Origin of the sequence: Vibrio sp. 10N.222.55.A1 (assembly GCF_041473835.1) — a bacterium.
GTDB lineage: Bacteria > Pseudomonadota > Gammaproteobacteria > Enterobacterales > Vibrionaceae > Vibrio > Vibrio crassostreae_C.
This window is the reverse complement of the sequence record NZ_JBFRSX010000005.1, coordinates 1-57,671: the sequence shown is the minus strand read 5'-3', so window position 1 is coordinate 57,671 and position 57,671 is coordinate 1. Positions and strand designations below refer to the sequence as shown.

The window sequence follows — 57,671 nt, the reverse complement described above, 5'->3', positions numbered from 1 at the left end:
CGTACAATGAAAGAGAAACGCTAGAAAACCCGAACTTCATTGTACTCGGTGATGCAGATTTACCGTGGGTAGAAATTTTGCAAGGCAAAGACTAGGCGAGTTTGCTCCCTTTAACTGTCAGATATCCTCTAGATTCTCAGAACAAACAAAACGGGCACCTCAGTGAGGTGCCCGTTTTTTATATCTCGTAATTTAGTGACCCTTAGCCGTTTAGCTAAAAACGACCTTGATAAGTAAACTGGTACTTACCTTGGCTATCAGGATTACCCAACCATTTAAGCTGATTTTGCATCGTTGGCGGGAATTCAACACCCGGTTTAAACCACGCTGCAGATGTGTAGCGCTGGTTAGATGTTAGACTCGCTGAGAACTCACTGTCTACTTGAGTGCTCTTCTGAACGCCTTTGGCTGCAATTGTACTGTCTTCACAGGTTATGTCCGCAATCACAGGACCAAGGTCTAACGAACCAACAGGTGAATCGACTGCAGCACCAGACCAAGCCACAGTACCTTCACCAGACTGACACCAAGGTTGAGCATGAACCGCATGCTTGATCGTCAGCTCAACCTTTCCACCAATTGAAACCGGGACTGGAATGGCTGGAGCATATTTCATCACGTTAGCAGCGGGCATTGATGCGACTAAGTTTTCCGCATACGCACCACTCATGCTGTACCCAACACGCCCTTTTCCTGACAAGTTCATGTCGCTATTACGACCAAAACGAACCGCTAATTCAGCTTTGGCTTGGAAGAGTTTAGAGAACTGAAAGTCCCACTGTACTGAACCGTAATTAACACGCTGCCAGGCGATATTATTGGCGCTGCCCTGCCAAACCGTTCCTTCAACACCTTCAATATTCAAGCCACGCACAGCCGGTGCATGTTTGAGTACAAAAGAGGCCGGTAGATGCAGCAACAGACTAACCGAGAAAAAGACAATAAAGATGCCGCCAAAAAGTAAACCTAACTTCAAAGATAAACCGCGTTTCACATTAACCTCGTTTAAACTGTAGTCGGTTGACCTCAATAACCCCTGGGTTATCGGAGCGATCAATGTCCATAAACTCAACCTCCACACCCTGTTTTTCTTTCAGGTATGTTAGCCAGTCAACGAACTTATTAAAAGGCACAGGTTTTACCCACACTTGCAACATTTCGCCACGTGGTTGCACGCGTATTAGCTCGATATTAAAGCGACGCATAGAAGCTGGCACAGATTGATTCAAAGGTTGACTGGCACTAATGCCGCCACTGCCTCGTAGTTCAACCACTTCATTGGCTTTATTGGTTACCCAAGCCAGTAGTTGCTTCTCGCTTTGAATGCGGGTCTGCGCAAGTTCAGCTCGCTGACTGAGTGGCTGGATTAGCCCCCAATAAACGACACCGACCACCAATAAAATTGAGCAACCAATCACTAATCGTTGCTCTCTTTGACTTATTGAAGTCCACCACGCTTGGAGTGGCTCAATCATATTTCTCATCACTGATCTCCTTACGCAGTTTATTGACGGGGTTTAAGGGTAAAGCTACCAAATACGGCATCACCATTACGATTCAATGGCCCTTGCTCAACGGTAAACTTCTCTTCAAGTTTCACTCGCGCAGTCTCGAAATATTGGAAGTCAGTACTTTTCGCTTCCAATCTCACCTCTGAGCGGTTGCCGTCGTAGCGAATACTATTCACTTCGATGGCTTTCACTTGTCCTAAAGTTTCTGGCAGTAACGCTAGCCATCCAAGTAAGGAATCACCATCACCCGAGCCACCATACTTCTTAGCTTCGTCGTTCATCTGGCGCTTAAGGTAGCTGACCGTCGGAATACGTTGCTTGCCCGGAAGTACGCTTCTAAAAATACGTTCACTCTCCGTTCGGTATGCTTCGGCTTGTGCTTCGTACTGCTGAACCTTTAAGGCTTGCTGAGTGACGATCACCGCCACCAGCACACAAGCTGCGATCGCTACTTTTTGCCATACACGCCAGTACTTACTGAATGAAGATTTGGTTTTAAAGGTGCCAGTCAGTAAGTTTACGCCACTTGTAATGGCTTGTTGGCTCAGTAAAGACATCACCAGTTCAGCAGGTTTAGCTTGCCACTCAATGCCACTTTGCAGTTGAACGTCATCACTTGGCAGTGCGGTGTAGCTAAAAATCGTTGGTGATTGCTCTTCGTCATCTAAGGCAACCCAATCGCTTTGTAAGAACATCGCTAGCCACGCCTCATTGATCGACACTGCTTGATAGTTGCTTTGACGCAATAACCAATGTTGGTCGATCTGCAGCGCACTGATGCCCTGATCTTCTAAAGGCAACGCTAAGGTATCAGGCAATACTTTACGAAAGATAATGTTCGCTTCGCGGAAAGTATCCAGCGCCTGCTTAAGCCAATCACGTTCCACACCACACACTGTCGCGTGCGTTGCGTCTTTCTCTAAAATAGTCAGGTGTAAGTCTTCGATATCTTGTGCGACTTCGTCTTCTAATAAAAACGGCAGCATAGAATCGAACTGGCGAGCAGCACCTTTCGGGATCTCAACACGCTTAATTAAGCATTCACTTCCCGGCAATAAAGCGATACAGCTGCGCTTTTCAGCGTAAGGCGTTAACTCATCCAGCTGCTCCCAGCTAGACAGTTCACCGCTTGCTATCACTTCTTGTTGGCTTGTCGACCAAACTAACCACTGCACAGGGCTTTGTGGTTCGCTACTCAGTCGAACGGTCAGAAACTCGCTCACTGATTCCTCCAAAACGACGGCGTACTACCGTCACTGTTTCTCGATTACTACTATAGAAAAGCGTCCGTATACGTACACGTGACTGCTCAACTAATACCTCTGCATCTAGCTCAAAATAGGCGCTATCTACAGTTAAATATGCTTTCGCTTTTTTGCTGACTTCGGCACTCACACCCACAATAGCAGGCTCAGCCATAAACGCATCCACCGTATCCCAACCATCGAATGGGCGTTTGTCTATCAGCTGTTTGGCATCCGATTCACTTAAGCCGGGGGCAAACATCGCTTCCAATAACGGCGCCTGCTTTTCCGTAAGAGTATTCACATTCAAACGGAAATCGTCGCTCGGCAGAGCACAAACAAAGGGGCGAACCTTATTCATCACCTCACCAGTGACTTGATAAACCGAGCGTAGCTCGGACTCATCGGCCATTAAGCCATTCGCTGCCAAATAAGATGGCTTCATCGCCTCATAAGTACTGTCTTCTACACCAGCTGAAGAGGTGGTTCGGGTATCACTATCAACAAATTCCCAGCTTGAATGTGCAATAACCTCGGCCTGATAAGGCTCAACATCTTGGTTTTCCAACAAGGTTTGCCAAACCGTAATTAAATAAGGTGTTTGGTTACTTGAAGTCGTCGCCACACCAGCCAACGCATTGAGATTAAAACATGCCTGAGCATCAACAATACGGCCTTTAACTTGACCATAATCCAACGGGTATACCTGTTCTTCTAACGCCCATGGTTGACTCAAGTTGACGGTATCACTGTCTTTGTAGCTTTGCCTAATGCCGTCTTGCACCAGCGCTTCGACACCAATGCTGTACCAGTAAGCCTGTTGGTAATTCAGTTGATTGCCCACGCGCTTAAATTGAGTAAACAGGCGTTCCGACATACTGCCTGCGATGGTTGCCATTATCGCCAGTAGCATCAGGATAATGATCAGCGCAACACCTCGCTGCTTGCGCCCCATGGCAGACCTTGTCAGTGCAAACTTATTAGTTCGATGAGTCATTATTCCCCTCATTACTACTTGAAGAGTCACTGTTTGAAGAATCATCGGCCTGATCTAGCGTGCCACCAGGGGTGAGATAAATACGCTCTATCTCACCATAATCTTTCAAGGTTAGCTTTAACCTTACCGCTTTCGGTAGCGATTTGTCGGCTTGCCACTCTTTCCCCCAGCGGCTTCCGTCATAAAACTCGAATTCCAAGCTTTCAACATCATCAAGCAAAGGCGTAATCACACCTTCTTGTCCTGCAGGAGTATCGGGGTAGCGCCACCACACACGCTCAAGCGTTTCTTCTTTAATGCGGTAACCCACTTTGGTGACTTCTCCGCGAGGAAACTGCTGCTGTGGGTTATGCCAGCCAAGGCGAGTAAACATGATGCCAACGCTGTCGGAATCCAGTAAATACTCTTTAATTAAGATCAGCTTAGATGATGCTTCTTCACCGTTGGTACGAAATTGTCGCACCGCCATCTGGCGAAAATCATTATCTAAAATGACTAAGCTACGTTGCAGTTGATTTAAACGAGCACTGCGCTCGATTGAAAGCTCGTTGCTGCGCTGAACCTGATTTACTACCTGATAAGCCGCCATGCTTAACGTGGCAAAGATAGCGATCGAGACCAAAACCTCAATTAAGGTAAAGCCTCTCCCTTTCGAAGATAGTCCTTGTTTACGAGGCACACGCTTATTGGCGGACATGCTCTTACTTAGCGATTTGCTCTGAGCTAACGACACGCTTTTACTTGACCACATAGCTGCGCACCGTGACCACTGGAGAAGCTTGTTTACTGGTTGCCACACTCACATCAAACGCCTTTAATAAATCATCGCTAGTATCGATTGGCGTGACCTTCCAAAACCACTCTCTCTCGGCCAACTCTTGTGTGCCCTGCGCTTTTTTTAGCTTCTCAGGATGCAGCATCACCAAAGCCATTTGATTATCAACGACCATAGCCGCGAAGGTTTTTTCTTCGAGATAACTGAGGGTATTGATGTGCTGAGTAACAGCACGAATCACACTGATCGCCGCAGTCGCAAAGATAGCGAGCGCAACCAATACCTCAAGCAGCGTCATTCCTCGAGAACCAAGGGGCATACCACGAAAACGATAAGGAGAACGGTTATTCCTCTTCATCTTCTTCTCCCGGTTCTAGCAGTCGAATCACACCATTGTCCAATACTCGAATACGCCAACCATCTTGTATGGTGTCTCCGGTATTTGGATAAAACGACAATACAAATGGCGTCATTTCAGCACTCGACAAGATGTAGATCTGTGGTGGTTTCGGCTTCTTTTCCTCTTCAAGATCAGCAAACATATCTTCATCAAACAAGCTTCCTGGGTTGAACAACCGATCATCGTCTTCCCATGCGCCACCACCTAAGGTCAGTGACAATGCGAGTTCTTCCGGTAGTTCAGTTAAAGAGGGGATTTTTTCAAAATCGACTTCTTGCCAGCCTTCAGACTTAAGCGCCATCAGTACATAGGTCGATTTCTTTTCATCAACTCGAACGCCAAAATCTAAGCCGCTCAAAATAGCCTCTTCATTGAGTAATTGAACTCGCTGATAAAAGCTTTGAGCGTATTTTTTAGCAACATCTTTGCTATTGGTAGGAATGGTCGCGATCACCGCAACCGCCGTTACTGACAGTAGTACCAACACCAAGAGAATCTCAATCAAGGTGAAACCTGGCTGTGTTTGCTGAGTTTTCACCTTGTAGACTCCATCTGTTTACGTCCTACCATCAATAACGTTTCAAACGACAATAACGAATCAAACAATAAGCTGAAGCTTATTGGAAATCCTGCATGTTCCAGTTGCCGATATCCGCAGCAATACCTTCACCACCTTCTTGGCCATCAGCACCAAGAGTGAAAATATCGATAGTGCCGTTATCACCAGGGCTTAGGTATTGGTACTCGTTACCCCATGGGTCGTTTGGCAGACGCTTGATGTAGCCACCGTCGCGGTAGTTACGAGGCTCTGGGCTGCTTGGCTTAGAAACCAATGCATCAAGACCTTGATCCGTTGTTGGGTAAACGCTGTTATCCAGTTTGTACATATCTAGCGCGTTCTCTAACGCCACGATATCAGTGATGGCTTTTTGTTGGTCAGCCTTCTCTTTGTTACCCAATAGGTTAGGTACAACAAAGCTCGCCAATACGCCAAGGATAACCACAACAACCATCACCTCGAGTAGAGTAAAGCCTGATTGTTTCTTCATTCTGTTTTTCATTATTTTCTCCAAATTACAGACAGCGAGTTGAAGGTAATAATGTCCTTCTTCTCGATAATCCAAAAACTAACGTTTTATAAGCGGTAGGTTAGCCGCTCATTAAATTATTCATTTCAAGCATCGGCATCAGAGTCGCCATCACAATGAACAGCACTAAGCCTGCCATCAAAGCGATAAGTGCTGGCGTAAAGATACCTAACGCGATATTCACGGTCGATTCAAAGCTTTGATCCTGGTTATCTGCCGCTCTTGTTAGCATTTGCTCTAACTGACCACTCTGCTCACCACTGGCGATCATATGCAGCATCATTGGAGGGAAGAGTTTGGTTTGATCGAGCGCTTTACGCAGGCTTGCCCCTTCTCTAACACTGTCTGACGCCTGCAGTACTTGTTGCTTCACATGGTGATTCGACATCACATCCACCGCAACCTTCATCCCTTCAAGAATAGGAATCGCACTCGAGGTACAAATAGAGAGTGTTCGAGCAAAACGAGAGGTATTGATCCCTTTCGCTATTTTACCAATCAGCGGGATACTCAATAATTTTCGATCCCAACTCATACGAACGCCCGGCTTTTTCAGTGCCGTCTTAATCAGAACAATCACACCAACAGTTAACAACAGTAATTGGATGCCCCAATCCTGGATAAATTCACTCGATGCTAATAAAAATTGTGTCGATTGCGGAAGTTCTTGGCCCATTTGAATAATGGGTTCAACGATCTTAGGTACTACCGTTGCCAATAGGAAAGAGACAATCGTCACCGCAAACACCACCAGCACAATCGGGTAGATCATCGCTTGCAGTAACTTAGAGCGCATCTTTTGACGATTTTCCGCGTAATCAGCTAATCGCTCCAATACCGCATCTAAGTGCCCTGATTTTTCGCCCGCCGCAACCATGGCTCTGAACAGTTCATCAAAGATATGTGGATAATCTGACAAGCTATCGGCTAACGAGTAACCTTCCGTCACTTTAGAGCGGACGGCAAGTAACATAGTTCGAATACGTGGTTTTTCCGATTGCTCGGCGACCGCTTTTAAACATTCTTCCAACGGCATACCAGATTGAACAAGCGTTGATATTTGACGCGTAATCAAAGCAAGATCAGGTGTACTGATACCACGCTTAAAACTGGTCGAAGGTTGAGAGCCTTTGGCATTTTTTGCCTTGGCTTCAGTCATCTCAACCGGCATTAAGCCTTGCTCTTTTAAGCGCTGGCGAGCCTGGCGAGCGTTATCCGCTTCAATAGACCCCTTTTTACTTTTACCTTTAGCATCCAGCGCTTTGTATTCAAATGCCGCCATACTAGACTTCCTTGGTCACGCGCATCACTTCTTCTAGGGACGTTACCCCTTTCAGAACTTTGCTCAAGCCATCATCTCGAATACTTGGTGTTGTGCCACGAATTGCTTTCTCAATTGCCTGTTCGCCAGCTTCACTGTGAATCAGCTCTTGTACCGAATCGTCAATCATCAGGAGTTCATGAATACCGGTACGGCCTCGATAGCCTTTGTGACTGCAGCTTTCACACCCTTTGGCATGGTAAAGCGTTAGGCTGTCTTTCTTCTTCAACCCAAACAGTTTTTTCTGTTCTTTATCCGCTTCGTAAGGTTCTTTACAGTCGTTACACAGGGTGCGAACCAAGCGCTGAGCCAAAACACCCAGCAGCGAAGAAGAGATCAAGAAGGGTTCGATGCCCATATCACGCAGACGCGTAATTGCACCGATTGCCGTATTGGTGTGAAGGGTCGACATCACTAAGTGACCGGTCAAAGAGGCTTGAACAGCGATCTCTGCGGTCTCTAAGTCACGTATCTCACCAATCATTACCACATCGGGATCTTGACGAAGAATCGCACGTAAACCACGCGCAAAGGTCATATCAACCTTAGGGTTCACTTGTGTTTGACCAATGCCATCAATATCAAATTCAATTGGGTCTTCAACGGTAAGGATGTTGCGTTCGTTGCTGTTAAGCTCTTGCAGGCCAGCGTACAAGGTCGTTGATTTACCTGAGCCTGTCGGGCCAGTCACCAAGATAATGCCATGTGGGCGCTGAATCAGCTTACGGAAGTTTTCATGGTTTTCTGCTGTCATACCTAAACTGTGCAAGTCTAGACGAGTGGCGTTTTTGTCCAACAGACGCATTACCACACGCTCACCATGCGAAGAAGGCATGGTTGAAACACGAACATCAACCGCTCGGCCACCAATACGCAGAGAAATACGACCATCTTGTGGCACGCGTTTTTCCGCAATGTCCAATTTAGCCATAACCTTGACACGCGAAACCAATAACGGAGCCAGTTTACGGCTTGGCGCTAGAACATCACGCAGCACACCATCAACTCGGAAACGGATACAAAGTGACTTTTCAAAGGTTTCGATGTGTATATCCGAAGCACCCTCTTTGATCGCCTCACCCAGCATCGCATTGATTAATTTGATGATTGGTGCATCATCTTCTGATTCAAGTAAGTCTTCGTCTTGAGGCAGTTCTTCCGCTAGTGAGAAGAAGTCATCACTATCAGCACCAATGTCTTCCATGAGCTGACGAGCTTCTGACGAGTCACGCTGATAAGCATCGGTCAGTTTTTTATCAAACTCATCGAGAGTAATCGCTTGTGGCGTGAAACCATTTTTCACAACACGACTCACTTCAATGATCGCCGCCGATTTCAGTGGCTCAACATAATAAAGTATCGGTGCGCGCTCTGGATGTTGGTATTCCAACACCATCTTGTAGCGATTCGCAAAGCTAAACGGCAAGCGCTGATAAGTACGTGCCGCCCCTACCAATTCAGCCATTATTCTTGTTCCATTTGATCGATGAAGGCTTGAATTTCAGCCGGGTGATTCATCTCCGCACCAAATTTAGGCAATACTGGGATATTATCGTCGGCCAATAATTTCAGCCCTTGCTCAGCCTTATACAGTTGCTCCGCACGAATGAAATTGTATTTACGCTGAGTGATACCATCGGCTGTCATACCATCACGAATGATGGTTGGCTTGATGAATACCATTAAATTCTTTTTCTCAACCTGAGTACTGGTGGATTTGAACAGGTGGCCTAGAAAAGGGATATCACCCAAGAACGGTACCTTAGATTCACTTTCCAGTGCTCGCTCGTCAATCAAGCCACCAAGCACCAGCATTTGACCGTCTTGAACAATCACAGACGTGTTCAGTTGACGCTTAGCAAAACGAACATCAACTGCACCATTGGCGCCCAATACGTTAGAGACTTCTTGTTCTATTTGCAGTTGAACCGAATCACCCTCGTTGATTTGTGGCACCACTTTAAGCTTGATACCCACTTCTTTACGTTCAACCGTTTGGAATGGGTTGTCGTTGCTTGAACCTGCGGTCGAGCCAGTTAAAACAGGCACCTCTTCACCCACAATGAATGAAGCCTCACCGTTATCCATCACGGTAATACTTGGAGAAGATAGGATATTTGAATTTGAATCGGTCGCTACTGCACTGATCAAGGCGGTCCAGTCACCCATGACGACACTCATTGCGGCGCCATTAACGCCAGAAAGAGCAGAAGCTAACGTTGAGTAGTCACCCTTTTCGGTGGTCGTCTCATTACGCTGGAAATTACCATCAGAGTCATAAACCGCGGTGGTCGTTTCAGTGTCTTTCGCTTCTTCTAAACCAACCATTACGCCACCGATTGACGCACCAGTGTTGCCATACTGAATCACAGCACCAGTATCAAGGTTACCCCATTGCACACCAAGGTTAATACCGTCACCTTCTGCCATCTCGACAATTAGGGCTTCAATCAATACTTGAGCACGACGAATATCCAACTGTGCGATCACATCTTGTAGCGCATTCATGATGTCCGGCTGTGCGGTAATCACTAAAGAGTTGGTGTCACTGTGAGCGGAGATCATCACTTGATTGCGCTGCGATGAACTGCCTTTAGTTGAAGTTTGCTTCTCTGATTGCAGGTTATCCGACACGCCTTTCAGCACATCAACTAAATCTTCTGCTTTTGCGTATTTAAGGTAAATAACTTGGTTATTGCCCTTGGTTGCCATTTCAACATCAAGCTGTTCAATCAGCCTTCTTAAACGGCTACGTACCTTAGGGTCACCTGAGATAAGGATCGCATTGGTACGTTCATCGGCAACTAATTTAGGTTGTAGGAAGGCTGGTGTGTTTTGGGCATCTGTGGTTTTGCTTAGTGCATCAACGATACGTACCATTTCTGCCGCAGAAGCATTCTTTAGCTCAACGACTTCAATCTCTTTATCACCCGCTTGGTCAACACGCTTGATGATTTCAGCTAAACGGTTTACTACCGCCGCTCGGCCTGTAATAAGGATGATGTTGGCTGGGTCGTAGTGCACAACGTTACCCGCGCCTGCATTGTCGTTTAGTTGACGAAGCAGAGGAGAAAGTTCACGCACCGAGACATTACGAACCGTCACAACACGTGTCACCACGTTGTCGCCTTTGATCGTATCACTGTCTCCAACGACTGGAATTGCCGATGTTTTCGAATCCTTGGCCTTGATGATCTTAAGAACACCCGAGTCCATTTCGACAACCGCGTAGCCATACACTTCCAATACGTTTAGGAAGAAGCTGTAATATTGCTCTTCATTGAGTACGTCGTAGCTGCGTACATCGATTTTTCCGCGCACCGAAGGGTCAACGATGATCGTCTTCTCTAGGTTACGACCAACAATATTAATAAACTCTTGAATATCAGTGCCTTTAAAGCTGGCACTAAAATCACTCGCGATGGCTGCGGGTGTGCAGATTAAGCTTCCTGCCAATAACCATGCACTTTTCTTAAACCAATGCTTCACGTACTTCTCCTACACTTTCGTCCTTCGTTAGACGCAAAGTTTTAAAATTCAATAAACACTTCATGTTGTTGACCATCTCTCTCGACGACGAGGTTTAGCTCTGTCAGCTCTGAGATAGAACGGAATATGTTGCCCATAGCGGCAGGGTCTGTCAGGTCTTGTCCATTTAACTGAGTGGCAATATCTCCGTTTTGGAGCCCAACAGAGTTAAAAAGTTCTGAATCTTTGCCAGGGCTCACACGATAACCAATCACTTTATCGTCGCGTTTCACCTGAGACAGTCGAACATATTGGAAGATTTGTTGAGGATCTTTCATTATCTTCGCTTTAATTTCATCTAGCTTCTCTTCTGCAGAAGCTGGGTTGTTGCCACGCACAGAAGAAGAGGTACGAGGTGGCGCAGGTGCTGATACAGACAAACGCTTGTACTCAATACCTTCAAGCATCAGGGTTTCGTCTCGACCTGAGTTATCAATAATCACACGATCGACTAATACCGCTTTTAACTTAGCTCGCGTACCTTCGATCTCTTCATTAATGCCGTAGGTCGCTTGTGTGCCGCGATTGGCAATCACCGCCAAGCTCAGCTTTGGATTAGAACTGGCTACTGCACCCACTAAAACGAGGTTCAGTCGCGTCTTTGGCGCATCTTGGATAACTTGCTGCTCAACCACAGCAGGCGTGGTTGGGTTATAAGCACCAAACATGTTGCTCTGCTGCAAAGAAGAGATATCAAGAGTCGATTGAGGTGCTGAAGACGATGAAGCCGTTGCTGTCCAAGGCGCGATAGTTTGCTCAGCAGGTTCGATAAACCATGCAAGCTGCCCTAAGATCCATGCGGAAGCTGCAATCAATACACAACAGGTCGCTAAGCTTAGTTTCTGCTGAAGTACAAATCCATTCTCTAATAAGCGGCTCAACATAGGAGAATTCCCTACGCGATTTTTGAGCTCTAAAAAGTTCACTTTCCTAGTCCCTTTTCATGACGACAAACGCTGCAAATCATTAAACTTTCAGCTTTTTTATTCATTCGTTCGATACCAAGCTTATTTAAGCAATAAGATCCTGAACTATATCATAGCAAATCTATAAATCGGCATTACCTGAGCTATTTTGTAATCTTCCTTGAAAAAAAAGCCAATCGCCTCCACATAAGCTTCTACTAAATGTGATAAGCGTCATCAAAAACATGTTGCGCACTGTTCGTTACAGTTAAACCGCATTCATTTCTCACTTAATAAGGCACAGCCCTATATGAAAACTGCTAATGAAGCTGTCAGACTCGATAAATGGTTGTGGGCAGCTCGTTTTTACAAAACCCGGTCTATTGCTCGCAACATGGTCGATGGTGGCAAAGTCCACTATAATGGTCAGCGCAGCAAGCCAAGTAAAATTGTCGAACTTGGGGCTGTGATTACACTGCGCCAAGGTAATGAAGAAAAGACGGTAACGATCGAGAAAATCTCAGCCCATCGTGGTGGAGCTCCGATCGCTCAAACCCTCTATGAAGAAACCACCGAAAGCTTGGCAAAAAGAGAAGAGTTTGCACAACAGCGCAAGCTAAATGCTCATAGCCCAGCACCAGAACGTCGCCCAGATAAAAAGCAACGTCGTGACATCATCAAGTTCAAGACTCAATAAGCTAGAAGGAATAGCCAAATGGCAGACCCAATGTCTACAAGTAATGTTTTAAATCGCTACCTATTTGAAGACCTATCAGTACGTGGTGAATTGGTACAGATGGACGAAGCGTACCAACAGATTATTTCTAGCAAGGAATACCCAGCTCCAGTACAAAAGCTGTTGGGTGAGCTACTGGTTTCAACGACGCTACTAACGGCGACCCTAAAGTTTGAAGGTTCTATCACGATGCAGCTGCAAGGTGACGGCCCAGTATCTCTAGCAGTTATCAATGGCGATCACGATCAGAAGATCCGTGGTGTTGCTCGCTTTGAAGGCGATATCGCAGACGACGCAGGTCTACACGCCCTAATGGGTAAAGGTCATCTAGTGATCACTATCGATCCTAAGAAAGGTGAGCGTTACCAAGGTATCGTTGGTCTTGAAGGTGACACGCTTGCACAAGTGCTTGAAGGCTACTTCGCTAACTCTGAACAGCTTAAGACTCGTCTATGGCTGCGCACTGGCGAGCATGAAGGCAAAGCACACGCTGCAGGTATGTTGCTACAAGTAATGCCTGACGGCACCGGTACTCCAGACGACTTCGAGCACCTAGAGCAACTAACAGACACCGTGAAAAACGAAGAGCTATTCACTCTAGAAGCGAACGAACTGCTTTACCGTTTGTACAACCAAGAGAAAGTACAGCTATTCACACCACAACCGGTTGAGTTCTTCTGTGGCTGTTCACGCGATCGAAGTGCAGCAGCAATCATTACTGTTGCTCAAGAAGAGATCTACGACATCCTAAGCACCGAAGGAAGCGTTGGTCTACACTGCGATTACTGTGGCACAAACTACTCGTTCGACAAGAATGATGTTGATGCACTGTACGCAGAAGCAGCAGATAAAGGCAGCAATACGGTTCATTAATTTACGGCGTACCAAAAACACGTAATTTACCCCAAAAAGGTCAGCCCTCAGCTGGCCTTTTTTGTGATCAAAATAGCGCAAACTCCGTAACATCTCGTAATAAAATCACCGCTTAATTTTAATCAATTAATAATGTTCTCGCCCCTAGCGCAAAGGTTTGCGTACAGGATAGACTAGTTGGGCCAATATGTGACGAGACGCTTAAAACCCCATGGCTAATATGGATATTTTTTGAGCTATATCCCTGTTTCCCCCGAGTCTCGTTGCTAGCATGGTGAGCAGATAACAATAAAAAATTAATACAAAATCCCTACAAAATATCCTACAAGGAGCACCTATGACCGTTATGGAACATACAAAGGCTGCACAAATTGATCTAACTAAGCACGGACTGACTGGCGTTACTGAAGTTCTTCGTAATCCTAGCTACGAGCAGTTATTCGTTGAAGAAACACTGCCAGGTTTGGAAGGCTACGAAAAAGGCGTAGTAACGGAACTAGGCTCTGTTGCGGTAGACACTGGTATCTTTACTGGCCGCTCACCAAAAGATAAGTACATTGTTAAAGATGACACGACCCGCGATACCATGTGGTGGTCAGATCAAGGCAAAAATGACAACAAACCGATTACAACTGAAGTATGGAATGAGCTGAAAGAGCTTGTGACAACTCAGCTATCTGGCAAGCGCCTGTTTGTCATCGACGGTTATTGTGGTGCTAACCCTGATACGCGCTTAAGCGTGCGTATTATCACTGAAGTAGCGTGGCAAGCGCACTTCGTTAAGAACATGTTCATTCGTCCAACTGACGAAGAGCTAGCAACGTTCGAACCTGATTTCGTGGTAATGAACGGTGCTAAAACAACTAACCCTAACTGGGAAAAGCAGGGTCTAAACTCTGAAAACTTCGTTGCTTTCAACCTAACAGAGCGCGTTCAAATCATCGGTGGTACTTGGTACGGCGGTGAGATGAAGAAAGGCATGTTCGCAATGATGAACTACCTGCTTCCTCTGCAAGGCATTGCTTCAATGCACTGTAGTGCAAACGTCGGCGAGAAAGGCGATGTAGCCATCTTCTTCGGTCTATCTGGTACAGGTAAAACTACGCTTTCAACCGATCCTAAGCGTGAGCTAATCGGTGATGATGAGCACGGTTGGGATGACGATGGTATCTTCAACTTCGAAGGTGGTTGTTACGCGAAGACGATTCGTCTATCTAAAGAAGCAGAACCTGAAATCTACAATGCAATCCGTCGTGATGCACTACTAGAAAACGTAACAGTTCGTGGTGATGGTTCTATCGATTTTGATGACGGTTCAAAAACTGAGAACACTCGTGTTTCTTACCCGATTCACCACATCGATAACATCGTTAAACCAGTATCAAAAGCCGGTCACGCTCAAAAGGTTATCTTCCTGACTGCTGATGCATTCGGTGTACTGCCACCCGTTTCTAAACTGACTCCAGAGCAAACGAAGTACCACTTCCTATCTGGCTTCACTGCAAAACTAGCGGGCACTGAGCGTGGTATTACTGAGCCAACGCCAACGTTCTCTGCGGCATTTGGTGCGGCATTCTTAACTCTCCACCCAACTCAGTACGCTGAAGTGCTTGTGAAGCGTATGGAAGCAGCTGGCGCTGAAGCTTACCTAGTGAACACAGGTTGGAACGGTACTGGTAAACGTATCTCTATCCAAGATACGCGAGGCATCATCGACGCTATCCTAGATGGCTCAATCGACAACGCTGAAACTAAGGTTATCCCTATGTTTAACCTAGAAGTGCCACTAGCGCTGCACGATGTTGACCCAGCGATCCTTGACCCACGCGATACGTACACTGACCCTCTACAATGGGAAAGCAAAGCGAAAGATCTAGCCGAGCGCTTCATCAACAACTTTGATAAGTACACTGACAACGCTGAAGGTAAATCACTGGTTGCGGCTGGCCCTCAACTGGACTAACCCAATCATCTGCTCGGGCTTAGCCAAAAGCGAACGCCCAATTTAAAGTGATATTTTTGTAGCAAGCCCCTCTTTTGAGGGGCTTTTTTGTTGATGCTTGACCCTTTTTGTTCCACTCTGTTTTAAGACTATTGAAATTTAAGGCTTTCAGGGAATGAAAAAGGTATTCATGGTGTTCGGCATTGTGTTGGCTATCGCCGTTGCAACTATCGCAGCGCTGCTATTAAGCCTGCAGACCCAATACCGTGCGGATGTTGCCAACTTTTTTATCAAACATACGATTGAACAACCTGTATTCATTGAAGATGTTGAGTATCAGGCGCCTTATCACATCACCTTAATGGGCATTACCCAAAGCCAACCAGAAAAGCAAACACCTCTGTATATCGACAAGATCGATCTTTGGTTCAGCCCCAGCTCGATGACAGAGGCCAAACTGGTCTTTGAATCTGTTTTGATCAGCGGCCTACAATTAGAGGCAGACGATCTAAAAACACTGACTTCTTTATTTACCCAACCAAACATCAAGCTCCACCAGCTGGCCATCAACAATCTCGACTTTTCGACGCCAGAGTTTAATGCGCGAGGCATCGACCTACAGATCTCCGCCCCAACGTGGAACAACGATAACTCGCTGCTACCTTATGGAAAAACCCAACTCTCTGCCTCACAACTGTATTGGCAAGGTGAGGCATTCGATAATCTGTTGATTGATCTAGACCTCAAGCCGAGTGACAGCACCCTTTATGGTGCTTCGTTTGACTGGCGTGGCGCCAAGATTTCTGGGCAAGCTGAACAATATCAACAAGATTGGTCGTTGGTGAATGTGACCGTCGATGGCTTACGACTCAATCAGGAACAGACCCAAAACCTACTAAGCAAAGAGTGGGATGTTGCAGGCATTAAGATTAATCACATCAATAGCTTAGATATTCTGCGTAGCGACGTAGAGTGGCAAGATGGCCACCTCGCTGCCTTTGATGCCTCATTAGAAAATATCCAACTGCCTTTTGAAATCTGGAAACAACAGAAAGCCATTTTTTCTCTACAGGCAGAAGGAGTGACCATTGATGATGACATGTTCATCGAGCCAAGCCTCAAGCTCAACCTAGAAGCAAACCGGATTCTGATTGAGGATTTCTATACTCAATTCCTGCAGGGCACTGTTCAGCTCAATGGCGAAGTCGCCCCTAGCAGCATTCAATTGGCGCAGCTCGACCTGCAAGGCATCAAGTGGATTACCGAAAACCAAGATAGCCCTCTACCGGCCGCTCGCCTATTGCCTTGGCTCACACAGCTCCAGAACGTCGAGATTAACCGACTTAATATAGAACGCAGCCAACTTATCCAACTAGCACAAACGCCTTACTGGCAGGTCTCTGGATTACATGTCGAGGGGCATCAAGTTCAACTGCTGCAAGATAGAAAACTGGGCTTGTGGCAAGGGAAGCTGATGGCGAGCGCCAATGATGCCAGCTACCAAAATATTCTCAGCGCACAGCCTGTGGTTGAGATGAATAGCGAACAAGGAAAATGGACGCTGACTCGTATGTTTGCACCACTCAGGAATGGCTACATTGAAGCCAATGCAACGCTCGATTTTAACCAAATCAGCAAGCCATGGAGCTTAGATATTTCTGCCGATGGGTTACCCATTGCGCCTATGCTGCAGCGACTTGAATTACCACTCGATGCAACCGGCTATGGCGAGTTTGAACTTCAAGCCGCAGGTTTATATGGCGACTCACTGATGCTCGGTTACTCAACCACAGGGCAACTCACTGGCAGCGTTCGCCAGGGTGTGATGACCTTTAATGACAAGCTTTCTGAAACATCGACTGATAACGTGTTTGAAATTCCAGAGCTTAATGCGCATTTTGACCGTGGGCGCTTCACTCTCGAACCGATGCATATTATTGGTGCATCATCAGCAGAGCAAGGCGAACAAAGGGTTCAAACGCTCAATGGCGAGGCTTCTGGAGAACTCGACTTGCTTAAAGCTGAGCAACACACCCTCTCGATTACCCTATCGGACCCATGCCATCAAATCTCAGGAAAGCTCACCCAAGCTGAGTATTCGGAGATTAACGACTGCCAACAAAAAAACGCCACTCCTCAGGAGTAGCGCTTTCAGTCAATATCGACAGCATTACCGGTGTTAGCTATTCGCTCACATTAGGGCGTGTTGACCTTTCGTGGTTGAATTTTGTTCGGATGGGGACGCCTAGATAAAAGCGTTTTAATCGCGGCGAGGGGGAAGTAGCCTAGTCATTCTAAGCAAATCTCCCTCAACAAAGAGTAAAGCGCTTTTAGCCGAACCCTCCGGGCAGCGTTTGCTGGGTATTTCTACTGCGTTATCGGTTTCTCATGTAGGCTAGCTACACATCAAAGCCTCTGCCTTGTATAAATACCCAGCAACTCGCTGCAAAAACCAGCCCGAAAAATCAACACGCCCTAGTATCTGTCGAGAGTACCTTTTTGTAGTCAGGGATCAGCATATAGGTTCCCGTAAACTCTACCGCTTCCACATCGCCGCTATGAATGGTCACGTGAATGATGATACGTGCCTTTCTTCCTGACGCAAGGCGGTCCAAGTCACCACTGATCCCATCCAATGAAGTAGAGGCAACAGGGTTTTGCTCAACCGGGTGACGATAACGAATATTACTGTCTGCCAGCACGATATCACCGGTCAGCCCGCGTTCTTTCATCAATAACCAAGTCATCCCCCAACCAGTTAAGGTCGCTAAGGTAAAGGCAGAGCCTGCAAACATGGTATTATGCGGGTTCAAGTTGGGATTCAGCTGAGCACTACACTCAAATTGGTAACCCGTGTATTGGTTGATCTTGATGCCCATCTTGTCACTGATCGGGATCTGATGTTCCCAGCGCTGCTGAAGCTCATTACACCACTCAGGCTTACGCAGAACGTCTGCCATTGGGTCAAGATGCTTAACCATCTGTTGGTGACGCACAGGGCCACGTTGATCGTTAATCTCACCGCGACGTTCAAATTCATTCTTCTCATAGAATGAGATCGCATCTTCACGTGCATTACACACCAAGCGCTTAGCACCTTCTTGGCGAGCCAATGACTCAAGTGTGACTAGAATCAACGAACCCATGCCTTTACTTTGGCGAGATTTCTTCACCGCCATGTAGCGGATCTGACCTTCCAGATCTGGGGTGATATACAGACGACCAATCGCCATCGGGCGACCCCGACCATCAACGATCATGCGATGGTGACTCATTGGGTCATATTCATCGCGCTCAGAACCTACCGGCATTCGCCAAGGTTCACGGAGCATCTGCCAACGAAAATGGTAATACTTGTTTAGTTGATTTTCGGTGGTTGGTGTTATGAGTTTAAACATGCTTATTCCTTTAAGCCTAAACCTGCAGCCAGAATGTCACTGGGCCATCATTAACCAAAGACACTTTCATGTCGGCTGCGAATCGGCCACGTTCCGTTGGCAACACTGATTCACACTGGTCAGAGAAATAGTTGTAAAGACGCTCAGCATCTTCTGGGTGAGCACCACGAGAGAACCCTGCTCGAGTCCCTTTCTTGGTATCGGCCGGCAGAGTGAATTGAGACACCACTAATACCTTACCTTCTACTTGCTTCACGTTGAGGTTCATTTTATCGTCTTCGTCTCCAAAGACACGATAAGTGGTCACTCGTTCCATCAAACGTTTGGCTTTGGCTTCGTCGTCACCTTTTTCTACGCCTAACAAAACTAATAAGCCTTGTTCAATCTCACCAACTACTTCGCCATCAACACGGACGGCAGCTTCACTTACTCTCTGGATCAGTGCTATCACTGTTGTTTCCTTGCTCTGTGATTTTGTCGTTATCCGAAGAGTGTACCATTTCTTGCGTGTCACTCCACTGTTCGTGCTCACCGAGCGCCGCCGTCACCTCAGCACCAACCAATACGATGAGCCAACACAAATACACCCAAACAAAAAGAATCGGAATCGCCGCTAAAGCGCCATAGATCAGCTGATAAGAAGGGAATTGAGTAATGTAGGCCGCAAAGCCTTTCTTACTGAGTTCGAACAACAGAGCTGCAACCAGAGAACCTGCCGCTGCGTGAGAAAAATGTATCTTTTTGTTGGGAACCAACAAGTACAAACCGAAGAACGCAAAGAAAGAGAGAATCAAAGGCAGTTTGCGAATTACGGTATTAAAGGCGCCAGATACTACCTCGTTTTGCAGCAAGCTCAATGATGTCACATAAGAAGTAGCAGCAATACTCGCCCCGACTAGAATAGGTCCTAGCGTAAGCACCATCCAGTACATAGAGAAAGACAGCACCGCACGTCGCTTCTCGTCGACACGCCAGATGTAGTTTAAGTTCTTATCAATATTTGAGATCAGCATCAGAGCTGCAATGAATAAGAACACACTGCCCACCGCCGTCATTTTTCCGGTATTGGCAACGAACTCTAACAAAGCACCGTGTACGGCATCCCCAGACGCGGGAACAAAGTTGGTAATAACGAAGTTTTGAATCACGATACCAACATCAGCAAAGATGGAAAATGATGACAAGATAGAGAGCAGAACCGTCAACATCGGTACGATCGAGAGCAAAGTAATGTACGCCAAGTAGCCCGCATTCACGTTGACTCTATCGTGCGTCATTCGCGCCAAAAGATAGCGAGAAAACTGAATACTGAGTGTGGCGACCTTTTTTATCTTCAACTTGTAACTCCCTTGTAACTCGTTCATAGTCCTAATTAATATTCCGTTACTTAACTATAGGAAACTAGGATGCCTTATTTAATAGTTATAGTCCTCTCTATTTTTACTCTTACTGGATGCCAATCAGCTTATTACTCCGCAATGGAGCAAGTGGGCTATCACAAGCGTGACATTATGGTTGATAGAGTGGAAGACGCTAAAGAGTCACAGCAGGATGCTCAGGAAGAGTTTACCAGCGCACTTGAAGCACTCAGCAGCCTGACTAACTTCAGTGGCGGCGACCTTGAAGACATGTACAACCAAATCAATGATAAATACCAAGACAGCGAGAAAGCCGCGCAAAATGTCAGTGACCGCATTGCTGCGATTGAAGATGTGTCGTATGCGCTGTTTGAAGAGTGGCAGAGTGAGTTAGATCTCTACACCAGTGATTCACTGCGCCGCTCGAGCGAGCAAAAGCTTCGTGAAACTAAATTGTCTTACCAAACGATGCTGTCAGCAATGAAGCGCGCCGAGAAGAAAATGGACCCAGTGCTCAATACCCTTCGCGACAACACGCTTTACTTGAAGCACAACCTCAATGCGAGCGCTGTCGGCTCGCTGCAAGGTGAGTTTATGAGCTTAGAAAAAGACATCGCCTACGCAATAGAACAGATGAATGCTGCGATCGCCGAATCGGATAAGTTCCTTGCTCAACTAAACCAGAAATAACGCCCGTAGGCACAAATAAAGATAAGCCCGTATGAACCCAATCATTATTACTGGCGGCCCTGGCGCCGGAAAAACCACATTGATCAATGCTTTGGGTGATGCGGGTTACCCCACCTTCGCAGAGTCCTCTCGTCAGTTAATCGAACAGCAGAGTCAACTTGAGAACGGTATCTTACCTTGGTTAGACCTTCCAGGCTTTGCTCGCCTATGTTTAACCGTCATGAGCGAACACAAAGACCAAGCCAGTCAGCATCCTGTTGCCTTTCTCGATCGCGCCATTCCAGATATCTGTGGCTACTTGGCTCAGGCGAAACTAGAGATAAACACAACCTACCGAGAAGCGAGCCAAGGTTATCACCCCCAAGTGTTGTTCTGTCGCCCTGAGGCTTCAATTTATGTACAAGATGATGTGAGACCTTATCCGTTTGAGGAGGCGTTAGAGATTCACCACGCGTTAGAAAGAGTCTACCAAGAACTTGGTTATGAGGTGGTTGAAGTGCCGTTTATGCCAGTCGAAGAACGGCTTCAATTCGTTGAGCGTTACTTAGGTATCAAAAGCTAGATCCCCAACTCGGTCGTTCCTCCCTCTTGAGGATGACGAAATCTCGTTTAACCGTATCTAAACAAACTAAAAAACAAAAGCCCCGAGCAGCTAGGCTACTCGGGGCTTTCTTATCTACTTAGCTAGAAGCTAGTCAGCTGGCAATTAAGCCTTAGCTGGACGTGCTGCACGCTTACGTTCGTTTTCAGTAAGAAGCTTCTTACGGATACGAATGCTTACTGGCGTTACTTCTACTAGTTCGTCTTCGTCGATGAACTCAAGAGCTTGCTCTAGAGTGTGACGGATAGGTGGCGAAAGAACCTGTGCTTCATCAGTACCAGATGCACGAACGTTCGTTAGCTGCTTACCTTTCAGACAGTTTACTGTTAGGTCGTTTGAACGGTTGTGAATACCGATGATTTGACCTTCGTATACTTCATCCGCGTGCTCAGCAAATAGACGACCACGTTCTTGTAGGTTGAATAGTGCGTAAGTCAGAGCTTTACCAGTTGCGTTCGAGATTAGAACACCGTTGTTACGTTGACCGATTACGCCGCCTTTGTGAGGGCCGTAGTGATCAAATGAGTGGTAAAGAAGACCAGAACCAGACGTTAGAGTTAGGAACTCAGTTTGGAAACCGATAAGACCACGAGAAGGCATCATGAAGTCCATGCGAACACGGCCTTTGCCATCTGGAGACATATCAGTTAGCTCACCTTTACGTAGACCGATGTTTTCCATGATGCCACCTTGGTGCTCTTCAAGCACGTCGATAGTCACAGTTTCAAACGGTTCAGTTAGGTTGCCATCTTCGTCTTTCTTGATGATAACTTCTGGACGAGATACAGCTAGTTCGAAGCCTTCACGACGCATGTTTTCAATCAGGATAGACAGGTGAAGTTCACCACGACCTGAAACACGGAAGCGATCCGGGTTATCAGTTTCTTCAACACGTAGTGCAACGTTGTGTACTAGTTCTTTTTCTAGACGCTCAAGGATGTTACGTGAAGTAACGAACTTACCTTCTTTACCCGCGAACGGAGAAGTGTTTACTTGGAACGTCATTGTTACTGTTGGTTCGTCAACAGAAAGCGGAGTCATTGCTTCAACATTGTTTTGGTCACAGATAGTGTCTGAAATCTTCAGCTCACCAAGACCAGTGATTGCAATGATGTCGCCAGCGTTAGCTTGCTCAACTTCGTGACGGTCAAGACCTAGGTAACCAAGAACTGTACCTACTTTACCGTTACGTTTTTTGCCTTCTGCATTCACGATAGTTACTTGTTGGTTTGGTTTAACAGAACCACGAGTAACACGAGCAACACCGATAACACCTACGTAAGAGCTGTAATCAAGTTGCGAAATTTGCATTTGTAGTGGACCGTCAAGGTCAACTGCAGGCGCGTCTACTGTATCAACAACAGCTTGGAACAATGGTTCCATGTTCTCGCCAGTTTCGCCTTCAGTCATTGTTGCCCAGCCGTTTAGAGCTGAAGCGTAAACAACTGTGAAGTCTAGTTGCTCATCAGTAGCACCTAGGTTGTCGAAAAGGTCGAATACTTGATCCATAACCCAATCAGGACGAGCGCCTGGGCGGTCAATCTTGTTGATTACAACGATTGGCTTAAGACCGTGTGCGAATGCTTTTTGCGTTACGAAACGAGTTTGAGGCATTGGGCCATCAACTGCGTCAACGATAAGCAGAACAGAGTCAACCATAGACATGATACGCTCAACTTCACCACCGAAGTCCGCGTGTCCCGGAGTATCTACGATGTTGATGCGGTAATCATTCCAGTTGATTGCTGTGTTCTTAGCAAGAATGGTAATGCCACGCTCTTTTTCGATGTCATTCGAATCCATGACACGCTCTTCAGCTTCACCACGAGACTCAAGAGTGCCTGACTGTTGTAGCAGTTTATCAACCAAAGTCGTTTTACCGTGGTCAACGTGCGCGATGATCGCGATATTTCTTAACTTATCAATCTGTGGAGTAGACATGGATTCTCGATTCACTCATAAAAGTAGCCGTCACTTATCTCAAAAGTTTGGATAATAACCGCTAGCTTGATTTAAAAAACGGTCAATAATATACCAGATTCTAGACAAAAACCCAGAAATATGTGATCTGAACCAAGGCTTTTTTCTTTATTAGCGATTCATATCCGCTTAACTTTGATTCAGTACAGTGTTGAGCAGCCAAATTCGTAGGACTCTAAAAAAGTATCACCTACGAGTGGCGAGCCAAATCTCCCGCAAAATAACAAAAGTGGATTGACAACTTAGGCAATTCATTGCTGAATGGTGCTCGCTTATGTCTCATATTGGTGCACAGACAAACAGTTGCACCAATAAAGTGCAACTAGAGATCATTTTGGTGCAAAAACCAGATTAAGAAAAATCGCAAAACAAGTAAATCATTGAAATTAATGGAATAATTTTTTTGGCACGTTTTTGGCAGTAGATAAATCAGCATCGATTAATGCACTTATAGACATTAATCAATGCTAGTTTCAACCGAATCGAGCTAATACCGAATTAATAACACTGGAGGTTATCCAAGATGTCAGTAGAAAATGTACTATCCCTGATCCAAGAGAACGAAGTTAAATTTATCGACTTACGTTTTACTGATACAAAAGGTAAAGAGCAGCATATCTCTATTCCTTCTCACCAAGTTGATGCAGACTTCTTCGAAGAAGGCAAAATGTTTGACGGCTCTTCAGTAGCTGGTTGGAAAGGCATTAACGAATCTGACATGGTAATGATGCCAGACGCAGCATCTGCTGTACTGGACCCATTCACAGAAGACGCAACACTAAACATCCGTTGTGACATCCTTGAGCCTGCAACAATGCAAGGCTACGACCGTGACCCACGCTCTATCGCTAAACGTTCTGAAGAGTACCTACGTTCTACAGGTATCGCAGACACAGTTCTAGTTGGTCCAGAGCCAGAATTCTTCCTATTTGACGACGTTAAGTTCTCAAACGACATGTCTGGTTCTTTCTTCAAGATCGATGACGTAGAAGCAGCTTGGAACACAGGTTCTGACTTCGAAGGCGGTAACAAAGGTCACCGTCCTGGCGTTAAAGGCGGTTACTTCCCAGTAGCTCCAGTAGATTCATCTCAAGACATCCGTTCAGCAATGTGTCTAGTAATGGAAGAGATGGGCCTAGTTGTTGAAGCTCACCACCATGAAGTAGCAACTGCGGGTCAAAACGAAATCGCTACTCGCTTCAACACACTAACAGCGAAAGCTGATGAAACTCAAATCTACAAGTACGTTGTACACAACGTTGCTCACGCATTTGGTAAAACAGCGACATTCATGCCTAAGCCACTAGTTGGTGACAACGGTTCTGGTATGCACGTTCACCAATCTCTAGCAAAAGACGGCGTTAACCTGTTTGCTGGTGATAAGTACGGCGGCCTATCTGAAATGGCTCTTTACTACATCGGTGGTGTAATCAAGCACGCTCGTGCAATCAACGCGTTTGCTAACCCATCAACTAACTCGTACAAGCGTCTTGTACCTGGTTTCGAAGCACCTGTAATGCTTGCTTACTCAGCACGTAACCGTTCTGCTTCTATCCGTATCCCAGTAGTACCAAGCCCTAAAGCACGTCGTATCGAGCTACGTTTTGGTGACCCAGCAGCTAACCCATACCTATGCTACTCAGCAATGCTTATGGCTGGCCTTGACGGCATCAAGAACAAGATTCACCCAGGCGAAGCTATGGATAAAGATCTATACGACCTTCCTGCAGAAGAAGCAGCTGAAATCCCAACAGTTGCAGAATCTCTACAAGAAGCTCTAGCAGCGCTTAGCGAAGACCGTGAGTTCCTAACAGCTGGCGGCGTATTCTCTGACGATTTCATCGATTCTTACATCACTCTGAAATCTGACGACGTACAACGCGTGAACATGGCTACACACCCACTTGAGTTTGAACTGTACTACTCAGTTTAATCTCCTGTAGAGATAAGCCATTTCTTACTGCAACCTTGTAAGAATCGCTGACTAAATATTAGGCTCGCCTCGCAGGCGGGCCTTTTTTATATTCTCCCTCCCCCCGCTTCCTCGTACCATACCTTAGACAAAAGCCCTCAGAGGCTGTCGCGCTAAATACAATAAAACCAACGCCAAACGTGAAATCACCTAGCGGTGAAAAGAGGCTAAAGATATGAAAAACATACTGTTCCTAATCGGGTTAACAGTCGCGCTCTCGTGCTCTGCTCAAACGGTGTATACCTGGATAGATGAAGATGGCGTGCTCCACTTTAGTGATAACCCTAGCGCTCAAGATGCCGAGGCTCTTCGCCTGCCAGATGTGCAAGCTTCAGCACCCGCCCCTAAATTTGAGGCCTCAACTCCGGTTGACGCTGCTGCTTCCTCTACAACTAAAACGGCAACGCCAGCCAAAACTCAGGCAGAAACCGAAACCACAAAGCGCGAGGTTCCTACTCAATTAGCCCTCACCATGTTGACTCCAGTTCATGATCAAACCATTCGTAGTAATCGCGGCTTAATCCCGATTCAGATAGAGCTCAACCGAAAACTTGGTATAGGTGAGCAATTACAATTGATGCTCGATGGCCGTCGATATGGCGCCCCACAGACCCAACCTATTTGGGAATTAAAAGGTATCGATCGAGGTACTCACACCATTGCAATTCAAGCACATAGAAGCGGCAAGCTTATTGCATCTACTAGTCCAGTCACCGTGTATTTACATCGAGCGACGCTCAAGTAGGCCAATGTGTTAAAAGAGGCCAAATAACCTCTACTTTTCACCTAATCGAAGCAGCTTTCAGCGACTCTAATGAATTATCTTTAGCTTCTGGTTGATATGCGCCATACTTGAACTTAGCTACGCACCAATTTGGTGCAGTGAGAAAAACACCAGTTCAAGGACGAAATAGTGAATCGATCAGCCAAAAGCGACAGCATAGATACACACCATCTTTCCAGCGCCATTCTCGACAATATGGTGACTTCGACATTGATGCTCGATGAGCAATTGTATGTCCGATACGCCAATCCGGCCGCTGAGCAGCTCTTTTCACAGAGCGCACGACGCATCGTTGATCATCCACTGAGCCAACTTATCCAACACGCTTCACTTGATTTGGCACTGTTGACGCAACCGCTACAAAGTGGCCAGAGCATTACCGACAGTGACGTTACCTTCGTTGTTGATAACCGCCCACTGATGCTTGAAGTCACGGTTAGCCCAATATCTTGGCAGCGAGAGACGCTGTTATTGGTTGAGATGCGCAAGATAGACCAGCAAAGACGCCTTAGCCAAGAGCTCAACCAACATGCACAACAACAAGCGGCTAAGTTGCTGGTACGCGGGTTAGCACATGAGATCAAAAATCCACTAGGTGGCTTAAGAGGTGCGGCGCAGTTACTTGGGAAAATGCTTCCTGATCAGTCTCTTAATGAATATACGCAGATCATTATTGAGCAAGCCGACCGCTTAAGAGCATTAGTCGACCGCCTGCTTGGCCCACAGAAGCCGGGGACTAAATCAGAAGAGAACCTTCACCAGATACTTGAGAAAGTCAGGCAGCTCGTAGAGCTCGAATCGGGTTCAACGCTCGCCATCGAAAGGGATTACGACCCGAGCCTACCGGACATCTTGATGGATTCGGCACAGGTTGAACAAGCGATGCTCAATATCGTGAGCAATGCAGCGCAGATTCTAAAGACTCAAGATTCTGGCAAAATCACCATTCGCACCAGAACGGTGCATCAAGCAAATATTCACGGGCAGCGACACAAACTCGCAGCTCGTATTGAGATCAGCGATAACGGTCCGGGCATCCCCGATGATTTAAAAGATACCTTGTTTTACCCAATGGTCAGCGGACGAGAAGGTGGAACAGGGCTGGGGCTATCGATTTCTCAAAACCTGATCGATCAACACAATGGGAAAATTGATGTTGAAAGCTGGCCAGGCAACACCACATTCACGATTTATCTACCGATTTAGGTCATAAGAACCTCGCTATTGGACAGCGAGATGAAAGGCTTAGCTCGGTAACACAAAGATTAAGAGATCATAAAAACAACAATGATTATCACAATAGATTTGGCTGCAAAGGAATTGAATTATGAGTAAGGGATACGTTTGGGTCGTCGATGACGACAGCTCTATCCGCTGGGTAGTAGAGAAAACACTTTCATCTGCGGATATTAAGTGTGAAACATTTGCTGATGCTGAGAGCGTGTTGCTTGCGCTTGAGCGCGAGACACCGGACGTATTGGTGTCTGACATTCGCATGCCCGGCATTGACGGGATTGAGCTGTTGCATCAGGTTCATCAACGCTCTCCCGACCTGCCCGTGATCATTATGACCGCGCACTCAGACCTTGATGCGGCGGTGAATGCTTATCAAAAAGGCGCCTTTGAATATCTTCCAAAGCCGTTCGATATTGATGAAACACTGACTCTAGTCGAACGAGCGATCGCGCACAGCCAAGAGCAGAAACGCGAACAAGCCAGTGAGGTCGCTGAAGACACCAACGCGCCAGAAATCATCGGTGAAGCACCGGCAATGCAGGAGGTTTTCCGAGCGATTGGCCGTTTGTCTCGCTCATCCATATCCGTGCTGATCAATGGTGAATCGGGTACCGGTAAAGAATTGGTCGCTCACGCTCTGCATCGTCACAGCCCAAGAGCTAAGAAGCCCTTCATTGCCTTGAACATGGCAGCAATCCCCAAAGATCTGATCGAGTCTGAACTGTTTGGCCACGAAAAAGGTGCCTTTACCGGTGCTAACAGCGTTCGCCAAGGACGCTTTGAACAAGCCAACGGCGGCACGCTTTTTCTTGATGAGATCGGTGACATGCCACTCGATATCCAAACTCGCTTGTTGCGTGTACTTTCTGATGGTCAGTTCTATCGTGTCGGCGGTCACTCTGCAGTTAAGGTAGACGTTCGTATCGTTGCCGCAACCCACCAAGATCTTGAGCGCTTAGTGCATGAAGGCGACTTCCGTGAAGACCTTTTCCACCGACTCAACGTTATCCGAATCCATATCCCGGCACTTCGCGAACGTAAACAAGACATTGAAAAGCTGACTCATCACTTCCTAGCATCCGCCGCCGAAGAGCTCGGTGTTGAAGTGAAGACACTGCATCCTGAGACCATTTTGAAGCTCAACCAGCTCAATTGGCCTGGTAACGTACGTCAGCTTGAGAATATTTGTCGTTGGTTAACGGTGATGGCTAGCGGCAGCGAGATACTGCCTTCCGATCTACCACCGGAATTGTTGGAAGAAAAAGTCGTGACCACTTCAGGTTCTGGGGATAACTGGCAGCAACTGCTCGCTAATTGGGCAAAGTGTGCGCTTGATTCAGGAGAAAAAGAGCTGCTAACTTATGCTCTGCCAGAATTTGAACGTATACTGCTAGAAGCTGCACTCCACCACACTAATGGTCATAAACAGGATGCAGCTAAGGTTTTGGGATGGGGAAGAAACACCCTAACTCGTAAACTCAAAGAACTGTACTAGACCTTATATGATTCTCGATGCAGCTACTTTTTAACCAAAAAAGTGTCGCTTGGTTTGAATAGTGTCGGTACAATTACAGTACACTATTCACCAAAGTTGTAGCTAAAGATGTCTTTGAAAACACAAATTACTTTGAGAACCGCAGTGGTTCTGCCATTCGTGATGATTTTTCTGTTCACTATGGGTGTAATGGTTTTCACTCAAAAGCTAAGCTACAAAGAGATGGTGAGTGATGTTAGTGCACGCCAGCTGACATCACTGACTGACAATGTTCATCAAAGCCTGTCTAATTTTTTAGAAAAGCCATTTCACGCCAACCTCTCGCTCAGCCATAACATCGGCTACCACCATCTTTATCAAGCAGGCAATCTTAGTAAGGTCCAAGACTATATTTTTTATACGTTTTCAGACCATTACACTGCTGTACCTCAACTCGATGCGATCGGCTTTGGTTCTGAAGATGGTAACTACGTCGGTTTCCGCAAAGAAGCCAACAAAGGCTACACCTTGATGGTGCAAGACGAACGCACCAATGATCAGCTGGTCATTTACCGTGGCAGCAAAATTAGTGAAGACATTCGATCGGTGATTTCAGGTTACGATCCTAGAATCCGTCCTTGGTACACACCCATTGCGACACAGAAAAAACCGTTATGGTCACCAATTTATGCCAATGCTGACGAACGTCAAGAAATCACCTTATCTGCTCTAGCGCCTATCTATGATGATAATGAATTCAAAGCCGTCGTAGTCAGCGACATCAAAATCAATACCTTCAATGCGTTTCTCAGAAAGCTCAAAGATAGAACGGATGCCTCTGTTTACATCATCGATAAGCAGCAACGCTTGGTCGCGCACTCAGGCGGAGGCAGTGTCGTTTCATGGGGCACAGGACAAACCAACAAAGGGCAACGCAAACTAGCAACAGAGAGTGCTAATCCAGTCATACGTGAGAGTGCTAGCTACGTAGAGCAATTCCACCTAATCGAGAATTTGGGCGAGCAGCGCTTTAGTTTTAGCCTAGACAACGAACGCTACTTCAACCAAATCACCCCATACGAAGATGAGCACGGGCTCACGTGGTTTATTGGGGTGTCGATCCCTGAAAGCAATCTGCTCGGTGAATTGCCAGAAAATCAAAGAAACAGTTGGTTGCTTGGGCTAGCACTGAGCTGCATTGGGGTCATTGCAGGATTAATTGCCTTTAATCGCGCAACCCAACCCATCACCTCGACAGCGGATGCGGCAAAACGCCTTGCTAAGGGCGATTGGGACGCGAGCATGCCAAAAACAGGGCATATATATGAAACCAGCATGTTGGTCGAGTCATTCAATGAAATGACCAACAACTTAAAGGCTTCGTTTCATGCATTACAGTCTCAACTTACCTATGACTCATTAACCAAGCTATACAGCCGTGAAGGCTTTATTGACGCTGCCAAGAAACACCCCGACAACGAAAAAGGCACACTGTATTTGATTGGTATTGATCGCTTCCGAGACATCAATGACAGCCTAGGTCATTACAATGGCGACCAGCTACTTATCATTGCGGCTGCTCGTTTAAGAGGCACACTGCCATCCGAATACCTACTAGCTCGCACTGGTGGTGATGAGTTTGCCATCTACGCGCCAAACGTAACGCAAAGCGATGATGTTCAGCTGCTGACTAACCGCTTACTTCAAACCTTCGCTTCCCCATTTTCAATGGAATCGGAAAGCGTGGTGATTAAGGTATCGATGGGGATAGTGAATGTCTCGAATCTTCACGACATTACACTCCTGCTACGCAGCAGCAGCATTGCATTGAGCAATGCGAAACAAGACAAAACCAGTGTCTGTATTTATAGCCTTGAAATGGGCAAAGCATCGAGACATCGCACCAAGATGTTAGCGCGGATGAACCGAGCGATTGAGCTTCAACAGTTCGAACCGTTTTATCAGCCTATTATTGATCTGGAATCTGGCTCGACCATAGGAGCAGAAGCTTTAGCTCGCTGGATAACGGATGAAGGGGTGATCTCGCCACTCGAGTTCATTCCTCTCGCGGAAGAGAGCGGGCTCATTGACGATATCGGAAAACAAATTCTGCATAAGTCGTGTCGAGATACAGCCATCGCGATTGAGTCAGGAAAATGGAGCAAGGACTTCTCGATTCACGTTAACCTGTCGGTCGATCAACTGAGTGAAAGTGGCTTTGTGGAACAAGTAAAAGGCACGTTGCGAGACACAAATCTGCCAGCAAGCAACCTGACACTAGAGATCACCGAATCACGCATCGTCGACAACGACCCGACCATCATCGATAACATGCTGACTCTAAAAGCACTAGGGATATCAATTGCGATTGATGACTTTGGTACCGGCTATTCGTCACTGGCTTACTTACACAAACTGCCATTCGACTGCCTTAAGATCGACCGCAGCTTTGTCAGCAAACTTGATAAAGAGAACCTAGATAGCTCCATCGTCGCGGCCATCGTTAACATCACTAAGGGCTTCAAAGTAAGCTTGGTGGCAGAGGGCGTTGAAACACAGCAACAGGCTGAACTTCTCAAGCAGCTGCAGTGCCCGCTTGCTCAAGGCTTCTTATACAGTCGCCCAGTTCCGTTTGACCAATGGCCTACCGACCTCATCAACTCCAAGCAAAGTGCCAAGGTCAAACAAAATACCACTGAGAGTCTCACCTAAACCAGGCAGAAATCGAATGAGTCAGATACAAAAATGCCAGCATGATGCTGGCATTTTTTATTGTTCTATTCTCTATCGAGCGATTAGATAACGCGAGAGAATTGCTGCTGGCGAGCCTTTGCTCGTAAGTATTTATCAAAACACATACAGATGTTACGGATCAGCAAGCGGCCACGCAGAGTAACGCGGATTTCTTTGTCATCGACTTCAACCAAATCATCGTTGATGAAGGTTTGTAGAAGCTCTAAATCTTCTTTGAAGTAGCGATTAAAGTTAACCGAGAACTCAGATTCGATCATTGTTTTATCAAGCTTGAAGTTACAAATCAGCTGCTTGATCACTTCACGACGTAGAAGGTCGTCACTGTCTAGAGCAACACCTTTCCAAAGTGCATGACGCAGGTCATTCACCTGAGCGTAGTACTTCTTCAGCTCTTTCTGATTTTGTGCGTAAGCATCACCAACCATAGAAATCGCAGAAACACCGAAACCAATTAAGTCAGCTTCACCTTGGGTGGTGTAGCCTTGGAAGTTACGATGCAGAATACCTTCACGCTGTGCTACGGCTAGCTCATCTTCAGGTAGTGCGAAGTGATCCATACCAATGAACTGGTAACCCGCTCCCGTTAGCGTCTCGATGGTATCTTGCAAGATAGCCATTTTCTCTTTCGCTTCAGGTAGATCTTCGTCTTTAATCTTACGCTGCGCCGCAAACAGCTGAGGCATGTGTGCGTAGTTAAATACCGATAAACGGCCCGGCTTCATTTCTAACACTTGCTTCAATGTTTCAGCGAACAAAGCTTGAGTCTGCTTTGGTAGGCCGTAGATCAAATCCAGGTTAGTTGAACGGAAGCCTAGCTCTTTCGCTCGTTTAACCATCGCAATGATGAACTCTTCATCTTGCTCACGGTTAACCAGTTTCTGCACTTCTTTATTGAAGTCTTGCACGCCAATGCTCAGGCGGTTGAAGCCTTCGTTACGCAGGTGGTCAAGTACGTCTAGCTCAATCTCACGCGGGTCAACTTCAATACTGATTTCAGCGTCAGCGGTGAAGTTAAACTCTTCACGCAAAATACTCATCAAACGAGTGATTTGTGTTTTGGTCAAGAACGTTGGCGTACCACCACCGAAGTGCAATTGCGTCACTTCACGGCCATTCAATAAAGAGGCGCGTTGGCGGATTTCATGTTCAATCACATCAAGGTACTCATCCGCTTTATGCGAGTGACGAGTAATGACTTTATTACAACCACAGTAGTAACAAAGCTTGTGGCAGAACGGGATATGCACGTAAAGAGAGAGTGGACGCTCAGGATATTGAGTACACGCCATGTCGTAATCAGCGACGGTAAACGCTTCATGAAACTCCAACGCAGTTGGGTATGAGGTGTAACGAGGTCCCGAATAGTTGTACTTGTTTAAGATCTCTTGATCCCAAACGATTTGCTGATTCGTTGTTACTGGCTTGCTCGACATAGCGGTATTTCCAATTTAGATCCGCGAGAACCTAAGGTCTCTCAAATCATTTTACATACATTAAAATATAGACGGGTTATTTTGCCACACGACCTGTAAGGTCGTTCCAAGACAAAATCAATTTTTTAGACAAAAACTCAGAACTGCTAGCTTGATCACTAACAAAGCGTCGGGATTAACGAGACGCAAAAGGTAAGAAGGCTCATTTAACACTATCTATAAAGATAAGGTGTCTCAAGAACACCCTGTATTAAACAAGCCTCTATTTTAAATAGTCTTAGCGACTAGATCATCTGAATGTTGATTTGGTTGTTGAGAGGTTTAACCTTCTCTTGCAACCTTTTCAGATCTTCAATGACCGCATCATTCAAGCGAGTCTCTGCCTTATGGCGCGTGAGATTCTGCTGCATGCGCTCTTTCTTCGTCAGTTCCTGTCTTGCCTCTCCGCGAGCCATATCTTTTACGATATGGTACAGCTCAGAAAGAGCAGGATACTCAGAATCAAAATCGACACGCTCATCACCCTGAACATTATCCATAATGATACACACTCGGATACTGATCTCAGGTAAGTCACATTGCCCTTGAATGCCCGCTAAGCACAAAGTATTTACGTTTTCGTAAATCGTCGCGTTGCGTTTTTCAATGGCTAGTGCTTGATGCTGCTTTTGCAACTCCGTCTGCTTCTTCACTTGAAGTAGAAGGTAACCTGCGTAAGAGCCCAAGCCGAGAATGATAATTCCACCAGCAATTGCTAATAAGGTTACGTTCACTGGCTATTAACCTTTAAAGCTGTCTAAATCGAAATCTTCGAATTGAGATAGCAAGTCTTCGTCAGAGCTCGCTTTCTTCTTAGAGGCAACCGGTGCTTCTTCGAAGATCTCTTCTTCATCGTCTTCTGGCTCTAGTAGACCTAAGCGGCCCATTAGGTGTTCGATACGATCAAGTTTCTCATCAACAAACTTCTGTAGACCAGCACCTAGGTTTTCACCATTTTCGATACGATCTAGGAGTGTGTTCAGTTGAGCGTCATTCTCAAGCATCTCTAACTCTTGTTCGTTAGATAGCTTGCGCTCTTGTTTAGTCGGCTTCTTCGCTGGTTCAACGATCAGCGGAATTTTTTTCTTGCTGCCTAAACGTGGATCACGAGCTTGTGCAGCTTTACGCTGTTTTGCTTCGCTACCATCTGAGTGACGGCTGCCAGACTTAAGGCCTTTACGCTTTTTAACACGCTTACGTTCACGACCTTCAACATCAGATTCACTACGGTTACGAGTAACCATAGGCTCCGGAGCGCCAAGTGCTCCCGGCTTTCTTGATTTCTTACTACGACCCATTACTGCACTTTCCTCAGTAAAATTACATCATTTCCAAAAAATTCTAGTTCGAGCTTATCCCGCTCTGCCAAAAACTGGAATGTTTGACGACTAAAGAAGACGACATGTGTCGGGTCATTCTTGTAGTGCCAACCAGCAAACGCGTCTACGTCTATTACTAGTTTAGTCATAAGACCAATCCAGCCCTTGGGTTTAACTAAATTCAACCATTGCTGCCACACTTTGTCTGGGTGATAAAGATGCTCTATCACCTCCGTGGCAGTCATAAAGTCATACGTTTTTTCCAACACAGAGGGTTCTGGGTGGTAATAGATATCGTACAACTCCATGGTGTGTCCGGCTTCTTCTAACATAATAGATAGCGTAGGGCCTGGGCCACAACCAAAATCCAACCCGTGTGAGTTAGATGAAATTTTGTCTGTTAGTGGATCCGCGATGCGAGATAAAAAGCGGCGATAGCCTGCATCACTAGGATCGTTCTCATGGAGATCATAGTGTGCTTTTTCTTCTTTTGCTTCTAACCTTTGTTCAGGTTTAACAAATACCAGTTCACATTGCTGACACTGCAGATAGGCTCTGCGTTTGTCTTCAAAATAGTGATTCACGCCTTGGTGATGGCATAAGGGACAAGTATACATAGCACATCCTTAAACAGGGATGCGAAACATACCAGAAACTGAGTTTATAGTGGAGAGGTATTGGGTGTTTTTTCATCAAATCAATAAAAAAAGCGATAGGAAAACCTATCGCTCTCTAAATCTGCCTATATCGGCCAAAATTTGCATACTCAACTTGGTACACAAATCTCCATTTGTTATTGGTGCTTTCCATGCCAAATTTGTTTGTTGTTCATCGTCCTGATGAGTTTTGGCTATCCTTTTCTAACACCTTGTTGCTGGGCTGTCCTAGCCTGATCCATTTCTGTCTATACCGTTAGACTAGATGATCATCCATATCTAAGTCAGCTCCTAGCTGATGGCGGTTACTTTACCGTGTTACAAAAAGACTACAAGAGTGCGACTTCACACTTTTGTACACAAATCGATCACACATTGATAAATCAGACATAAACACAAAACGCATTAATAAAACCAATACAAAAGAAAACGCCCCGACCATTACTGATCGGGGCGTCTCTTCAATCTCGCTCGAACGTACATTCCTTTACTCTGGCTAAGAGCAAGAAACCGACAAATTAGTGTAAACCACCAACGTACTTCGATAAGGTATCAATATCAGCGTCTGTTAACTTTTTAGCTACATCACGCATCATCGCATTCATGTCGTTATTACGGTCACCATCGCGGAATTTTTCAAGTTGAGCCTTGATGTAATCTGCGTGCTGACCTGAAATCTTAGGGAAACCAGAAAGTTCGGTACCATTACCACGAGGGCCATGACAAGCAATACACGCCGTTACGCCGCGTTCTGCGTTACCCGCTGTGTAAAGAACCTTACCTTCATCTACTACATTTTCAGGAGTAGAGTTACTAGAGATAGGTAGAGAGGCGTAGTATGCCGCTAGGTCAGCCATATCTTCTTCAGATAAAGGCATCGCCATTGCACCCATTACAGGTTCGTAACGACCTTGCTTACCACCACTTGTCATACCTAGCTTAAGCTCTTTTAACTGCTTCTCTAGATACTTCTCATGTTGACCAGCCAGCTTAGGGTACTGAGTGATCAGGCTGTTGCCGTCAGCACCGTGGCAGGCAACACATGTTTGTGATTTGGCTTTACCAGCTTCAATACTACCTTGAGCCCATACTGAGCAGCTGGCTAAAAGACTCAAAATTAGCGCTAATTTCTTCATGACATTCCATTATAATTATCAAGCTTCCAGTACCACTCTATGTTGCCACTCATGGTACAATAGGCGACCTTATGCCGAGCACGGTTATTTTACACAAATTCACAAAAAAGTAATCAATCGACTACACAAAGTCGAGATGGAGTTAACAGTGAGCGTAAAAATTCATTATCAAAACACGCATTTCATTACCAGTGCACCTGATATTCGTCATTTACCAGAAGACGAAGGGATCGAAATTGCGTTTGCAGGACGCTCCAATGCTGGTAAATCTAGCGCGCTAAATCGCGTTACAAACCAAAAAAGCTTGGCGAAAACCAGTAAAACACCCGGTCGAACTCAGCTAATCAACCTATTTAAGGTAACGGACGGTTGTCATATCGTCGATTTACCTGGATATGGCTTTGCTCAAGTACCACTTGAGATGAAGAAAAAATGGCAGAAGTCGCTAGGTGAATACCTACAACGACGTGAAAGCCTGAAAGGTTTAGTGGTATTGATGGATATCCGTCACCCAATGAAAGACCTTGACCAACAAATGATCTACTGGGCTATCGATAGCCGCATCCCAGTACAGGTTTTGTTAACAAAAGCAGACAAACTGAAAAGTGGTGCGCGTAAAGCACAGCTACTGAAAATCCGTAACGATGCAAAATCTTTCGGTGGTGATGTTGCGGTTGATGTCTTCTCTTCAATGAAGGGCATCGGCGTTGACCAACTGCGTGCCAAGATGGATGAGTGGTTTGCGCCTGCGCTTCTTGCTGATCAAATCATTGATGAGTTAGCAGACGAAGAGCACAACGACTCAGAGTAGTTCCTCTACTTATCGCTATAGGTTAGAGCACTTACAACACGTGATTTAGCCTTATCAATGCCCCTCCTTATATAGGCGGGGTATTTTTTTGCCCAAAAATGAGTGAGTTAAGCCTAAGTTTTTAGTGTTAAAAATCGGATTTAGCCACTAAAACCAATAGAAGTGAACCATACTAAAAGACACATCTAAATAATCAGAACAATGAGAAAGGAATACTCATGTGGAAAACACCATTGGCCATCATTGCACTTATGTTGGTCTCACTGACAGGGTTTGCCTCTGAAGCAGAACAAGAACAAGCCCCACTGATCAATGTCGATATGACCTTAGACCTCGATGGCATGGAAAAGTACGCCCAAGATGCGAGTGAGTCTCTTGAGGTGATATCGCAATCTTTGCAGGCGATAGTCAACAACCCCAACCTAAGCGACGACCAGCAACAAGCCCTCAATCAAACCGTTGAAAGCATCAATAAGCTTGCGAGCTCCACCAAGACATCCCTCAATCAACTGCCACAAGCCTTAGACCAATCTCGACTCGCCTTTAAACAAACCAGCCAAGTGCTGTTGGATGATATTCAGACTAAGATCATCATTGCGCTGGCGGCCGTTATCGCCGTCATTATTATCGCTTTGACCGCTATCTATCTGCTTATCCTGAAACCAATGCAGCAAACCTTGGTAAAAGCGACCAACAATATCTCTTCGATGGCGCAATCCATCCAGATCACCGCCGAAGCTCTGAAATATAGCACCGAGAAACAACAGAAAATCATGGATTACATTGAGCATTCACCGACTCAATACACTGATAAATAAGGCGTGAGCCATCAATCCTTTATCGATAACTTGTAAAATAAAAGTTATTTCAAGTGATAAAACAATCGACTTAGAGACGGATTTAAATTACCAAAATCTGATCGAATTCCAGATCTAAGGCAAATCAGGGGTTTATCACTGTGCTTGAGAAAGTGTAATAAAAGGCACTAAAAATGAGAGGTTTTACGGGGGAATGGTAGGGTGGAAATATTTTTCTTTCGCACAAGAAAAAACGCCCCAGTCAAATACTGACTGGGGCGGCTGAATCAGCCTAATCCAATAACGTGAAACAAAAGGTCTGAAAGATAGAACATCTTACCTCTGTACCCTACGAGATTTAATGTACAACAATTGCTCAGAAATGAAAACAATTTTTGTAGTTTTTTTTCATGAATGTTTTATTAAAACATCTAAGTTCTTTTCACAGCTTATCTTTATTCGAGACAAAAAAAAGCCAGTGTTTGTGCACTGGCTCATACTAATTTGCTTAATAAGGTCAAAAACTGATTAGTGGGCTTGATCCCAGTTATCACCGTGGCCAGCTTCCGCCACAAGCGGCACTTCTAGTTCTGCCGCGGATTCCATCAATTGTTGTACTTTACTTTCAATTTCGGCTAAAGCTGACTCTTCCACTTCAAACACCAATTCATCGTGTACTTGCATCAATAGCTTCACACGACCATCGCCTTCGGCTTGAATCCACTCATCGACTAACAACATCGCTTTCTTAATGATGTCCGCTGCTGTGCCTTGCATTGGCGCGTTGATCGCCGCACGCTCAGCAGCTTTACGACGCATGCCATTACGAGATTGAATTTCAGGAAGGTGCAAACGACGACCGTAAATGGTTTCAACGAAGCCCTGCTCTGAAGCAGCACTGCGCGTGTCTTCCATGTACTGCATCACACCAGGGTAGCGCTCGAAGTAAGTATCCATGTAGTGCTGTGCTTCGCCACGAGGAATACCTAGCTGCTTAGCCAAACCAAAGGCACTCATACCGTAGATAAGACCGAAGTTAACGGCCTTAGCACGACGACGTTGTTCCGTCGTTACATCCTCAATATTAACGCCGATGATCTCAGCCGCAGTTGCTGCGTGGATATCTTTACCTTGTTGGAATGCTTCCAGAAGCGCTTTATCACCCGACAGGTGCGCCATGATACGCAATTCAATTTGAGAGTAATCGACCGCTAGAATCTTCCAACCATGTTGTGCAACGAATGCTTGGCGGATACGACGGCCTTCTTCATTACGAATTGGGATGTTCTGCAGGTTTGGATCTGTTGAAGACAATCGACCCGTTGCTGTCACCGCTTGGTGATAAGACGTATGAACACGACCCGTTTCAGCGTTGATCATCTTCGGTAGTTTATCTGTGTAGGTCGACTTTAGTTTCGCAAGGCCACGATACTCAATGATCAGCTTAGGTAGCGGGTAATCAAGAGCCAACTCTTGCAGCACTTCTTCGTTGGTTGAAGGTGCACCTGATGGCGTTTTCTTGATAACAGGCAGACCCATTTTCTCAAACAGGATCGCTTGCAGCTGTTTTGGCGAGTTCATGTTGAACTCTTGCTCTGCAATCTCGTAGGCTTTCTGTTCTAGCTCATCCAATCGAACCGCAATCTCTTGCGATTGAGCGCCCAGCAACATGTCATCGATGAATACGCCGGTACGTTCAATGCGAGACATTACAGGGATCAGTGGTACTTCGATTTCTTCATAGATGGCTTTTAGCTTTTCATCTTGCTCAATGTTTTCCATCAAACGGTTATGAAGACGTAGTGTCACGTCAGCATCTTCTGCTGCGTATGGAGACGCTTCTCCCAGCTCAATCTGGTTGAAAGTAAGCTGCTTCTTACCTTTACCTGCGATTTGCTCAAATGAGATGCAGCTGTGCTGAAGGAAACGCAGCGCTAGGCTATCCATATCATGCTTGCCGCCAACGCTATTAAAAACATAAGACGCTAGCATGGTGTCGTGCTTGATGCCTTTCATCTCGATACCGTAGCGCGCTAAAACGCTCATATCGTACTTCAGGTTTTGACCGACTTTAGGCTGTGCGTCATCTTCAAGAATCGGCTTAAGCTGTTCAAGTACCCAATCACGATCCAGTTGTTGAGGTGCATCTAAGTAGTCATGAGCAACCGGTACGTAAGCGGCAACGCCTTCTTCAGTTGCGAATGATAGACCAACAAGGTTAGCCACCATGTAGTCCAAGCTATCCGTTTCAGTATCAAAGGCAAACACCTCTGACGCTTTCAGTTTCTCTAGCCACGCATTAAAAGAGGCTTCATCTAGGATGGTTTCGTAGTTGCTGCGATCAATCGTCACTGCAGAGGTGTTCATTTCTACAGTAGATGTAGTTGATGCCTCGCTGCTGCGCACTGCACCCGACTTCTCATCCGCCTCAACCACACCGCTGCCGCCTTCAAGTAGCTCGTTCAACCAAGATTTGAAGACCAGTTGACCGTATAGCTTAATCAGCTCATCCGTATTTGGTTGTGCTTTTACAAGCGACTCAGGTGTCTCTTCTAACTCGACGTCCAGTTTGATCGTTGCAAGCTCGTAAGACATCTCAGCGTTGTCTTTATTATCAATCAGCTTCTTAGCCATGGTTTTTGAACCACGGAAGCCAAGAGCGGCAATATCATCCAGGTTTTGATACAGCTTTTCGATGCTACCAATGCCTTGTAGTAGAGCAGTTGCTGTTTTGTCACCAACACCTGGAACGCCAGGAATGTTATCCACTTTATCGCCCATCAGTGCAAGGTAGTCGATAATCAGCTCAGGTGGGATGCCAAACTTCTCTATCACGCCTTCGCGATCCATAACCACGTTGGTCATGGTGTTGATCAAAGTAACGTTGTCATCAACCAGCTGCGCCATATCTTTATCGCCAGTACTGATCAAAACCGGCATGCCCGCTTTAGATGCTTGAGAAGCTAGCGTACCAATCACATCATCCGCTTCAACGCCTGGGATCGAGATAAGTGGTAGACCCATTGCGCGAATCACGTTGTGCAAAGGTTCGATCTGACAACGTAGATCATCCGGCATAGGTGGACGATTAGCCTTGTACTCTGGGTACATGTCATCACGGAACGTCTTTCCTTTTGCATCAAAAATAACCGCAATACGATCAGAAGCAAATTGACGCATCATGCTGCGCAGCATGTTAACTACACCGTAAACCGCGTTAGTCGGGATATCACCATTGCTCATGGTGCCAGGGTAAGCATGAAACGCGCGATATAGGTAAGAAGAGCCATCGATCAGAATCAATGGATTATCAGGAATACGAGCCATAATGTTTGTGTATCCAGTAAGTACAGAAATTATCTGTTAAGAATGCCACGTCTGTTGGTTGGATTCCACGTTGTCGATCTGTATCCGTTCACTCGGTTGTGTTCGTTATAATCGATTTGTTGTTATTTTTTGTTCTTAGACGCAAGCGTTCTGTGGATAACTCTGTTTATATTATTTATCCACCCTGTTGAGAACTACGGTGAACAACTCAAAAAACACCAATAAACAACTGAAAATAAAGAATAATTTTACAGATCGAACAGATGATCAACGATCTTTTCTCGATCTTGCGTTGTGGAAAAGAATGCGGATGGCGTTTTATTCATAAAAATACGTGCCACTAAATATGCATCTTGTTGAAATGGTAGGTATAAAAAAAAGCGACACCCGAAGATGTCGCCTAGCAAAAACCGGTAAAGCCATTCAAATTGAATACCACAGCTTTACCTAAAAGCTATAAATTACACTGGAAGCAATGTGAGCAATGTCGTGTCAAAAAGAACTTAGTACAAGTTCGCGAGAATTCTGTTGGGTAACCAAGTAGATACTTGAGTACTTAACATCCTTGTGAACATTTCCTCATTCCCTAAGACGAAGTTAATAATAATGATTCTCATTTAATAGTCAACAATTAAATGATAATAAATCTCATTTGATTTATAAACCGTTAACAGCAGTGCTTAAATTTGCTTCAAAAAATGGATTCTATGGTCATTAATGTCTTCTTTTTCTTCAAATCTTTCGATTAGGTAACCGTTTCTCAATAACAGGCGCAACATTGCAGGGAACTGGTTACGAGACTTAACCTTTAACTGTCTGTAGCCCTGCTCTTTCGCCCACTGTTCCTGAACGTCTAATTGCGCCTGTGCAACGCCTTTGTTCCTCGCGAGCGGTGACACGCCACCAAACCAGCTGTAAAAAGTATCTTGATCCAATTCATAGCCGATCTTAAAGCCAAGCAACACGCCAGCTTCTTCAGCCACTAAGATAAGGCTCTTTTTCCCTGCCAGCCGCTCTGACAGAGAAGCGACACTCTCTTTTTTAGCGAACTCAGAGATCTGCTCGACCACAGACACCACTTCTTCTAAAGAACCTTCACGTACGACAACTGACATCTTATTCATCCTTATAAACGAAAGGGCTGGCACAATGGCCAACCCTTTACTGATCACTTAAGTGAGATCTACACGGTTACTTTTCTTTTAAATGCTCAGCAGCTTGTGCGTTATCTTCAGCAAGCCACTCTGCGACATCTTTAGCGAAGTAAGTAAGAATGCCATCAGCGCCAGCACGCTTAAAGCACAACAGTGATTCCATGACGGTTTCGCGCTCTTTCAGCCAGCCGTTTTGAATCGCCGCTTTGTGCATCGCGTATTCACCAGATACTTGGTAAGCAAACGTAGGCGCTTGCAGTTCGTGCTTAACACGACGAACAATATCAAGGTAAGGCATGCCTGGTTTCACCATCACCATGTCCGCACCTTCATTAAGATCCATCGCGACTTCATGAATCGCTTCATCGCTGTTGGCTGGATCCATCTGGTAGTTCTTCTTGTTACCACCTTTCAGGTTCGAAGCACTGCCAACTGCATCACGGAATGGGCCGTAGTAGCACGATGCATATTTTGCAGAGTACGCCATAATCTGAGTATGAATATGGCCCGCTTCTTCTAACGCTTCACGGATCTTACCAATGCGACCATCCATCATATCCGATGGGGCAACTACGTCAGCACCCGCTTCAGCGTGTGATAATGCTTGCTTGATCAAGACTTCAGTCGTCTCGTCATTCATCACGTAACCATCTTCATCGATGATGCCGTCTTGGCCGTGAGTGGTGAACGGGTCTAGTGCTACGTCAGTAATAACGCCAATGTTTGGCACATGCTCTTTTAGTAAACGTACAGCGCGCTGCACCAAACCTTCTGAGTTATGAGCTTCAGCTGCGCATAAACTTTTAGCATCTTGGTTCACGACTGGAAATAGAGCAATCGCAGGAACACCCAGCTTTGACAGGTAATCTGCTTCCTCAAGCATGTAGTCGATCGACAAGCGTTCAACACCTGGCATTGACTCGACAGGCTCGCGGCGGTCTTTACCCATCAGGATAAACATTGGGTAGATTAGATCATCCACAGACAATTGATTTTCTGCCATTAGGCGACGGCTAAAGTCGTGCTTACGCATACGGCGCATACGGCGACCTGGGAATTGACCTTGAATTGAAACAGACACTAGATTCTCCTTGCCTATTCTAAGCACCGAAATACTTAGATATGAAAAGTGCTAAATACAGGCAAAAGCATATCACTGATGGCTCAGGACGCTAGCAGTAAAATATGAAACCTACTCAAAAATAGGGATAAATGGCAAAAAATGACCTTCTCCTCACACTGCCGTATACTCATGACAACTCAGTAAAGACCGCTTTCAGGACAAAACAATGATCGACACCCATGCTCATATTTACGCTAGCGAATTCGATGAAGACCGCGAACAAGTTGTGCAGCGCGCACTGGCTCAAGGGATTGATACCATTCTATTGCCGAACATCGATTTAGAATCTATCGAACCAATGTTAGCAACGGAAGCGCAGTTTCCTGATGTGTGCCGTTCAATGATGGGCTTACACCCTTGTTATGTGGATGCGAATATCGAGCAAACCCTCAAAACCATTCGAGCTTGGTTTGATAAGCATGACTTTATCGCCGTGGGTGAGATTGGTATCGACTTGTACTGGGATAAAACCTTCAAGGCTGAACAAGAGATGGCGTTTGTGACTCAACTGCAGTGGGCAAAAGAGCTTGATCTACCTGTGGTGATCCACACTCGTGATTCCATTGAAGAGACACTTGCCCTACTTCGTAAAGAACAAGATGGCAGCTTACGCGGGGTATTCCACTGCTTTGGTAGCAGCTTAGAGGAAGCTCAAGCGATCAACGAGCTAGGCTTTCATTTAGGTTTAGGCGGCGTTTCGACCTTTAAGAACTCTGGGATGGATAAGGTGATTCCACATCTTGATATGAATTACGTCATCCTAGAGACAGATTGCCCATACTTAGCACCAACACCGAATCGCGGTAAACGCAATGAACCAGCCTACACAGAATTAGTAGCAAAACGCATCGCTGAATTGCGCGGCAAAAGCATCGAAGAGGTGAATGCAATCACCACAAAAAATGCAATCAGCTTATTCAACTTGTAAAAACCTATACAATTCAACAAAAAATGTAAGTTTTGTATATTTTGTTGAATGAACTATTAAACTAGTACAACATAAGCCGCCTGAATATCTCGACGGTAATTTATGTGTAAGCACCCCCACTTAAGGCGTAAACATCGAACTCTATGGCACAAAGTAATTGGCATCAAAGAGCTGTATAATTGCACTCAATGTGGATACCAATTGAAAGTAAGATAGATACGCAAAATCAAAGCGGCTAGCGTCGCTTTTTTGTTTGTTCAGTGGAAAGTTAGAATTTACAGTTTAGTTTGAGTTACTATCTCATTCAATATATCATCAACCACCTGCATATAGAGGTAGTTGATTATGTGTGACCATTCACAACACTTACAACGTCAACATCGAACCCTATGGCATAAAATTTTGGGCATCAAAGAGCTCTATATATGTCAGAACTGTGGCTATCAGTTAAAGATTCGATAAACAGACATAATAAAAAAGCGGCCCTAGGCCGCTTTTTTATTATGTGATTTTTACTGAAGCATTCCGAATCAAGATTCAGCTTCTTCCTCTTCATCCGCATCTGGCTTACGCGTATAAAAGCGTGCGAAAAACAGACCAATCTCAAACAGAATACACATTGGAATCGCCAACAGTGTTTGCGAGATCATATCTGGTGGTGTCAGCATCATACCGATGATGAAAGCACCCACCACAATGTAAGGACGCTTTTCAGACAGAGATTGAGGCGTTGTTGCCCCCGTCCAACACAACAAGATAATCGCAACAGGCACTTCAAAGGCAATACCAAAAGCAAAGAACAGCGCGAGTACAAAATCAAGATAGCTTGAGATGTCGGTTGCGAACTCTACTCCCCCTAATGATATGGCCGTAAAAAAGCCAAATACCAACGGGAATACAATAAAGTAAGCGAACGCCACACCACAGTAAAACAGCAATGAACTTGAAGCCAATAGCGGCATGATCAAGCGTTTTTCATGCTTGTATAAACCCGGAGCAACAAAAGCCCACACCTGATACAAAATAAACGGAACCGCGAGGAATATAGACGCGATCAAGGTTAATTTCAGCGGTGTGAAAAATGGCGATGCAACATCGGTTGCGATCATCGTCGCCCCTTCCGGTAGACGATCTACCAAAGGTGCTGATACGAATTCATAAATATCATTAGCAAAATAAATTAGCCCGACAAATATCACTAGCACCGCGACAATCGCACGTAGTAGGCGATTACGTAGTTCTAGAAGGTGGCTAATTAAAGGCTGTGTCTGCTCAGTCGAAGACATGTCAAACCTCTTAAACAGGAAGATCGAAAAGGAGCCGCGCGTGTATCTATCCAGTTGAATTGGTATCCACTTGAATAGTTATTTACTTGAATAGATATCTATTTAAACATCTAGCGAATCAAGTATCCGGCGACTCCTCCTTGCGAGACTATTCGGCTTTCTTATCTGACGGTGCTGAAGCTTCGCTGTTGACCTGAATGGTTTCAGATTCCACAGTTTCCATGACACTAGGTTTAGTCTCACTTGGCTTATCAGACTCAGGCTTAGCATACGGACGTTGAACCTCAGCAGCGGCCTGCTTGAGTTCATCGACTGACGCTTTAAGGTCTGGAGATAAATCTTCCATACCCATTTTTTCCGCCTTGCGTAGGTTTTCTTGCAGCTCTTGCACCTTAAGCTCATGAGAAAGTTCATCTTTCACACTGTTTGCCATGCTTTTCGCTTGTCCAACAAACTTGGAAATACTGCGAATCGCCACGGGCAAACGCTCAGGCCCTAAAACCACTAACCCAACGACAGATATTAATACCAGTTCCCAAAAACCGATATCAAACACGATTTACGCCTGCTCTTTGTCTTTCTTTGTTTCAGCAGTTGTTTCAGCGTGAGCTTCTGTCTTCTGCTGTTCAATATTCTTTGGTTCGAAGTCTGCATCTTTCTTATCTGCAGGCTTGTCTTCATCGCTCATCGCTTTTTTGAAGCCTTTAACCGCTGAACCTAAGTCACCACCCATACCGCGCAGTTTCTTTGTTCCGAATAGCAAAATTACAATTACAGCAATGATTAGAAGTTGCCAAATACTGATACCACCCATTGTCATTGTCCTCGGGTCTGTCTACACATAAAAATATTAAGAGAGTCTACTGTCTAACGACGGTAAGCTCGCCAACTAAGCAACCAAAATGTGACACCTGCGATGCCACAGCCCATAGATAGCTGCTCATAAGGGCTTGAAACTAATATTGCGGAGCATACGACTAAAGTGGCTCCAACGCCAAACAAAAACTTTCCAGTTGCTTGCTGACGCTTACTATCTCGGTAACCTTGATAAAGCTGATCCATTCTGTGGTTCATCGCTTTACCTTGGCGCAAGCTGTCATAAAGTAGCTCTGGCAGCTCTGGCAGTTTTTCTGCCCAGAATGGCGCACGCTCTTTTACTGCGTTGATCACAGCTTGCGGCCCCACCTGATTCATCATCCAGGTTTCAAGGAAAGGCTTCGCCGTTGCCCACAAATCAAGTTGCGGATACAGCTGACGGCCTAGGCCTTCGACATACAACAAGGTCTTTTGCAGAAGCACCAACTGAGGTTGAACCTCCATGTTGAAACGTCTTGCTGTATTAAATAAGTTTAGCAACACATGGCCAAATGAGATCTCACCAAGTGGTTTTGCAAAAATTGGCTCACACACCATGCGAATCGCGAACTCGAAATCGTTAACGTTGGTGTCGTGTGGCACCCAACCCGAATCCACGTGCAGCTCTGCGACTTTACGGTAATCTCGATTGAAGAAGGCCAGCAGGTTCTCTGCTAAATAACGCTTATCTTCGCTGTTGAGCGTGCCAACAATGCCACAATCCAAACCAATCCACTGAGGGTTGTCTGGATTTTCTGGATTAACGAATACGTTACCCGGGTGCATGTCGGCATGGAAAAAGCTGTCTCGGAATACTTGAGTGAAGAATACCGTCACACCACGTTCTGCCAACAATTTCATGTTAGTGCCGTTGGCGTTCAGAGTTTCAATATCGGAAACCTGAATACCATAGATTCGCTCTGACACCATCAGGGTTTCGCTGCTTAGATCAGGGATAACCTCTGGAACATACAGCTCTTCACTGCCTTCAAAATTACGTCGCAGTTGAATGGCATTGGCCGCCTCACGGCGCAGGTCGAGTTCATCAAGTAACGTTTTCTCGTACTCGTGAACCACTTCAACCGGTTTCAAACGACGTGCTTCAGGAAGCGACTTAGCGACTATACGCGCCATTCGGTGCATCAGTTTTAGATCTGCGTCAATCACCGGGCGAATATCAGGTCGAATGACCTTCAGAACAATCTCGCGACCGCTCTCTTTAAGCTTTGCGGTATGCACCTGAGCAATAGAAGCAGAAGCCAGTGGCTCGATATCAAAGTCGGTAAACCAGTTGTCTAAACTGCCACCCAACGCCTTTTCCATATCTTGCTTCGCCAATTGACCATCAAACGGCGCAACTTGGTCTTGCAACAACGCCAACTGATCGGCGATATGAGGAGGGAACAGATCACGACGTGTCGACATCATCTGTCCAAACTTGATCCACACTGGACCAAGTTCTTGCAGCGCAAGGCGCAAGCGATGACCCAACTCTTTATCTTGATGCTTGTTCTTGAGCCAAAACAGTGACTTTCGCGCCAACAAAGGGGCTTTAGTCAGTTGGTGTTCCGGCATCAACTCATCAAGGCCGTATTCCAACTGTACCTTGATAATATGATAAAGACGTTTCAGTTCTGCTGGGGTCATGCTTTCTCCAACAGAGCGTTCAACTTAGCTTCAAGACGAGCAGCAGAGCTTTTTACGTCATCAACTTGGTCGCAAAAATGCGCGACTTCTAACGGTGCAGGTGCGATCTTCCACTCTTCAGTCAGAACTTGAGCAACATGATTTTGATGCTTAGTTGCCTGTTTTGCTACAAAGCCACCGACGTTTTTAACGCCTTGCACCAAGGTATGCGCAACCACATCACCCGTTACGCGCGATAACCACTCTTCCAAATCAGGCTTGCAGTCTGTCATCAGTTGAGCGAATTTCTGAGCCAGTTGAATATCACCTTCTAAGATCAGCTTATCTTGCTTGATCAGCTTGGTGATGTTCGATTGCTCACGCAGTTCAGGTAACACCGATAGGTTCAAAGATAGGTAGCAGTCAGGCTGCCCTTCGTATTCTGACAACACATCAATCTGTTGGCTGAAAACGAAAGTGAGTGTTTTATTCAACTCTTTCAAATTAACTTGAATGATCTGCCCCTTTAAACGAGACAAACGACGAACCAAGGCTGGATCATCGTTCACGAAAGTATTTAAAGAGGTTTCAATAACCGCGGTTACCAATGGATCAAATGGCATGACTGTCCTTACCTTTGAAAACGGATAAGCCTTAACCTATCCGTTCTATCTTTATTCTTATTGTTTAGCACGCTCAGCGAGCCTGCTACCAAGCTCGACTAGAACTTGTAACCGCGGTGCAGCGCAACAATACCGCCCGTTAGGTTGAAGTATTTTGTATTTTCAAAGCCCGCTTCTTGCATCATGCCTTCCAAAGTCTCTTGATTTGGGTGCATACGAATAGATTCTGCAAGGTAACGGTAGCTGTCTGCATCGTTGGCAATCAGCTCACCCATTTTTGGCAACAGGTGGAAAGAGTATGCGTCGTAAACCTTTGATAGTGGCTCAAGCACTGGCTTAGAAAACTCAAGAACCAACAGACGGCCACCCGGCTTAAGTACGCGGTACATAGAACGCAGCGCTTGGTCTTTATCGGTTACGTTACGCAGACAGAAGCTGATCGTAATGCAATCGAAGTAGTTATCTGGGAATGGCAACTCTTCAGCGTTCGCTTGTACGTAGTGTACGTTGCCAACAATGCCGCTATCACGCAGCTTATCACGGCCAACATTCAGCATTGAGTTGTTGATATCAGCAAGAACCACGTGGCCTTTTTCACCAACGATACGCGAGAATTTCGCAGTAAGGTCGCCAGTACCACCACCAAGATCTAGGATACGCTGACCAGGGCGAACGCCACTGCAATCAATTGTGAATCGCTTCCACAAGCGGTGAACACCACCCGACATTAAGTCATTCATGATGTCGTATTTAGCGGCTACAGAGTGAAATACCTCTGCTACTTTCGCGACTTTTTCGTCTTTTGCGACTGTTTCGAAACCAAAGTGTGTGGTTTCTGACTCTACTGCTGAATTTGTCTGCACGCTTGTGTCCATAATGCTGTTATCTACCATGGTAAGTTCTCATCGACAGCGCTCTTTGTGTTTAGAGGCGCTGCGGCCGATTAGTTTACTTTATCCTCAGTAGGTTGTCTTTCTACTAAAGAGACATTTTCTGAAAAAGCCTCATTTTGCGCCATTTCGGCCAAACCAATCGAGATCGGTTTCTTCACTTCAACACCCAATTGCTTGAAGCTTTCGGCCTGACGAATCACGTTGCCTCGCCCTGTGACTAGCTTATTCATCGCCCCTTGATAACTTTGGTTTGCTCTATCAAGTGAGCTGCCAAGGCCTTCCATATCATCAACAAACAGGCGCAGCTTGTCGTAAAGCTTGCTCGCACGTTCTGCGATAACCTGTGCGTTCTGGTTCTGTCTGTCGTTACGCCACAGGTTATCAATTGTACGCAGTGCCACCAGCAAAGTGGTTGGGCTGACCAAGATGATGTTTTGCTCCATCGCGTCTTTCACCAAGCTAGGGTCGGCTTGAATAGCGACTTGGAATGCTGGCTCAACCGGGATAAACATCAACACGTAATCCAAGCTTTGGATGCCTTTGAGCTGATGATAATCTTTCTGGCTCAAACCTTTGATGTGCGCTCTTAACGACACCAAGTGATCACGCAATGCAGCATCACGCTGCTGGTCGGTTTCGGCATTGAAGTAGCGTTCAAATGCCACCAACGCCATTTTGGAATCGACCACCACTTGCTTATCTTGTGGCAGATGCACAATCACATCCGGTTGATAACGCTTGCCCGCATCGTTTTGCAGGTTCACTTGCGTTTGGTATTCGTGGCCTTCGCGCAGTCCTGATTCAGCAAGCACGCGAGCCAGCACCACCTCGCCCCAGTTACCTTGTTGTTTGTTGTCACCCTTTAGCGCTTGAGTCAGGTTCACCGCTTCACGCGTCATACTCTCATTAAGACGCTGCAGGTTTTTAAGCTCATGCACCAAAGTATGACGCTCTTTGGCTTCTTGGCTGAAGCTGTCGTTCACTTGTTTCTTAAAGCCTTCCAACTGCTCTCTTAGTGGAGACAACAAACCTTCTAGGCTCTGCTTATTCTGCTGATCGACCTTGGCGGTTTTGGTTTCAAACAGTTGGTTCGCTAACAATTCAAACTGCTGCTTAAGTCGTGATTCAGCTTGCTCTAGCAACTGCAGCTTTTCGCTATTGGCGAGGTTTTCTTGGTCATGCCTTGCTTCTTGCTCGCGCAGCTCGGCTTCTAATTCAGACTTATGATCTTTAAGCACATTGATCTCATCAGCGTACTGCTGGCGCTCTTGCTTTACCGCCTCAAAGTAGCGCAGTTTTTCCATTGCAGCCATCACCTTACCGTGCGCCTGCTTGAGCTCGAATGCCGCTTTGTCTCGGTCATCATCTAACTCATCGAGCTCTTGTTGCGCCTCTGCGAGTGATGATTTGAGCTGAGCTTGCTGAGATTCATGCAACAAACGATCGGACTCTAGCTGCTGCTCGAGCAATCGCTGCTGAAAAGAGAGCTTCTGTTTAATCCACCAACCCACGACACCGCCGCTGACGAGCGCGCCAGAAATTGCAGCAATAAGCGTTGCCTGATGTTCGATAATCCATTGCATGATAATGATTTAGCCTAATTGGAAATAACTCATTAAATGGTATTTTGATACTGGATAAATGTCCAGTTTGCCGTATTAAAATTCGACAGATAGACTAGGCGCTCCGTATTCTGTCCCATCAAATTAGAATGAGTTGCCATGAACGAACGTCGTGCCTTGGGCTTTGGCCTTTCCGCAGTACTGCTGTGGTCAACGGTCGCTACTGCTTTTAAGCTGACCCTTGCTGAGTTTTCACCGATTCAAATGCTGACCATTGCCAGTATTGTGTCGTCGATTGCGCTGATCGCAGTCTGCGCCTTTCAAGGTAAGCTCTCTCAGCTGAGTACAACGTTCCTTTCAAACCCTTGGTATTACCTGCTGCTCGGCTTGGTTAACCCATTGGCTTATTACCTGATTCTATTCAAAGCCTACGACCTGCTGCCCGCTTCTCAAGCTCAAGCCATCAACTACAGCTGGGCTATCACGCTAACCTTAATGGCGGCGGTTTTTCTGGGGCAAAAGATTCGTAAGCAAGATTGGATTGCTTGTACCTTCAGCTATGCGGGTGTGGTAGTTATTGCGACCAAAGGCGATGTGTTAGGCATGCAGTTCGATAGCCCACTTGGTGTGGCACTGGCGCTGCTTTCTACTCTGCTTTGGGCGGGATACTGGATTCTAAACACCAAAAACAAGGCTGACCCTGTGATTGGCGTATTGCTTGGTTTCTTAGTGGCATTGCCCTTCGCGATCGGTTTAACCATTTACGAAGGCGAGAGCTTTAGCCAAATCACAGCAAAAGGTTGGATGGCTGTGACTTACGTAGGCCTGTTTGAGATGGGCATTACCTTTGTCTTGTGGCTCTCGGCATTAAAACTGACCAACAACACGGCACGTATCAGCAACCTAATTTTTGCCTCGCCGTTTATCTCGTTGATGCTACTTTCCACTATTATCGGCGAAGAGATTCACCCAGCGACCCTGTTTGGCTTGGTACTGATCATTGCTGGCTTAGTGATTCAACAGATCAAGTTTTCAAAAAACAAACCGGCGTAAATAAGAGCTAAAAGATTCAATTGAGCACGAAAAGCTATCGATAAAGTCGAATCTAGAGCTAGAGCACAATGTTAGATACAAAAATGGCGAGTCGTATGACTCGCCATTTTTATATAATTTAAAATCTAGTGAGTAAGCTAAAAGCTTAATGTGCAGCGACAATAGAGTTCGCCCGTAAGGGCACCTGCGTACAATAAAGTTTGCCCATAAGGAGTTTACATTCACCCCACCAATTCATAGGCTTCTGACTATCAACGTAAAAAGACCAGAAAAACAACTAAACTGGGAGTACGTTTTTTCTTACTAATGAAGTGTTACTATGTCCTGATGCTTTGGTTAAATACTGAATATTAGCTCCAGACGCTACAGCCAAAGCAGCAATGACATCCCTAATCGCATGCAAGTTTTGCCCTTCTGATGGTATGCCCCCTTGCTGGCTGAAGGGTTCTCGAAGAATTTTATTAAGCTCCGATACAGCAAGTGGTTTGCCTGTTCTAGACATTATAACTGGATCTGCTAATCGAAAGCGACCTGCACACCGTTGTTCTGCATACCATTTTATCCTATCTTCAAAGACTCTAGGTAATAGAAAAAACCTGTTGGTACTTCTGACCCGTTTTCTCTTTAGCTGAATAGCTAAGAGACCAGATATTGGTTCACGTTTAATACTCTCAAATGTTACGCCAAATAGCTCTGTATGAGATCCATATGTTGACTCCATTAGTATCATTAACCACTTAACCGTAGCAGCTTCAAATGTTTCTGGGTCATGATAATCAACCAAGTGTTCCTTCAGCTTTAAGTATGCTTGCAAAGTCTCGTCACTAATATGCTCAGGTAAATCTGAAGGCTGGAATACCCACTCTACGATACTTTTAATATCTGCATCATTGATACTGTTGTAGTTTCCACTGGAGTGTAAATCTGCATGTTGGCAACATTCGCTATAGTTACAACCTAAGCAAGGAGAAGAGGATTTGTAAAAACACATTCCATCCTTCGGCTTCATGACAACATTGCCGCGCAAATAGTCAGCAAATAAAACCTTCTCATCTGATGGAAAACAGTTTAGATATTGATAGAAAAGACCTATAAGTCTATGCAACGGCTCTTCTAGCTCATCAAAATCGAACAGCCCACGTTTAGCCGTACTCCTGAAAAAGTCTATTAACAAGCAAGGTGCAATAATACAAGGTCGGCTCTCGAAGTCGGAAGATTCAAGCAAATCTTTATGACCGATACTTGGGACATCACGAAGTATCGATTCAAACGCCTTGAAGAGGCTCAGTTCTCGTTTTTTAGCCGTATCAACAAGCTTCAATAGCCGCTTATTGTGAATAGAACACTGAAAGTTGAACAACCACTCTCGTTTTAACCAACCATGCCCATAGTTTAAATGTTGTTCAGCAATGCACTCTGGACAATAGCGCACTGATTTATCGTGCTTTTCATCATAGTAACAAGTGTCGCTATTAGATATGCGCTGACTATATGGTGCACTCAAAGCCCTTTTTGTGATTTCCTCGTAACGTACGCTGTGAAACTCCCCGATCAACTTTGATAGACTATCTGCTGATTTTTTCTGAGCTACAAAGTTGCCATTTTTCAGCAAAATAAACTTATGAAAAAAAGGCTCTGTCATGTAATGGTTGACACTTGCAAGCCTGAATACATAGCTGAAAAGAGACTCACTTGCCTTGATGCTTGGAATATACATTTCTAATAAACACTCTGTCCTTGATCAGGGTACTTCTCACTTGGTGATCACACATTCAGCTGGACACATTCAGCTGGACACCCTAAACACACTTTTGGACAAAAACGATTTAGACCTATAGCTCCAAATCGTTTATTCAAGATTAGAAAAAGTATCTTGAAACCTTAAATGCTTGTATGCAAAATTCACCCTTTTGCTTCGACATATTGGTACTCACCGCTCTGACTATCTTTGTATTCATTATAAAATGCTTCAAAATACTCACCGTCTCTTCTCCGCGTAACCCCAATTCCCAGCAAATGATAACCAGAGTTTTTATAGCCCAAAATTTCGTTTGCGACAGCGTCTACTATGTATACGATCTTGTCAGGGTCACGCTCATAAACCGGGACTTTAATACCAATTGGGTCAAGCACAACAAAATCGTTTTCTTCTGGGATATTAAAATCGAATTGAAAAAGAAGACTTACTTCTTTAGCGTAGTCAAAATAAGTTTCAAATAGAACTGGCGACTTGCCCAGACGCCCAACAAAATTCGGACGAGATTTAACCTCTGAATCAAACTTAATTACACTATCTATGGTTGTATTTGCTACGGCACTTTTTGACTTATATAGGTCTAAATACGAATCCAAATCCTTTAATTCTTCATACAATGCGCCTCGTGTAAGAAAGCGAATACCGTGTGCTTTTTCTAAAGCATCCAGCAAACCAAAAAAATTAACTTGATCAGCATTAGTCTGGCTCGCCAATAGTTGCGTTTTTGAGATCTCTGCTGACCGCATAGCTGCACGAGCTGCTAGAAATGTACAGAGAGCTGTAAGCACAATAGCTACTGTCTCGACAAAATCATCAACTTTAAGTATTAGGTTAACTTCTTCGACTACAATCGTTCCTAACGACAAGTGATTTACTCCTTTTTTTTGCTATAGTGCCCGCTTAAACGGACAAAATTTGTTAGTTATAATGTGGAGCAAATCTAAACCTAAGCAACTGTTTTTTTGTTACGTTTAAAGCGCTTGTTATGTAAAATCACACTCGGAGCAAAGTTCTACGATAACTTCATCTTCAAGAGCTGGGAATAATTTTTTCAAGTCTGCAACTTTAACATTCCCCAGTGAGCCAAGTTCATTTCTAATCCATTTTGCAGACTCATAAATGCCATCAGGTAGAAGTTGAACAAGCTCATAAGCTCGCTGATAATATTTGTCATTTGGTGACATAGGGTGTGTGGTTTCTCTTTTTGACATGTCTATAGAGTACGCAACCGCGATGCCTTCTTCTAAATAATTGGTATACCCGATAACTGGATTCAGTAGATGGATTGTTTCATGGGCCAGCTCATAAAGTGCAGCTGGCCAGTATCCACCCGCATTATGGCTAAGAACAGCCCAAGCACCATCGTTTTGTAAACGATTTCGTATAAAAGGGCCACGCTCTCCAAAAGTAGGTTGAAAGATTTGCTTATCAAGTTCTTTCTTACCAAGTAACTTCTCGGCCTCTTCTAATAGAAATTTTTGTAAAGCCCAAACGGCTACCTTTGAATCTTTAGGTAAAACTAGATCAAATGTGTACATATATTCTCATTTCACATAACGCCAAATTAAGGTGTGAACAACGCCAACACCTTACCTAACGCATTGTACTATAAACACTAAACTTGCTTGAAGTGAAAGCGCCAAGCGTTGTGAATCACTCTTAAACTTCCTGATAGGCAACTTGACGCATTACAAAAAGACACTCAAAATTCGAACCCATAAAACAACTCAATGCAAGGAAGGTAAAAATTGACACTAGTCATAGCAGGCAAACAAAACCAAAAAGCTGGTCTATTTATCACCACAGATAGCCATATAACTCAAAGTAACACCGTTTTAGTAAAAGGTTTTAAAAAAGTTTATGAAATCCCCATCAGAATCAAAGGAGTCGTATTCCATGGGGAAGCCTTTGGTAACTACAGGGGGCAAGAAAAAGAGTATAAATGCTTTGTTGCAATGGCAGGCAGTACATTAGTCGCTCAACACCTGATGAACTCAATTCGCAATCACCTAAGTGAACTGTACCCAACGTACGAAAATGGTGAATATAAGTTGGCAATGAGCTGCCAACAGAGCCGATTTCTTAATTCAACCCATTACTTTAGCGAAGAGATGTTTAGCGAACAGGATATTACTAGTGCTTTAGATGCAAACCTCGTTTCCGAGGTCGTATTACACTCTATACAGGCGGTGTTAGATAAAGCGGCGAATCACGGTGGAATGAGAACACGGTTTAAGCAATATCAGGCTGAATTCATTCTTGGGTTTTATTGCCCACGGGCAGCAGATCACAAGCTGTTTGTATTCGATATAGCACAAGACCCAAATGATAATAGTAAAGCCATCGCCAACAAACATGTAATTCCGGCAAGTGAAATTGCCGTAATTGGGATGAAAGCCGCTTATAAAAATAGAGCCAATACCCACTATGCCTCTGCTGTTCAACAGGCTACTAGCTGTGATAGCGTTATGCACGACTTCCTTCTCAACGCTATTCAAAGTGAAAACAGTGCAGGAAATAACGAAATCGGAAAACCCGCGGGACTATTCAACTTTCAGTTTAATCAGTTAACACGTATTGAACTAACAAAATAACTGCATATACAGCCTTTATCCGGAGGCTGTATTTAAGTATGTTGCCTAACGCCTCAAGAACTGGCGGCAGCTTTATCGCCGTCCGCGTTGCTTGACTTGTTAGGCTTTGACTCTATTACGGTTTCGGTTTGACTAGGGCTAACTAATGCAGTGTCAATTATTTTATAAGATGTATAAGAGAATATTGAAACTCCAACAACCAATATTGCAACTGAGAAATACTTAGAGTATCGATAAGCTGGCTCACCCGACTTGACCCGTTCCCACTCTATTTTAAGTAATGGTTTGGCATAGCTTCTTACTTTATTACAACTGACTTTAACTTCTTTGAACTCATTTTTGTTAAAAAGATCTCTCGATTCTTCAAGCGCGGCAAGGAAGTCGTCATTTAACTTCTTAAGGTGAGGTTTCTTTTCATTCTCATTTATACGAAAGATTATGTCGTTGTACATTTTATTTACTTGAGAGTAAGTCTCTTCGACACCTTTTGTCATTTCGAATCGGTTTTTCTTGTCGGGGTGCTGCTCAACATAATGCTTATATAAAGTAGACAAATAATACAGCGAAGCTATGTAAGAGGAAATTGATTCTCTTAATGAATTAATCCAATCTTGTCGAAATTCTGAAACCTTTTGCTCTTTGGAAGAAACCAAATTCATTAGCGAAAAGAATCCGCCGACAATTGCAGCAAACATCACTCCAATCATTGTGATTGTGTTTTTAATAACTAATTCTTCCAATTTATGTACCTATACCTATCCATTGCCAAAAAGAAGCCTAACATTTTAATATCGTGCAAGCACACATTGCTTCCGACTCAAGGCACGTTATCAATCAAAAGCTTTCCTTTAGTTTTTTATTATTCAACAACTTAGAGATAGTTGAGCAACATATTCGTGCGTAAGTGTGATTGAAGGTCAGTCTGTTGTGGATTAGAAAATTTAGCTACATTGTTGGAACTCTAGGCATAAAAAAAGTAAGGCAAGTTGAAGGGTTTGAAACTGAGTTTAATCCCTCTCTGGCTCACTTTGGGGCAGAAGTAAGCTTGCCACATACAGTTCTTAGCTTTAAACTAACGTTGAGAGCCTCGGGTATCCCTGCTTTTTCTTGGAGATACTATTTACTGTCTGGCC

At 45.2% G+C, this 57,671-nt stretch carries 53 protein-coding genes (1 of these 53 running past the window's edge); 18 read left to right on the top strand and 35 right to left on the bottom strand.

Annotated features, from left to right (window positions below; translation table 11 throughout):
- Nucleotides 1–95, top strand: partial view of a 3'(2'),5'-bisphosphate nucleotidase CysQ gene (gene cysQ, locus AB4493_RS01020; RefSeq protein WP_017062477.1) — the 3' end only. It extends 733 nt beyond the left edge of the window; the window shows 95 of its 828 coding nt (coding positions 734–828); its start codon lies beyond the left edge, outside the window; it ends in the stop codon at nt 93–95.
- A 119-nt stretch (nt 96–214) separates the two neighbouring features.
- Here cysQ and AB4493_RS01015 read toward each other — a convergent pair whose 3' ends face one another.
- From AB4493_RS01015 to gspC, 12 genes are all read right to left on the bottom strand, one after another.
- Entirely contained in the window at nt 215–994 is a 780-nt protein-coding gene (locus AB4493_RS01015) for a type II secretion system protein N (RefSeq protein WP_017070118.1), read from the bottom strand.
- 1 nt (nt 995) lies between these two features.
- Nucleotides 996–1,484 carry a type II secretion system protein M gene (locus AB4493_RS01010; protein ID WP_102332602.1) on the bottom strand — a complete coding sequence of 163 codons (489 nt, stop codon included), beginning with the start codon at nt 1,482–1,484 and terminating at the stop codon, nt 996–998.
- 20 nt (nt 1,485–1,504) lie between these two features.
- Nucleotides 1,505–2,734: a type II secretion system protein GspL gene (gspL, locus tag AB4493_RS01005; RefSeq protein ID WP_372138861.1), complete on the bottom strand. Its 1,230-nt coding sequence runs from the start codon at nt 2,732–2,734 to the stop codon at nt 1,505–1,507.
- Entirely contained in the window at nt 2,703–3,752 is a 1,050-nt protein-coding gene (gspK, locus tag AB4493_RS01000; RefSeq protein WP_017062481.1) for a type II secretion system minor pseudopilin GspK, read from the bottom strand. Before gspK ends, gspL begins: the two co-directional genes overlap by 32 nt.
- On the bottom strand, nt 3,736–4,503 hold the full coding sequence (gene gspJ / locus AB4493_RS00995; protein WP_017063073.1) for a type II secretion system minor pseudopilin GspJ: 768 nt from the start codon (nt 4,501–4,503) through the stop codon (nt 3,736–3,738). Before gspJ ends, gspK begins: the two co-directional genes overlap by 17 nt.
- Complete coding sequence (gspI, locus tag AB4493_RS00990; RefSeq protein WP_017062483.1) at nt 4,490–4,885, bottom strand: type II secretion system minor pseudopilin GspI; 396 nt, start codon at nt 4,883–4,885, stop codon at nt 4,490–4,492. The genes gspJ and gspI overlap by 14 nt, the downstream gene beginning before the upstream one ends.
- Nucleotides 4,872–5,465: a type II secretion system minor pseudopilin GspH gene (gene gspH, locus AB4493_RS00985; RefSeq protein WP_372154382.1), complete on the bottom strand. Its 594-nt coding sequence runs from the start codon at nt 5,463–5,465 to the stop codon at nt 4,872–4,874. The genes gspI and gspH overlap by 14 nt, the downstream gene beginning before the upstream one ends.
- A 79-nt stretch (nt 5,466–5,544) precedes the next feature.
- Nucleotides 5,545–5,988 (bottom strand): type II secretion system major pseudopilin GspG, encoded by a 444-nt coding sequence (gspG, locus tag AB4493_RS00980; protein ID WP_017062485.1) that lies wholly within the window; start codon nt 5,986–5,988, stop codon nt 5,545–5,547.
- An 88-nt stretch (nt 5,989–6,076) separates the two neighbouring features.
- The gene (gene gspF / locus AB4493_RS00975) at nt 6,077–7,297 is read right to left on the bottom strand and encodes a type II secretion system inner membrane protein GspF (protein ID WP_010433558.1); all 1,221 of its coding nucleotides are present in this window, start codon (nt 7,295–7,297) and stop codon (nt 6,077–6,079) included.
- A 1-nt stretch (nt 7,298) separates the two neighbouring features.
- Nucleotides 7,299–8,801, bottom strand: coding sequence for a type II secretion system ATPase GspE (gspE, locus tag AB4493_RS00970; protein WP_065585034.1), 1,503 nt, complete (start codon nt 8,799–8,801; stop codon nt 7,299–7,301).
- Nucleotides 8,801–10,825 (bottom strand): type II secretion system secretin GspD, encoded by a 2,025-nt coding sequence (gspD, locus tag AB4493_RS00965; protein ID WP_372123823.1) that lies wholly within the window; start codon nt 10,823–10,825, stop codon nt 8,801–8,803. Before gspD ends, gspE begins: the two co-directional genes overlap by 1 nt.
- Before the next feature lie 41 nt (nt 10,826–10,866).
- A complete protein-coding gene (gene gspC, locus AB4493_RS00960; protein WP_372123825.1) occupies nt 10,867–11,748 on the bottom strand; it encodes a type II secretion system protein GspC in 882 nt (293 codons plus the stop codon).
- 331 nt (nt 11,749–12,079) lie between these two features.
- Between gspC and hslR the strand changes: the two genes are divergently transcribed.
- The 4 genes from hslR (at nt 12,080) to AB4493_RS00940 (ending at nt 17,466) form a co-directional block, all read left to right on the top strand.
- The gene (gene hslR / locus AB4493_RS00955) at nt 12,080–12,466 is read left to right on the top strand and encodes a ribosome-associated heat shock protein Hsp15 (RefSeq protein ID WP_017062490.1); all 387 of its coding nucleotides are present in this window, start codon (nt 12,080–12,082) and stop codon (nt 12,464–12,466) included.
- Between the two features lie 18 nt (nt 12,467–12,484).
- Entirely contained in the window at nt 12,485–13,378 is an 894-nt protein-coding gene (gene hslO, locus AB4493_RS00950) for an Hsp33 family molecular chaperone HslO (RefSeq protein ID WP_017063067.1), read from the top strand.
- 337 nt (nt 13,379–13,715) lie between these two features.
- A complete protein-coding gene (pckA, locus tag AB4493_RS00945) occupies nt 13,716–15,341 on the top strand; it encodes a phosphoenolpyruvate carboxykinase (ATP) (RefSeq protein WP_017062492.1) in 1,626 nt (541 codons plus the stop codon).
- A gap of 154 nt (nt 15,342–15,495) precedes the next feature.
- Nucleotides 15,496–17,466, top strand: a complete 1,971-nt coding sequence (locus AB4493_RS00940) for an AsmA family protein (protein WP_372154381.1) — start codon at nt 15,496–15,498, stop codon at nt 17,464–17,466.
- A 319-nt stretch (nt 17,467–17,785) separates the two neighbouring features.
- Here the strand turns inward: AB4493_RS00940 and AB4493_RS00935 are convergent, their stop codons facing one another.
- From AB4493_RS00935 to AB4493_RS00925, 3 genes are read right to left on the bottom strand one after another with little or no spacing between them, the layout of a single operon-like run.
- Complete coding sequence (locus AB4493_RS00935) at nt 17,786–18,718, bottom strand: YiiD C-terminal domain-containing protein (protein ID WP_372154380.1); 933 nt, start codon at nt 18,716–18,718, stop codon at nt 17,786–17,788.
- Nucleotides 18,719–18,734: 16 nt separating this feature from the next.
- The gene (gene dtd / locus AB4493_RS00930; protein WP_004735590.1) at nt 18,735–19,169 is read right to left on the bottom strand and encodes a D-aminoacyl-tRNA deacylase; all 435 of its coding nucleotides are present in this window, start codon (nt 19,167–19,169) and stop codon (nt 18,735–18,737) included.
- Complete coding sequence (locus AB4493_RS00925; protein WP_372154379.1) at nt 19,141–20,082, bottom strand: virulence factor BrkB family protein; 942 nt, start codon at nt 20,080–20,082, stop codon at nt 19,141–19,143. Before AB4493_RS00925 ends, dtd begins: the two co-directional genes overlap by 29 nt.
- A gap of 42 nt (nt 20,083–20,124) precedes the next feature.
- Between AB4493_RS00925 and AB4493_RS00920 the strand changes: the two genes are divergently transcribed.
- Both AB4493_RS00920 and AB4493_RS00915 read left to right on the top strand, forming a co-directional pair.
- Nucleotides 20,125–20,766 (top strand): DUF2959 domain-containing protein, encoded by a 642-nt coding sequence (locus tag AB4493_RS00920; protein WP_372154378.1) that lies wholly within the window; start codon nt 20,125–20,127, stop codon nt 20,764–20,766.
- Nucleotides 20,767–20,797: 31 nt separating this feature from the next.
- The gene (locus AB4493_RS00915; protein ID WP_171732302.1) at nt 20,798–21,328 is read left to right on the top strand and encodes an AAA family ATPase; all 531 of its coding nucleotides are present in this window, start codon (nt 20,798–20,800) and stop codon (nt 21,326–21,328) included.
- A gap of 144 nt (nt 21,329–21,472) precedes the next feature.
- On the opposite strand, the gene typA is transcribed toward AB4493_RS00915, so the two are convergent.
- A complete protein-coding gene (gene typA, locus AB4493_RS00910) occupies nt 21,473–23,308 on the bottom strand; it encodes a translational GTPase TypA (protein WP_017070104.1) in 1,836 nt (611 codons plus the stop codon).
- 562 nt (nt 23,309–23,870) lie between these two features.
- On the opposite strand from typA, the gene glnA reads away from it, so the two are divergent.
- The 5 genes from glnA to AB4493_RS00885 all read left to right on the top strand — a co-directional run bounded on the left by glnA (nt 23,871) and on the right by AB4493_RS00885 (nt 31,525).
- Nucleotides 23,871–25,280 (top strand): glutamate--ammonia ligase, encoded by a 1,410-nt coding sequence (glnA, locus tag AB4493_RS00905; RefSeq protein WP_017059221.1) that lies wholly within the window; start codon nt 23,871–23,873, stop codon nt 25,278–25,280.
- Nucleotides 25,281–25,494: 214 nt separating this feature from the next.
- The gene (locus AB4493_RS00900; protein ID WP_017059222.1) at nt 25,495–26,064 is read left to right on the top strand and encodes a DUF4124 domain-containing protein; all 570 of its coding nucleotides are present in this window, start codon (nt 25,495–25,497) and stop codon (nt 26,062–26,064) included.
- Between the two features lie 168 nt (nt 26,065–26,232).
- Entirely contained in the window at nt 26,233–27,309 is a 1,077-nt protein-coding gene (gene glnL, locus AB4493_RS00895) for a nitrogen regulation protein NR(II) (protein WP_019826501.1), read from the top strand.
- 121 nt (nt 27,310–27,430) lie between these two features.
- Complete coding sequence (gene glnG, locus AB4493_RS00890; RefSeq protein WP_017063059.1) at nt 27,431–28,834, top strand: nitrogen regulation protein NR(I); 1,404 nt, start codon at nt 27,431–27,433, stop codon at nt 28,832–28,834.
- 108 nt (nt 28,835–28,942) lie between these two features.
- Nucleotides 28,943–31,525 carry a GGDEF and EAL domain-containing protein gene (locus AB4493_RS00885; protein WP_017063058.1) on the top strand — a complete coding sequence of 861 codons (2,583 nt, stop codon included), beginning with the start codon at nt 28,943–28,945 and terminating at the stop codon, nt 31,523–31,525.
- 83 nt (nt 31,526–31,608) lie between these two features.
- Here AB4493_RS00885 and hemN read toward each other — a convergent pair whose 3' ends face one another.
- The 5 genes from hemN to AB4493_RS00860 all read right to left on the bottom strand — a co-directional run bounded on the left by hemN (nt 31,609) and on the right by AB4493_RS00860 (nt 36,150).
- Nucleotides 31,609–33,000: an oxygen-independent coproporphyrinogen III oxidase gene (gene hemN / locus AB4493_RS00880; protein WP_017070103.1), complete on the bottom strand. Its 1,392-nt coding sequence runs from the start codon at nt 32,998–33,000 to the stop codon at nt 31,609–31,611.
- Nucleotides 33,001–33,284: 284 nt separating this feature from the next.
- A complete protein-coding gene (locus AB4493_RS00875) occupies nt 33,285–33,773 on the bottom strand; it encodes a DUF2489 domain-containing protein (RefSeq protein ID WP_017060164.1) in 489 nt (162 codons plus the stop codon).
- 6 nt (nt 33,774–33,779) lie between these two features.
- Complete coding sequence (gene yihI, locus AB4493_RS00870; RefSeq protein ID WP_017060163.1) at nt 33,780–34,337, bottom strand: Der GTPase-activating protein YihI; 558 nt, start codon at nt 34,335–34,337, stop codon at nt 33,780–33,782.
- Nucleotides 34,337–34,975: a class I SAM-dependent methyltransferase gene (locus AB4493_RS00865; RefSeq protein WP_010433503.1), complete on the bottom strand. Its 639-nt coding sequence runs from the start codon at nt 34,973–34,975 to the stop codon at nt 34,337–34,339. The genes yihI and AB4493_RS00865 overlap by 1 nt, the downstream gene beginning before the upstream one ends.
- Before the next feature lie 557 nt (nt 34,976–35,532).
- Nucleotides 35,533–36,150: a cytochrome c gene (locus tag AB4493_RS00860; RefSeq protein WP_012602993.1), complete on the bottom strand. Its 618-nt coding sequence runs from the start codon at nt 36,148–36,150 to the stop codon at nt 35,533–35,535.
- A 148-nt stretch (nt 36,151–36,298) separates the two neighbouring features.
- Between AB4493_RS00860 and yihA the strand changes: the two genes are divergently transcribed.
- A complete protein-coding gene (gene yihA / locus AB4493_RS00855) occupies nt 36,299–36,961 on the top strand; it encodes a ribosome biogenesis GTP-binding protein YihA/YsxC (RefSeq protein ID WP_372051193.1) in 663 nt (220 codons plus the stop codon).
- A 218-nt stretch (nt 36,962–37,179) separates the two neighbouring features.
- On the top strand, nt 37,180–37,779 hold the full coding sequence (locus AB4493_RS00850) for a GTP-binding protein (RefSeq protein ID WP_050652015.1): 600 nt from the start codon (nt 37,180–37,182) through the stop codon (nt 37,777–37,779).
- A 507-nt stretch (nt 37,780–38,286) separates the two neighbouring features.
- Here AB4493_RS00850 and polA read toward each other — a convergent pair.
- The 3 genes from polA to hemB form a co-directional block, all read right to left on the bottom strand.
- Nucleotides 38,287–41,085: a DNA polymerase I gene (polA, locus tag AB4493_RS00845; RefSeq protein WP_372154377.1), complete on the bottom strand. Its 2,799-nt coding sequence runs from the start codon at nt 41,083–41,085 to the stop codon at nt 38,287–38,289.
- 680 nt (nt 41,086–41,765) lie between these two features.
- The gene (locus AB4493_RS00840; protein ID WP_017063054.1) at nt 41,766–42,200 is read right to left on the bottom strand and encodes a GNAT family N-acetyltransferase; all 435 of its coding nucleotides are present in this window, start codon (nt 42,198–42,200) and stop codon (nt 41,766–41,768) included.
- Between the two features lie 76 nt (nt 42,201–42,276).
- Complete coding sequence (gene hemB / locus AB4493_RS00835) at nt 42,277–43,320, bottom strand: porphobilinogen synthase (RefSeq protein ID WP_017060158.1); 1,044 nt, start codon at nt 43,318–43,320, stop codon at nt 42,277–42,279.
- 208 nt (nt 43,321–43,528) lie between these two features.
- Between hemB and AB4493_RS00830 the strand changes: the two genes are divergently transcribed.
- Nucleotides 43,529–44,290: a TatD family hydrolase gene (locus AB4493_RS00830; protein ID WP_104216339.1), complete on the top strand. Its 762-nt coding sequence runs from the start codon at nt 43,529–43,531 to the stop codon at nt 44,288–44,290.
- A gap of 530 nt (nt 44,291–44,820) precedes the next feature.
- On the opposite strand, the gene tatC is transcribed toward AB4493_RS00830, so the two are convergent.
- The 7 genes from tatC to rmuC form a co-directional block, all read right to left on the bottom strand.
- Nucleotides 44,821–45,576, bottom strand: a complete 756-nt coding sequence (gene tatC / locus AB4493_RS00825) for a twin-arginine translocase subunit TatC (protein ID WP_017060156.1) — start codon at nt 45,574–45,576, stop codon at nt 44,821–44,823.
- Between the two features lie 148 nt (nt 45,577–45,724).
- Nucleotides 45,725–46,132, bottom strand: a complete 408-nt coding sequence (gene tatB / locus AB4493_RS00820; protein WP_017060155.1) for a Sec-independent protein translocase protein TatB — start codon at nt 46,130–46,132, stop codon at nt 45,725–45,727.
- A 3-nt stretch (nt 46,133–46,135) separates the two neighbouring features.
- On the bottom strand, nt 46,136–46,390 hold the full coding sequence (tatA, locus tag AB4493_RS00815) for a Sec-independent protein translocase subunit TatA (protein WP_017060154.1): 255 nt from the start codon (nt 46,388–46,390) through the stop codon (nt 46,136–46,138).
- A 53-nt stretch (nt 46,391–46,443) separates the two neighbouring features.
- Entirely contained in the window at nt 46,444–48,078 is a 1,635-nt protein-coding gene (gene ubiB / locus AB4493_RS00810; RefSeq protein ID WP_372154376.1) for a ubiquinone biosynthesis regulatory protein kinase UbiB, read from the bottom strand.
- Nucleotides 48,075–48,680, bottom strand: a complete 606-nt coding sequence (locus AB4493_RS00805) for an SCP2 domain-containing protein (RefSeq protein WP_017063051.1) — start codon at nt 48,678–48,680, stop codon at nt 48,075–48,077. Before AB4493_RS00805 ends, ubiB begins: the two co-directional genes overlap by 4 nt.
- A 98-nt stretch (nt 48,681–48,778) precedes the next feature.
- The gene (gene ubiE / locus AB4493_RS00800) at nt 48,779–49,558 is read right to left on the bottom strand and encodes a bifunctional demethylmenaquinone methyltransferase/2-methoxy-6-polyprenyl-1,4-benzoquinol methylase UbiE (protein ID WP_026012235.1); all 780 of its coding nucleotides are present in this window, start codon (nt 49,556–49,558) and stop codon (nt 48,779–48,781) included.
- A 65-nt stretch (nt 49,559–49,623) separates the two neighbouring features.
- Nucleotides 49,624–51,156: a DNA recombination protein RmuC gene (gene rmuC, locus AB4493_RS00795; protein WP_372154375.1), complete on the bottom strand. Its 1,533-nt coding sequence runs from the start codon at nt 51,154–51,156 to the stop codon at nt 49,624–49,626.
- A gap of 138 nt (nt 51,157–51,294) precedes the next feature.
- Between rmuC and AB4493_RS00790 the strand changes: the two genes are divergently transcribed.
- Nucleotides 51,295–52,188: a DMT family transporter gene (locus AB4493_RS00790; RefSeq protein WP_104216341.1), complete on the top strand. Its 894-nt coding sequence runs from the start codon at nt 51,295–51,297 to the stop codon at nt 52,186–52,188.
- A 277-nt stretch (nt 52,189–52,465) separates the two neighbouring features.
- Here AB4493_RS00790 and AB4493_RS00785 read toward each other — a convergent pair whose 3' ends face one another.
- The 3 genes from AB4493_RS00785 to AB4493_RS00775 form a co-directional block, all read right to left on the bottom strand.
- Nucleotides 52,466–53,905, bottom strand: a complete 1,440-nt coding sequence (locus tag AB4493_RS00785; RefSeq protein ID WP_372154374.1) for a TniQ family protein — start codon at nt 53,903–53,905, stop codon at nt 52,466–52,468.
- Nucleotides 53,906–54,090: 185 nt separating this feature from the next.
- A complete protein-coding gene (locus AB4493_RS00780) occupies nt 54,091–54,810 on the bottom strand; it encodes a hypothetical protein (protein ID WP_102281787.1) in 720 nt (239 codons plus the stop codon).
- Between the two features lie 117 nt (nt 54,811–54,927).
- Nucleotides 54,928–55,482, bottom strand: a complete 555-nt coding sequence (locus AB4493_RS00775; RefSeq protein WP_102500396.1) for a hypothetical protein — start codon at nt 55,480–55,482, stop codon at nt 54,928–54,930.
- A 210-nt stretch (nt 55,483–55,692) separates the two neighbouring features.
- Between AB4493_RS00775 and AB4493_RS00770 the strand changes: the two genes are divergently transcribed.
- Nucleotides 55,693–56,538: a hypothetical protein gene (locus tag AB4493_RS00770; protein WP_102500395.1), complete on the top strand. Its 846-nt coding sequence runs from the start codon at nt 55,693–55,695 to the stop codon at nt 56,536–56,538.
- Between the two features lie 53 nt (nt 56,539–56,591).
- Here AB4493_RS00770 and AB4493_RS00765 read toward each other — a convergent pair whose 3' ends face one another.
- A complete protein-coding gene (locus AB4493_RS00765; protein WP_102500394.1) occupies nt 56,592–57,278 on the bottom strand; it encodes a hypothetical protein in 687 nt (228 codons plus the stop codon).
- Between the two features lie 185 nt (nt 57,279–57,463).
- Here AB4493_RS00765 and AB4493_RS00760 point away from each other — a divergent pair.
- On the top strand, nt 57,464–57,671 hold a 208-nt coding region (locus tag AB4493_RS00760), incomplete at its 3' end, for a hypothetical protein (protein WP_372154373.1).

What these genes read in the sequence shown, in the direction of transcription:
- AB4493_RS01010 (WP_102332602.1), bottom strand. Translation starts at nt 1,484, where the DNA reads ATGAGAAATATGATTGAGCCACTCCAAGCGTGGTGGACTTCAATAAGT.
- gspK (WP_017062481.1), bottom strand. Translation starts at nt 3,752, where the DNA reads ATGACTCATCGAACTAATAAGTTTGCACTGACAAGGTCTGCCATGGGG.
- gspJ (WP_017063073.1), bottom strand. Translation starts at nt 4,503, where the DNA reads ATGTGGTCAAGTAAAAGCGTGTCGTTAGCTCAGAGCAAATCGCTAAGT.
- gspI (WP_017062483.1), bottom strand. Translation starts at nt 4,885, where the DNA reads ATGAAGAGGAATAACCGTTCTCCTTATCGTTTTCGTGGTATGCCCCTT.
- gspG (WP_017062485.1), bottom strand. Translation starts at nt 5,988, where the DNA reads ATGAAAAACAGAATGAAGAAACAATCAGGCTTTACTCTACTCGAGGTG.
- gspF (WP_010433558.1), bottom strand. Translation starts at nt 7,297, where the DNA reads ATGGCGGCATTTGAATACAAAGCGCTGGATGCTAAAGGTAAAAGTAAA.
- gspE (WP_065585034.1), bottom strand. Translation starts at nt 8,801, where the DNA reads ATGGCTGAATTGGTAGGGGCGGCACGTACTTATCAGCGCTTGCCGTTT.
- gspC (WP_372123825.1), bottom strand. Translation starts at nt 11,748, where the DNA reads ATGTTGAGCCGCTTATTAGAGAATGGATTTGTACTTCAGCAGAAACTA.
- hslR (WP_017062490.1), top strand. Translation starts at nt 12,080, where the DNA reads ATGAAAACTGCTAATGAAGCTGTCAGACTCGATAAATGGTTGTGGGCA.
- hslO (WP_017063067.1), top strand. Translation starts at nt 12,485, where the DNA reads ATGGCAGACCCAATGTCTACAAGTAATGTTTTAAATCGCTACCTATTT.
- pckA (WP_017062492.1), top strand. Translation starts at nt 13,716, where the DNA reads ATGACCGTTATGGAACATACAAAGGCTGCACAAATTGATCTAACTAAG.
- AB4493_RS00940 (WP_372154381.1), top strand. Translation starts at nt 15,496, where the DNA reads ATGAAAAAGGTATTCATGGTGTTCGGCATTGTGTTGGCTATCGCCGTT.
- AB4493_RS00935 (WP_372154380.1), bottom strand. Translation starts at nt 18,718, where the DNA reads ATGTTTAAACTCATAACACCAACCACCGAAAATCAACTAAACAAGTAT.
- AB4493_RS00925 (WP_372154379.1), bottom strand. Translation starts at nt 20,082, where the DNA reads ATGAACGAGTTACAAGGGAGTTACAAGTTGAAGATAAAAAAGGTCGCC.
- AB4493_RS00920 (WP_372154378.1), top strand. Translation starts at nt 20,125, where the DNA reads ATGCCTTATTTAATAGTTATAGTCCTCTCTATTTTTACTCTTACTGGA.
- AB4493_RS00915 (WP_171732302.1), top strand. Translation starts at nt 20,798, where the DNA reads ATGAACCCAATCATTATTACTGGCGGCCCTGGCGCCGGAAAAACCACA.
- typA (WP_017070104.1), bottom strand. Translation starts at nt 23,308, where the DNA reads ATGTCTACTCCACAGATTGATAAGTTAAGAAATATCGCGATCATCGCG.
- glnA (WP_017059221.1), top strand. Translation starts at nt 23,871, where the DNA reads ATGTCAGTAGAAAATGTACTATCCCTGATCCAAGAGAACGAAGTTAAA.
- AB4493_RS00900 (WP_017059222.1), top strand. Translation starts at nt 25,495, where the DNA reads ATGAAAAACATACTGTTCCTAATCGGGTTAACAGTCGCGCTCTCGTGC.
- glnG (WP_017063059.1), top strand. Translation starts at nt 27,431, where the DNA reads ATGAGTAAGGGATACGTTTGGGTCGTCGATGACGACAGCTCTATCCGC.
- AB4493_RS00885 (WP_017063058.1), top strand. Translation starts at nt 28,943, where the DNA reads ATGTCTTTGAAAACACAAATTACTTTGAGAACCGCAGTGGTTCTGCCA.
- hemN (WP_017070103.1), bottom strand. Translation starts at nt 33,000, where the DNA reads ATGTCGAGCAAGCCAGTAACAACGAATCAGCAAATCGTTTGGGATCAA.
- yihI (WP_017060163.1), bottom strand. Translation starts at nt 34,337, where the DNA reads ATGGGTCGTAGTAAGAAATCAAGAAAGCCGGGAGCACTTGGCGCTCCG.
- AB4493_RS00865 (WP_010433503.1), bottom strand. Translation starts at nt 34,975, where the DNA reads ATGTATACTTGTCCCTTATGCCATCACCAAGGCGTGAATCACTATTTT.
- AB4493_RS00860 (WP_012602993.1), bottom strand. Translation starts at nt 36,150, where the DNA reads ATGAAGAAATTAGCGCTAATTTTGAGTCTTTTAGCCAGCTGCTCAGTA.
- AB4493_RS00850 (WP_050652015.1), top strand. Translation starts at nt 37,180, where the DNA reads ATGTGGAAAACACCATTGGCCATCATTGCACTTATGTTGGTCTCACTG.
- polA (WP_372154377.1), bottom strand. Translation starts at nt 41,085, where the DNA reads ATGGCTCGTATTCCTGATAATCCATTGATTCTGATCGATGGCTCTTCT.
- AB4493_RS00840 (WP_017063054.1), bottom strand. Translation starts at nt 42,200, where the DNA reads ATGTCAGTTGTCGTACGTGAAGGTTCTTTAGAAGAAGTGGTGTCTGTG.
- AB4493_RS00830 (WP_104216339.1), top strand. Translation starts at nt 43,529, where the DNA reads ATGATCGACACCCATGCTCATATTTACGCTAGCGAATTCGATGAAGAC.
- tatC (WP_017060156.1), bottom strand. Translation starts at nt 45,576, where the DNA reads ATGTCTTCGACTGAGCAGACACAGCCTTTAATTAGCCACCTTCTAGAA.
- tatA (WP_017060154.1), bottom strand. Translation starts at nt 46,390, where the DNA reads ATGGGTGGTATCAGTATTTGGCAACTTCTAATCATTGCTGTAATTGTA.
- ubiB (WP_372154376.1), bottom strand. Translation starts at nt 48,078, where the DNA reads ATGACCCCAGCAGAACTGAAACGTCTTTATCATATTATCAAGGTACAG.
- AB4493_RS00805 (WP_017063051.1), bottom strand. Translation starts at nt 48,680, where the DNA reads ATGCCATTTGATCCATTGGTAACCGCGGTTATTGAAACCTCTTTAAAT.
- rmuC (WP_372154375.1), bottom strand. Translation starts at nt 51,156, where the DNA reads ATGCAATGGATTATCGAACATCAGGCAACGCTTATTGCTGCAATTTCT.
- AB4493_RS00790 (WP_104216341.1), top strand. Translation starts at nt 51,295, where the DNA reads ATGAACGAACGTCGTGCCTTGGGCTTTGGCCTTTCCGCAGTACTGCTG.
- AB4493_RS00785 (WP_372154374.1), bottom strand. Translation starts at nt 53,905, where the DNA reads ATGTATATTCCAAGCATCAAGGCAAGTGAGTCTCTTTTCAGCTATGTA.
- AB4493_RS00775 (WP_102500396.1), bottom strand. Translation starts at nt 55,482, where the DNA reads ATGTACACATTTGATCTAGTTTTACCTAAAGATTCAAAGGTAGCCGTT.